The 57671-nt window shown below is 48.1% G+C and carries 44 protein-coding genes and 1 CRISPR repeat array; of the genes, 24 read left to right on the plus strand and 20 right to left on the minus strand.

Features of this window, described 5'->3' with window-relative positions; all coding sequences use genetic code 11:
* Positions 1–388: 388 nt before the first annotated feature.
* The 11 genes from csx18 to aspS all read left to right on the plus strand — a co-directional run bounded on the left by csx18 (position 389) and on the right by aspS (position 14006).
* Positions 389–667: a CRISPR-associated protein Csx18 gene (csx18, locus tag H6G50_RS04755; protein WP_199302707.1), complete on the plus strand. Its 279-nt coding sequence runs from the start codon at positions 389–391 to the stop codon at positions 665–667.
* Positions 668–878: 211 nt separating this feature from the next.
* Positions 879–1137: a CRISPR direct-repeat array (repeat unit 24 nt; unit sequence TGGAGAAACCTATTGAATGGAAAC).
* Positions 1138–1215: 78 nt separating this feature from the next.
* Entirely contained in the window at positions 1216–1455 is a 240-nt protein-coding gene (locus tag H6G50_RS04760; protein ID WP_190713789.1) for a hypothetical protein, read from the plus strand.
* 293 nt (positions 1456–1748) lie between these two features.
* Positions 1749–2741, plus strand: a complete 993-nt coding sequence (gene cas1 / locus H6G50_RS04765; protein WP_190713790.1) for a CRISPR-associated endonuclease Cas1 — start codon at positions 1749–1751, stop codon at positions 2739–2741.
* Positions 2742–2804: 63 nt separating this feature from the next.
* Complete coding sequence (gene cas2, locus H6G50_RS04770; protein ID WP_347239874.1) at positions 2805–3140, plus strand: CRISPR-associated endonuclease Cas2; 336 nt, start codon at positions 2805–2807, stop codon at positions 3138–3140.
* Between the two features lie 1191 nt (positions 3141–4331).
* Positions 4332–6041, plus strand: coding sequence for a hypothetical protein (locus H6G50_RS04775; RefSeq protein WP_190713792.1), 1710 nt, complete (start codon positions 4332–4334; stop codon positions 6039–6041).
* 24 nt (positions 6042–6065) lie between these two features.
* The gene (locus H6G50_RS04780; protein ID WP_190713794.1) at positions 6066–7208 is read left to right on the plus strand and encodes a type III-B CRISPR module-associated Cmr3 family protein; all 1143 of its coding nucleotides are present in this window, start codon (positions 6066–6068) and stop codon (positions 7206–7208) included.
* A gap of 33 nt (positions 7209–7241) precedes the next feature.
* Positions 7242–8552 (plus strand): hypothetical protein, encoded by a 1311-nt coding sequence (locus H6G50_RS04785; protein WP_190713797.1) that lies wholly within the window; start codon positions 7242–7244, stop codon positions 8550–8552.
* The gene (cmr4, locus tag H6G50_RS04790) at positions 8549–9367 is read left to right on the plus strand and encodes a type III-B CRISPR module RAMP protein Cmr4 (protein WP_190713799.1); all 819 of its coding nucleotides are present in this window, start codon (positions 8549–8551) and stop codon (positions 9365–9367) included. The genes H6G50_RS04785 and cmr4 overlap by 4 nt, the downstream gene beginning before the upstream one ends.
* A 117-nt stretch (positions 9368–9484) precedes the next feature.
* Positions 9485–9985, plus strand: coding sequence for a hypothetical protein (locus H6G50_RS04795; protein WP_190713800.1), 501 nt, complete (start codon positions 9485–9487; stop codon positions 9983–9985).
* A gap of 2 nt (positions 9986–9987) precedes the next feature.
* Entirely contained in the window at positions 9988–11955 is a 1968-nt protein-coding gene (locus H6G50_RS04800; RefSeq protein WP_190713802.1) for an RAMP superfamily CRISPR-associated protein, read from the plus strand.
* Between the two features lie 257 nt (positions 11956–12212).
* Positions 12213–14006 (plus strand): aspartate--tRNA ligase, encoded by a 1794-nt coding sequence (gene aspS, locus H6G50_RS04805; protein ID WP_190713804.1) that lies wholly within the window; start codon positions 12213–12215, stop codon positions 14004–14006.
* Between the two features lie 193 nt (positions 14007–14199).
* Here the strand turns inward: aspS and H6G50_RS04810 are convergent, their stop codons facing one another.
* From H6G50_RS04810 to H6G50_RS04820, 3 genes are all read right to left on the minus strand, one after another.
* A complete protein-coding gene (locus tag H6G50_RS04810) occupies positions 14200–14511 on the minus strand; it encodes an Hsp20/alpha crystallin family protein (RefSeq protein WP_190713806.1) in 312 nt (103 codons plus the stop codon).
* Between the two features lie 530 nt (positions 14512–15041).
* Positions 15042–15215 carry a hypothetical protein gene (locus H6G50_RS04815; protein WP_190713808.1) on the minus strand — a complete coding sequence of 58 codons (174 nt, stop codon included), beginning with the start codon at positions 15213–15215 and terminating at the stop codon, positions 15042–15044.
* A 178-nt stretch (positions 15216–15393) separates the two neighbouring features.
* On the minus strand, positions 15394–16107 hold the full coding sequence (locus H6G50_RS04820; RefSeq protein WP_190713810.1) for a pentapeptide repeat-containing protein: 714 nt from the start codon (positions 16105–16107) through the stop codon (positions 15394–15396).
* A gap of 187 nt (positions 16108–16294) precedes the next feature.
* On the opposite strand from H6G50_RS04820, the gene H6G50_RS04825 reads away from it, so the two are divergent.
* The 3 genes from H6G50_RS04825 (at position 16295) to ftsH3 (ending at position 19278) form a co-directional block, all read left to right on the plus strand.
* Positions 16295–16900: a hypothetical protein gene (locus H6G50_RS04825; protein WP_190713811.1), complete on the plus strand. Its 606-nt coding sequence runs from the start codon at positions 16295–16297 to the stop codon at positions 16898–16900.
* 60 nt (positions 16901–16960) lie between these two features.
* On the plus strand, positions 16961–17143 hold the full coding sequence (locus H6G50_RS04830; protein WP_190713813.1) for a hypothetical protein: 183 nt from the start codon (positions 16961–16963) through the stop codon (positions 17141–17143).
* A 290-nt stretch (positions 17144–17433) separates the two neighbouring features.
* Positions 17434–19278 (plus strand): ATP-dependent zinc metalloprotease FtsH3, encoded by a 1845-nt coding sequence (ftsH3, locus tag H6G50_RS04835; RefSeq protein WP_190713815.1) that lies wholly within the window; start codon positions 17434–17436, stop codon positions 19276–19278.
* A 200-nt stretch (positions 19279–19478) separates the two neighbouring features.
* Here the strand turns inward: ftsH3 and H6G50_RS04840 are convergent, their stop codons facing one another.
* Positions 19479–20060 (minus strand): SH3 domain-containing protein, encoded by a 582-nt coding sequence (locus H6G50_RS04840; protein ID WP_190713817.1) that lies wholly within the window; start codon positions 20058–20060, stop codon positions 19479–19481.
* 341 nt (positions 20061–20401) lie between these two features.
* On the opposite strand from H6G50_RS04840, the gene H6G50_RS04845 reads away from it, so the two are divergent.
* Positions 20402–21199, plus strand: coding sequence for an MORN motif-containing protein (locus H6G50_RS04845; RefSeq protein ID WP_190713819.1), 798 nt, complete (start codon positions 20402–20404; stop codon positions 21197–21199).
* An 89-nt stretch (positions 21200–21288) separates the two neighbouring features.
* Entirely contained in the window at positions 21289–21879 is a 591-nt protein-coding gene (locus H6G50_RS04850) for a hypothetical protein (protein ID WP_190713821.1), read from the plus strand.
* A 91-nt stretch (positions 21880–21970) separates the two neighbouring features.
* Here H6G50_RS04850 and H6G50_RS04855 read toward each other — a convergent pair whose 3' ends face one another.
* The 6 genes from H6G50_RS04855 to H6G50_RS04880 form a co-directional block, all read right to left on the minus strand.
* A complete protein-coding gene (locus tag H6G50_RS04855) occupies positions 21971–22189 on the minus strand; it encodes a hypothetical protein (protein WP_190713823.1) in 219 nt (72 codons plus the stop codon).
* A gap of 154 nt (positions 22190–22343) precedes the next feature.
* Positions 22344–24392 (minus strand): response regulator, encoded by a 2049-nt coding sequence (locus H6G50_RS04860; protein WP_190713825.1) that lies wholly within the window; start codon positions 24390–24392, stop codon positions 22344–22346.
* 78 nt (positions 24393–24470) lie between these two features.
* Entirely contained in the window at positions 24471–24845 is a 375-nt protein-coding gene (locus H6G50_RS04865) for a response regulator (RefSeq protein WP_190713827.1), read from the minus strand.
* Between the two features lie 44 nt (positions 24846–24889).
* Positions 24890–26758 (minus strand): PAS domain S-box protein, encoded by a 1869-nt coding sequence (locus H6G50_RS04870; protein ID WP_190713829.1) that lies wholly within the window; start codon positions 26756–26758, stop codon positions 24890–24892.
* A gap of 84 nt (positions 26759–26842) precedes the next feature.
* On the minus strand, positions 26843–30850 hold the full coding sequence (locus H6G50_RS04875) for a PAS domain S-box protein (RefSeq protein ID WP_190713831.1): 4008 nt from the start codon (positions 30848–30850) through the stop codon (positions 26843–26845).
* A gap of 36 nt (positions 30851–30886) precedes the next feature.
* Positions 30887–31114 (minus strand): hypothetical protein, encoded by a 228-nt coding sequence (locus H6G50_RS04880; protein WP_190713832.1) that lies wholly within the window; start codon positions 31112–31114, stop codon positions 30887–30889.
* A gap of 35 nt (positions 31115–31149) precedes the next feature.
* On the opposite strand from H6G50_RS04880, the gene H6G50_RS04885 reads away from it, so the two are divergent.
* Positions 31150–32796 (plus strand): CocE/NonD family hydrolase, encoded by a 1647-nt coding sequence (locus H6G50_RS04885; protein ID WP_242032712.1) that lies wholly within the window; start codon positions 31150–31152, stop codon positions 32794–32796.
* 234 nt (positions 32797–33030) lie between these two features.
* A complete protein-coding gene (ligA, locus tag H6G50_RS04890; protein WP_190713833.1) occupies positions 33031–35079 on the plus strand; it encodes an NAD-dependent DNA ligase LigA in 2049 nt (682 codons plus the stop codon).
* Between the two features lie 205 nt (positions 35080–35284).
* Here the strand turns inward: ligA and H6G50_RS04895 are convergent, their stop codons facing one another.
* The 3 genes from H6G50_RS04895 to H6G50_RS04905 all read right to left on the minus strand — a co-directional run bounded on the left by H6G50_RS04895 (position 35285) and on the right by H6G50_RS04905 (position 37356).
* Complete coding sequence (locus H6G50_RS04895; RefSeq protein WP_190713834.1) at positions 35285–36502, minus strand: ABC transporter permease; 1218 nt, start codon at positions 36500–36502, stop codon at positions 35285–35287.
* A gap of 116 nt (positions 36503–36618) precedes the next feature.
* Positions 36619–36999, minus strand: coding sequence for a DUF948 domain-containing protein (locus tag H6G50_RS04900; protein ID WP_190713835.1), 381 nt, complete (start codon positions 36997–36999; stop codon positions 36619–36621).
* Between the two features lie 9 nt (positions 37000–37008).
* Positions 37009–37356, minus strand: a complete 348-nt coding sequence (locus H6G50_RS04905; RefSeq protein ID WP_190713837.1) for a YtxH domain-containing protein — start codon at positions 37354–37356, stop codon at positions 37009–37011.
* A gap of 1103 nt (positions 37357–38459) precedes the next feature.
* Here H6G50_RS04905 and H6G50_RS04910 point away from each other — a divergent pair.
* Positions 38460–38915: a CBS domain-containing protein gene (locus tag H6G50_RS04910; protein ID WP_190713838.1), complete on the plus strand. Its 456-nt coding sequence runs from the start codon at positions 38460–38462 to the stop codon at positions 38913–38915.
* Between the two features lie 268 nt (positions 38916–39183).
* On the opposite strand, the gene H6G50_RS04915 is transcribed toward H6G50_RS04910, so the two are convergent.
* From H6G50_RS04915 to H6G50_RS04925, 3 genes are all read right to left on the minus strand, one after another.
* Positions 39184–39951: a DUF928 domain-containing protein gene (locus H6G50_RS04915; protein ID WP_190713839.1), complete on the minus strand. Its 768-nt coding sequence runs from the start codon at positions 39949–39951 to the stop codon at positions 39184–39186.
* A 410-nt stretch (positions 39952–40361) separates the two neighbouring features.
* Positions 40362–47183: a filamentous hemagglutinin N-terminal domain-containing protein gene (locus H6G50_RS04920; RefSeq protein ID WP_190713840.1), complete on the minus strand. Its 6822-nt coding sequence runs from the start codon at positions 47181–47183 to the stop codon at positions 40362–40364.
* 284 nt (positions 47184–47467) lie between these two features.
* Positions 47468–49186 (minus strand): peptide ABC transporter substrate-binding protein, encoded by a 1719-nt coding sequence (locus H6G50_RS04925; RefSeq protein WP_190713841.1) that lies wholly within the window; start codon positions 49184–49186, stop codon positions 47468–47470.
* A 178-nt stretch (positions 49187–49364) separates the two neighbouring features.
* Between H6G50_RS04925 and gcvT the strand changes: the two genes are divergently transcribed.
* The 3 genes from gcvT to H6G50_RS04940 are packed head-to-tail and all read left to right on the plus strand — an operon-like array spanning position 49365 to position 51762.
* Positions 49365–50486 carry a glycine cleavage system aminomethyltransferase GcvT gene (gcvT, locus tag H6G50_RS04930; RefSeq protein WP_190713842.1) on the plus strand — a complete coding sequence of 374 codons (1122 nt, stop codon included), beginning with the start codon at positions 49365–49367 and terminating at the stop codon, positions 50484–50486.
* Positions 50487–50506: 20 nt separating this feature from the next.
* Positions 50507–50857, plus strand: a complete 351-nt coding sequence (locus tag H6G50_RS04935; protein ID WP_190713843.1) for a c-type cytochrome — start codon at positions 50507–50509, stop codon at positions 50855–50857.
* Positions 50857–51762 carry a cation diffusion facilitator family transporter gene (locus H6G50_RS04940; RefSeq protein ID WP_199302708.1) on the plus strand — a complete coding sequence of 302 codons (906 nt, stop codon included), beginning with the start codon at positions 50857–50859 and terminating at the stop codon, positions 51760–51762. Before H6G50_RS04935 ends, H6G50_RS04940 begins: the two co-directional genes overlap by 1 nt.
* Before the next feature lie 134 nt (positions 51763–51896).
* On the opposite strand, the gene H6G50_RS04945 is transcribed toward H6G50_RS04940, so the two are convergent.
* Together H6G50_RS04945 and radA are read right to left on the minus strand one after the other, a co-directional pair.
* Complete coding sequence (locus H6G50_RS04945; RefSeq protein ID WP_190713844.1) at positions 51897–52502, minus strand: Uma2 family endonuclease; 606 nt, start codon at positions 52500–52502, stop codon at positions 51897–51899.
* A gap of 515 nt (positions 52503–53017) precedes the next feature.
* Positions 53018–54541: a DNA repair protein RadA gene (gene radA, locus H6G50_RS04950; protein ID WP_190713846.1), complete on the minus strand. Its 1524-nt coding sequence runs from the start codon at positions 54539–54541 to the stop codon at positions 53018–53020.
* A gap of 241 nt (positions 54542–54782) precedes the next feature.
* Here radA and rpaB point away from each other — a divergent pair, with 241 nt between their 5' ends.
* Both rpaB and H6G50_RS04960 read left to right on the plus strand, forming a co-directional pair.
* The gene (gene rpaB / locus H6G50_RS04955) at positions 54783–55514 is read left to right on the plus strand and encodes a response regulator transcription factor RpaB (RefSeq protein ID WP_190713848.1); all 732 of its coding nucleotides are present in this window, start codon (positions 54783–54785) and stop codon (positions 55512–55514) included.
* Positions 55515–55592: 78 nt separating this feature from the next.
* Positions 55593–56237: a cofactor assembly of complex C subunit B gene (locus H6G50_RS04960; protein WP_190713850.1), complete on the plus strand. Its 645-nt coding sequence runs from the start codon at positions 55593–55595 to the stop codon at positions 56235–56237.
* 38 nt (positions 56238–56275) lie between these two features.
* Here H6G50_RS04960 and H6G50_RS04965 read toward each other — a convergent pair whose 3' ends face one another.
* On the minus strand, positions 56276–56833 hold the full coding sequence (locus H6G50_RS04965; RefSeq protein WP_347239875.1) for a YdcF family protein: 558 nt from the start codon (positions 56831–56833) through the stop codon (positions 56276–56278).
* Positions 56834–56994: 161 nt separating this feature from the next.
* On the minus strand, positions 56995–57615 hold the full coding sequence (locus H6G50_RS04970) for a DNA endonuclease (protein ID WP_190713854.1): 621 nt from the start codon (positions 57613–57615) through the stop codon (positions 56995–56997).
* Between the last annotated feature and the right edge of the window lie 56 nt (positions 57616–57671).

The following is a 57671-nucleotide window of genomic DNA, read 5'->3' on the forward strand; positions in this document are numbered from 1 at the left end:
TAATTACGCCTAATGTGAATTAGAAGCCAGCAAGATAGATATTACTGTTCTTTCTCCCCTCTCCCACCGATTGGGAGAGGGGCTGGGGGTGAGGGAAACCAAGTCATGAGTAGGGTGAGTCTTGCCGTTTCTGGCTCCCAACTCAAGGAAAAACGCTAAAAAATCGGCAATGCCCACCAAATCTCTCATCGCGTCCCTTTTCCCCCTCAACTACCATTATAAAAAAGACAATATTTTTAAATTTCATTAAAAATTGCATAAAACCTCTTTGAGTAAGGCTTGTAGCATAGTTCAAAAATAAACTGAAAATATTGCCTTTTTCTAGCCAACCTCCCTTCAGCAGGCTACAGTAAAGCACAGAAGATTCCCACCCAGGAGAATAACTGCGATGTACTTATCCAATCGTGCGGCTTTCGTGCGTAGCATCGTCGTTTCCGGCATCAACGGCGCAATTACCCTAATTTTACTCCTAATTGCGCCGCTAGGCTTAGCCTTAGTCATCACTAACACCGTTCTCATCGTCCTCTCCACCTTCGTTGCTTGTACCCTCGGCGACCGCGTTGTCGCTTGGTTGTTGCGCTCTCAAAGCATCAACACCTTGGGCGGATGGACGCAACAGCAAGGGATACAGCATTTTGAAGAGAGAGAAGGGCGAGATCGGCGTTAAAGCTGGAAACTCGATTTTGTATCATCGGTTTGCGAGGGATCCGGAAAATCGCTGAAACCCGCATTCTTTCGTTCTATCCCTCGATACCGCTCTGAGACTGGGATTTCGCTATTTTTTAAGACTTGCTGAGGGGCTTGGGGAGGTACAATAAAGCTATCCTTCGCAAACGCCCTCTGGAATTCACTCCAGGAGCAGGTTTGAGAGGGTAGCCTTCTCCACTCGTTGGAGAAACCTATTGAATGGAAACTTTATTGAAAAAGGATTCTGCAATTTGATTCAACAATTCTCCACTCGTTGGAGAAACCTATTGAATGGAAACAAAGAACGAGGACAACCTCTCCCGGCAAAGGGATGCGAGCGATTCTCCACTCGCTGGAGAAACCTATTGAATGGAAACTTGAAGTTTACCTTCCTTCAAATATTCTTTTATGTTGTTCTCCACTCGCTGGAGAAACCTATTGAATGGAAACATTAAATGGAAACATTTCATTAATCGTTAAACTAGCGTAAACTTCAAGTAAACTTATCCCTTTTTGGAGGTCAAAGCCATGACAGGAATTCGGCTAGTGGAAGGCGACCCGGGCGACACTTGGGACGATTTAAGCTGGAGCGATTTCAGTGACGAAGAAAAAGACGCTTGGAGAGTTCTCGGTTGGAATCGGGATAGTTGGGAAGAAGAAGATGATGCACCCGACTCTAATGATAAATACTGGGAAGAACTAACGCCCGAAGAGCAGGATGCAGCATCAGAACTCGGTTATACCCAGGAAAGCTGGGACGAGGGATAACTCCCCGATTGATAGTCAGAAACCCAGGGGCTTCTAACTCGAGCGAAGAAGAGCTTTCCACCCGCCCAAGAAACAAGATGGAATAGCAACGCTCGAATTCGCCTAACCTTCACTGAATAGAGCGGGTTAACTTCGTAAAATTCCAACAACCTCTCCCCGACTCCAAAGTTTGTTGACTAAAAGCAACCCGCTCTTCCTTCTTTCTCCCCACTCCCAGCCCAATATTTTCTGTCCGTAGCAATGGACAGAATTTCTGCAACGCTTCAACTCAGCCAATCTTTAAACCTCCAACAATGAAATCCCTCTACATCTCCCAACAGGGGTGTTACATTGCGCTGCAACAAGAACTTCTCCTCGTCAAACAACAAAAAGAAATCCTCGCGCAAATCCAACTCCCCCACCTCGAACAAGTCCTCATTTTCGGCAAATCGCAAATGACAACCCAAGCCATCCGCGCTTGTTTGTGGCGAGACATTCCCATCGTTTACCTCTCGCGCCAAGGCTACTGCTACGGGCGCATCGTCGCCATTAATCGCGGATTTCGGCAACTCGCCCGCTACCAACAAGAACTCTCTCTCGGCGAACGTTTGAGCGTCGCCCGCGCCATCGTCGCCGGAAAACTCAGCAACAGTCGCACCTTACTCCAGCGTTACGCCCGTCAGCCCAACCGCGAAAGCCTCCGGCTAACCGTACAAAGTCTCGATTACCTCATTGACAAAGCCCGTCGCGCCGACAGTATCGAACAACTCCTCGGTTACGAAGGCGCAGGAGCGGGAAGTTACTTTTCTGCCTTCAGCGAATGCTTGCAAGGAAACGACTTTGAATTCGTCGCCCGCACTCGCCGCCCGCCCGGAAACCCCGTCAACGCCCTTCTAAGCTTCGGCTACCAAGTCCTGTGGAATCACCTCCTCGCCCTCATTGAAATCCAAGGACTCGATCCTTACTGGGCGTGTCTCCACCACAGCAGCGAACGTCACGCCGCCCTCGCCAGCGACTTACTCGAAGAATTCCGCGCCCCCTTCGTCGATTCCCTCGTGCTGTGGCTGATTAACAAGCGCATCATCAACGCCAGTCAAGACTTCGAGCATCGAGACGGCGGTTGTTTCCTCAACAATAGCGGGCGCAAAAAATACCTCAAATCCTTCGTCGGACGAATGGAAGAAACGGTTCAAAACCGCGACGGCGAACCGCAACCGCGCTGGGATTTGCTGCTGCAACAAGTCAAAGCTTTCAAACAATTCGTTTATCAACCCAGTTTGGGTTACTGCCCTTACTCGATTCGCTGAAATGCTGTTTTATCGGATTGCTCGCGATATAGCGCTACTTGAAATGTGAATATACGTTTCTAAATGCACCAAAGTCTTAGCTGGTGGGCGCTGCCCACCCTACCCGATGTCCCAACTGAAATGCTGTTTTATTTAATCGCTTACGATATTCCCTGCGACAAACGGCGCAAAAAAATCGCCGATTTGCTGGAAGGGTACGGAACCCGCGTGCAATATTCCGTTTTTGAGTGCATCCTCGAGCGCGCCCAATACCAAGAACTACAAAAACGCCTGAAAAAACGCTATAAGTCTGCCGAAGATAGCCTGCGTTTTTATCCGCTCTCTCAACATACCCTCAGCCAAGTTGAAGTTTGGGGAGAACCGCCGCTGACTCGAGATTCTAGTTCGACGGTTGTTTGAGGTAGAGAGGCTGCATACAACGTCCCAACCGGCGATTATTCTTCGCGATGTAGCGCTGATATGGCAATCAATAAACCTCTTTCGTAGGGTGCGTTATACCAATTCTCATTGATTTTGCACGATTCCCGAAGAGGGCAGCCACATTGTTCATTCGTGTCAACTTAAGGTGAAACACTTAGCCCGCCAGGAACTCAAGTTCCTGGCTAATAGCTGAAACCCGTTGAAACGGGTTAGATACATCTGAATTTCCCAGTCCTAACCCTACTTTCACTCTTTCGTAGGGTGCGTTAGGCGCAAGCTAAACCTCTGAAAAAAGGAAAAGATATTTTAGTGCGCCGTAACGCACAGTCTTAGTGCTAACATCCCCTACTTTCACTTAAAAAGCGATTGAAAAAGGAAAAGATTTTTCAGTGCGCCATAACGTACCCAGATGGTGCGTTACGCTTCGCTAACACACCCTACGTTCGCTCTTTCGTAGGGTGCGTTAGGCGCAAGCTAAACCTCTGAAAAAAGGAAAAGATATTTTATTGCGCCGTAACGCACCGTCTTAGTGCTAACATCTCCTACTTTCACTTGAAAGGCGATTGGAAAAGGAAAAGATTTTTCGACGCGCCATAACATACCAAGATGGTGCGTTACGCTTCGCTAACACACCCTACTTTCACGTTAAGGGCGATCGCGGAAAGATTGCAAATATTCAAGAAAAAGACAATATTTGAATCAATCCGTAAACAATCTTAAAAACCTTTTCTGGTAGGAATTTCAGCGAATCTAAATAAATTCTAAAAATATTGTCTTTTAGTGGATTTTCTATAGAGCCTTGAGCTAAGCTGCATACTACAGATTGAGGAGAGCGGGCTACTGGAGCGATCGAGCTTCGGCAATGCCTGGAAAGTTTTTGCGGCGACAAACTTGCAAACATCCCTTAGCTTAACCCCTGCATGAAACCAGCGCAACTAATTAAGGAAATTTACGGAAGTCCGGCTCGATGCTCAATGGCAATGTTATTGGACGGCTGTTCCGTTCGGCGACCCAGAAGCAGATTTAAATCGTTCTCCGCGCAGCAAGAAGAAGTGCTATAAAACTTGGAAAGATAGACAAAATCAATTTACGACTCCTCGAGAAGAACTATTAGATCCAAAAGAATCAGAGTTTCTTGAAGCGACTTATACAGAAAGCTGGCGAGAATATTTGAAAGCGCAGAAAAAAACCGTCGGTTTTGAGAAACGTCCGAATCTCAATGTCGGTTCGTGGTGGGCGCAATATTTCGATTTAACTCGACTCAGCCTCACTGCCGTTAAAAATGCCCGCAGTTGGCAATTACCCACCGCCTTTGGGCCGCGTTCTACAATTTCCGGTATCGGCCCGGTCGTTCATGCCAATAACGGTGGAAAAGATTGGGTAACAGAAGGTGAAACCCGCCAGCTTTGGCAAAAAGATATGGGATTGTTTGATGGCATTGAAGAACTGAATGCAACCGAAGTTCTCAAGCGCGGACTGCATAAAGTTTTACCCAACCTTTTAAAAAGTTCTCTCCCTCGTCAAGAATATTATTATCCCGACCTTTCAGCAGGAGTTGCTGGCTGGTTGCGCGAGACGATTCAAAAGGAAGGAACATCTTCCCCAGCGGTTGAAAAATATAGAGAAATTTGTCGCGAACTTTGCCACGAATTTAAATGGGCTGAAGCAACGAACCAGCAAGCTTGGGGAATTCCTTGGGTTGAAAAAAGCAAGCTTCAACTGCCGCATCCTCGCCTGTTAAATGCGGGTTGGGCGATTGAAGACTTTCGGGCTGGCAACGATAACCTTAGTTTTGAGGAATTTAAGCGCGAAAAACAGAAAGAACTAGAAAAAGTCCGAGACGCGATCGCGAGTTATTTCCCACCCGGCAGCAATCCAACCGATTGGTATGTTACTGCCGCAGGCGATGGCGACAGCATGGGCGAATGGCTCAAAGGGACTAAATTGAAGCCTTATCAAGATTATTTTCCCGAAGCATTACCGGACAAAATTGAGGAACTTCCAGACGTTTTAAAACAGCCTTTTTCAGAGTTTACTAAAGTTAGCAAACGCATGGGGCCGGCAACTCACAGCGCCCTCAGTCGCGCCCTCCTTGACTTTTCCAACCAACTCCTTCCCTACCTCACCGAAGAACGTTACGCCGGACGATTAATTTACGGTGGCGGCGATGACGTTCTCGCTTATACCAACATTTGGGAATGGGACAATTGGTTGTGGGATGTGCGCTCCTGTTTCCAAGGGAAAGTAGACCCAAAAGGTGAGTTTGAAGGCGGCGATTCTAGGGGGGATTATTGGCAGTGGAAAAATACTGATTCTCCAACTCAAAACCCTGCTTTTAAACGTCCGTTATTTACGATGGGGCGCAATGCAACTATCAGTTTCGGAATTGTCATCGCCCATCAATCCGTCCCGCTCGCGATCGCGCTCGAAAACCTTTGGAAAGGGGAAAAAGAAGCAAAAGAGCATGAAAATGAGCAAAAACTAACAAAAGATGCAGTTCAAGTGCGAGTGATTTACGGTAACGGTAATATCCTCAAGGCAACGGCAAAATTTGCTACCTTCGAGCAATGGCGTAAACTTCTCGAACTCGAAGTCGATAGCGCTTTGTTTGAAAACGCCGCGCAACTTTGGGAACAACATCCTGTACCCGTAGAAGCTGCAATAGAGCCTTGGGTAAAAGCTTTTATTTCCCGTCGAGAAACCCTGCAAGGTGACGAACAATTGAAAAATAATTTTTCCGATACTTTGACCAACTTTTTAACGAGCTTATGGCAAAATTCTGTCCCAAATCGTCGCGACGCAGAAATCAAAAGCTGGCTCAAACTCGCCGCCTTTATCATCCGCAGTCGCAAAATTGAAATTCGCGATTTTCACAATTAATGTACCTGTTTCAACGATTCACTAATGTACTGGTATACTCTCACTCCTCTCGACATTCTTCTCTTCCGAGATGCAAAACCCTTCACTCCCGGCGAACGAGCTTGGGCGGGCAGTGTTTTTCCTCCCAACGGACACGCGATCGCCGGAGCAATTCGCCAACTCATCAGTCATGACTTAACAGATAAAGAGAGCGGTAAAATAGAACTATGCGGGCCGTTTTTATGCAATGGAAAAACACTTTATTTTCCTTCTCCGTTAAACTATGTAAATTCGCAGCGTTTAACGCCAATTTCCTGGTTGCCAGAAAATCATTCTGCCCGTAGAATGGTATGGGATCGTCGCAAACCGGAACCTTTACTTCTCGAAAAAAGTTCATCGAATCAAGCCGATTTAGAAAGCAAAAATGACCGCGACTGTCGGAAGTATTTTTCATACAAAACTGTCCGTAAGCTGCTGAACGGAGAACAACTAGAGTGCGAAGACTGGCTGTTGGACAAAGGGAAACCCGAAAAACTTTGGAAGGTCGAAACGCGATCGCACAATACCCTAGAAACCGGAACGCGCCAAGTCAAAGATGCAGACGGTTACTTCGTTGAAAACGCTATTCGCCTGCATCCCGGTTGGAGTTTAGCCATTGGTTTAAAAGCAGAACTACCGCAGGTTCCCGCTACGATTCGACTGGGGGGAGAAGGACACCGCGCGATCGTCGAACGTTGTGCGGAACTGGATAAACAATGGAACGAACTGCAAGCATTATCGCAGCAAAATCAAGCAAAAGGAGGACGCGCGATCGCTTATTTAGTAACTCCCGGCGTATTTGAGCGCCTTCGCCGCAAAAATCCCGCGAATTACCAAGAAAGCAAATCCTATTGTCGCCCTTACCCTTGGGAATGGAGTCTCGTTCATACGACTAACAGCAATCAAACTCCGGGCAATCTTGTCAGCGTAGCAACTGCGAGCGCCGTACCGATTAGTTGCAGGATTAAGGATAAGGCTAAAGACACGAGCATCCCCGCACCGCAAGTTTTTGCGGCTCCTCCTGGAAGCAGTTATTACTTAAACATTCCTCAAGGATTAGACCTAGAATCTCCCAACAATCAGCACTGGCGGCAGTTAGGATATTCCGAACTTCTCTGGATAGATTGCACCTCAGAATCTCCTCAATAGTAATTTGTCATTCATCATTTAGTAACAAATTTCATGGCTAGTATTCTTATTACCTTCGTCGGGAAGCAAGACCCCTACTCCGATAATTCTGAAAAAGAAGGCTCAATCGTCACCTTAGTAAGATACTTGATGGGTCAGGGTATTTCTTTTAAAAAAGTAATATTACTCTGCACGCAAGGAACGCAAGAACGAGCGGAAGCGACAGAGGACTGGTTAGAGACGGACGTAAAAATCGCGCGATCGCAAATCGAGATTATTCCAGTCTGTTCAGAACTATCAGACGATCCGGTGAATTTATTGCTCGCCTCGAGAGAAGCTTACCGCGCGATCGAAACAGTGCAACAAGATTGGGTAGAAGGCGATTGTTTAGAATTCAATGCTTCTTCCGGAACTCCCGTCATGAAATCTTCTTGGAGTATTCTTGAGGCAGCAGGAAAAACGCCGCCAAACAGCAAAGTTTGGCAAGTTCGCGATCCTCGAGAAATCAAGCCCGGTCAAGAGGCTGTTTTTCTCAATGATGTCTCCGTTCTTAAAGATGAATTTGATATTCAAGTCATCAAGCGTCAAATCGCAAACTACAACTACAGCGGCGCTTTCGTAGACTTAAAACTGAGTAATCTTCACAGTTCAGAAATAGAAGCATTACTGAATTACGGACAGTACCGTTTAGCTTTTGACTTCGATCGCGCTTTCAATAGCATTCAAAACTTACCCCTACCTTTTACTGAGACAGTCTTACCCCAACTAGCCGCCCTCAGAAGAAAAGACAAAAGAGCCTTACTCGAGGAAATTTATAGCAAGATACAGATTAAAGATAAAAAGGAAGAGTATTCCGACTTACTCGTACTGCTCTTTTCCTTTCAAGAAACCTTACTGCGTTTGCTCGTTGTACAAAAAACATTACCGAATGAGGTTCAAGCGAGTTGGGAACGGAATGAAGAAAAAGTCAAAAATCAAATTTCTACTTTTGATGGTGGAAAACTTAATTTATTTTTAGAAAATTACATTTTAAAAAATGGTAAAAAACTTCAAACTCTCGATGACAGAGGTCAACATTTTAGTCGGATTTCTTTAAAGGCAATCCTAGATTACCAACCCGATTCGCGAGATTCAGAACTGTTACCTCTTATCGAAAGCTTAGAGAACTATTGCGGACAGCGCAATGATTATATCCATGACTTAAAAGGAATTTCTAAAATTGAAAAAAAAGGAGAAATCCTAAATGCCTTGAAAAAGATACTACAAAAAATCGGTAGCTCAACCTCCGATAATCCCTTCGACCGGCTTAATAAAGAACTCTCATCTCTTTTAGAAGTAGAACAAAAACGAGGTCAAAATAAATGAATATTAACTTAGTCTATCTCTATCTACTTTCGCCCCTGCATACCGGCGGTGCAACTCAAGAAGGAAACCTGCTCGGTATTGCTCGCGAATCTCACACCAACATCCCCTATCTTCCCTCCAGCACGATTCGCGGCAGACTGCGCGCGAGCGAAACCGATAAGAAGAAGCAGTACAAATTATTTGGCACCGAGCTTAAATCGGGTGAAGAAAATAGCGGCGGCTCAACTGATTCCAACAAGCTCGTGCAGGGTGACATCTGGATTGGCGATGGCTCGATTTTATGGCTGCCCGTCCCTTCTCTCAGTCATGGCGTGGTTTGGATTAGTTCTCCGATGTTACTACAACGTTGGGCGAGACTCAATGCTTTACCTAGCAAGATTCCGACTGAATATAGCTGTAGTTTCAAGCAAAGCAATACGAGCGTTTACTTAAAAGATGCCGTGCTGAAAGCTAATGATTTGAAAGAGTGGAAGAATTGGCAAGAATTTGTCCCTAAATCGGCAGAAACTAATAATATTACTCGTCTTCTTGTCATTCCCGATCGCCACTGCGAAACGCTGATTCAAATGGGATTGTGGCGACAAGTCAAAGTCAAACTCGACGAACACAAAAATGTGAGTGGCGGTTTTCGGTACGAAGAAGCGATTCCTCCCGATACTCTCGTCTATTTTCCTTGGGGAATTACTTCTCAGGCGAATGGCTCTCGCCAACAGTCCGAGACCGATTTTAAAGCGTTGCTCGGCAACAACACAATCTTGCAAATCGGCGGACAAGAAAGCTTGGGACGCGGTTTCGTTCAACAGTGGTTGGGATAGAAGGCTATTTCAGTCAACAAGTCAACAAATGACACTAACTTAAGGCTGGTGGGCGCTGCCCACCCTACGAAATATCTATTTCAGTCAACAGTCAACAGTTATCAGTTATTAGTCAAGATGAATATTTTCGATCCGCGAACTTTAAGTGAGCCTGTTTACAAGGCTTTATCAGACTTACGCCGTCCCTACGAAGAGGCTTGGCAGAAAGCCACAAGGGAAATCGATAAAAAAATTTACTATAACCACCTCAAGGAGCAAAAAAATCAGGCGATCGAACTTTATACCTATATTTCGACTTGGGGGCTAATGCGTTGTAAGGCTGAAGAGAAATATTTAGACAAAAGGAAGTTAGGAGAGCCAGAAGTTACGAGAGTAGAGGATAAAGCGAAAATCGAGCAATACGGTAAAAGGGAAGTTATCCAAAAATACTTTTCCTGTTTAGAAAATTTAGCAGCGAGTTCAGATACAAAAGATCTTGCTACCGATCGCGGATTAGATGTCCTCAAAGGTCTACAAGCCGATGAATACTTAGGCTTAATGGGTTTAGGACTCGAACTCGCTAATGAATTCAGCTTTTGGGCGAATGCCGTTTATCACGATATTAAAGGAGACCAGTAATCATGAGTCCTAACCCTATACAGCGCCCCAATAAACCGAATTCCACTCAACGCCCCGTTCAAAAAGCGAAAAAAGTTATCGATTCTTCCAGACAAAATCGAGGGAATGGCGGGGGGCGCAATCATGGTGGAGGAGGGCAAGGGGGCGGTAATAACGGGCGAAACGAACCTTCTCCTTGGTTAGATGAAAACAACGAACCCTCTCCAACTCCAACCGCTAGTTTTGTGGAATATTTGCGTTGGATGCGCGCCCCAGACTCGGAATATAAAGATGAGACAAAAGTCCAAATTTTGCATTTAGCAACGGAGAACGCGAACTACCGAGAACGACTCAAACAACTGGTCAAACGGACTGAAATAATCGCACAAGTTACCTTTCAAGTCAAATGTCCTTGGCGCATTCGCGTAGGCGGAACTAAAGGCCCAGAAAACATTTTACTTCCTGCTTTCGATGCTCTCGGAATGCCCTACATTCCCTCTGCAACTCTGCGGGGAGTCGCGCGAAATCAAGCCATTCGCGAACTGATGAAAAAGCAAAAATTAACTTGGGATGATGCCGATAAAAAAGTTGCTCCTTACTTCGGTTCTCTAGAAGTAGAAGAGAAAGCCAATCGCGCTGGAAAAGTCGTCTTTCTCGATGCTTACCCTGTCCCCAGCGAAAAAGGGGGGTTAGCAATGGATATGGCGAATAACATTTGGAAGTGGGAAGGAGAACGCCCCGACTATTCGCCTAATCCCAATCCTTTTTTATCGTTAAAAGAACCGACTTTTTTAATCGGTCTGCGCTTGGCAACAGGTTGCCAGGACGAGCGAGTTTTAGAGAAAGTTAAAACTTGGTTAATTGAAGGAATGCGATCGGGGATTGGCTCGCAAGTCAATACTGGCTATGGCGAACTGTTTACAGCCGGTGCGGGACACCCAACCAAAGAGTTTTTCCGCGTTGAATTTTCTTTAGAAGGGCAACTAATTCACGGATATAAAAAGTTTACTCAATGGAATTGGAACGACCGCCGCAATGAGTGGCAAATGCGAGGGATTGCCGAAGCAGAAGTCCGCCCGGTTGCCTTTAAATCGATGCTAAGGTACTGGTTCCGCGCTTTTGCTTTAGGCGTTCTTTCTTTTAAACAAGTGCAGGAATGGGAAGCCAAACTGTTTGGTGGAATTGACCCCAAACGAGAATATGGTTATTTGAAAGTGAACATTATTGATGGTAAAAAGATTGAAAAAGAGGCTCGGCATAATGTGAGAGGTCAGAAAGAGTCTTGTGATAAGCAGCAGGGGACTCTAGTTTTATCTCTTTCTCCTGAAGCATCGAGACAGAAGAAAGAGGAATTGACAAGGCTTTATAAAGAGTTAACTTGGTTGATGTTTAATTTGGGTGGAATCGGTCAAGGTGCGAGACGACCTTGCTATTCGAGGGAAGGACGCGGTATTCCTTTGTATCGTGGTTCTACATTCTGCCTCGACAGTGATGATGAGCTTTGGACTCTCCCCAATACGATACAAGAGTTTCAAAAACAGTTTAAAAAACGATTAGTCGAGTTCTATCATGCGTTAGAAAAAGTGACGGAAATTCCGCTCGATTATCACAATCCGAAGCTGGTGGGTCGGGTGACTGAAGAAAAGTGGTTAAATGCGGTCGATGGCTACTGTAAAATCATCATTTGTACAGGTAATTCGGATAATCATAAGCCCTATGCTCTGAGTGTATTACATTGCAATAGTTTTAAAGTCAATGCTGATAGTAAAAATGATAATGATAGTCAGAGGACACTTAAAAAAATATATGATGGCAATCTATGCGGTCAGGTCAAAAAACCAGTTAAGCCTTCACCCGTGTGGATTGCGGATTTAGGCGATTATCAAGTCGTGACCGTCTTTGGCGCGAATGTTAACCCTCGCGATCGCTATCTACAAGAATTGCGATCGCGAACTTCACGCGACAACTATGTTCGAGTTTTCCCTTTATAGCAATCTATATCCCGCTTATCGAAACTTATAATAAACCCTCAAAAAAACATCGCCATCTTGCACCCCCCTCCCCCGACTCGGCCCGATCGCGCACAAAAAGCCTAAAACCCCTCCCTCCCCTCGAGCGATCGCGCCATAAGCTTGGTGGCGAAGCGAATTTTCATTCCGCCCAGCAGGACTCGGATTCCGACCGACCGACTCCTGCTATACTTTTTAAGCTTTAAACTCTATAAAAGTAATTCCTAAATCGTAACCCTATGCGAACTCACTATTGTGGCGACATCAGAACCCATCATACCGGCGAAACGGTCACGCTCTGCGGTTGGGTAGATCGCCGTCGCGACCACGGTAAAGTTATATTTATCGATCTGCGCGATCGCGCCGGAGTTATCCAAGTTGTCAGCGATCCGGAACGCACGCCCGATTCCTACTCAGATGCAGATGCGTTGCGCAATGAATACGTGGTGCGAGTGACGGGGCGAGTCAGCGCGCGTCCGCCCGAATCCCTCAATCCCAAACTGCCGACGGGCGAAATCGAACTTTACGCCGATCGCATCGAAGTCCTCAATGCAGTACGCAAGCAGCTTCCCTTCCAAGTTTCCAGCTTTGAAAACGAGTCGGTGAAAGAAGAGTTGCGCTTGAAGTACCGCTATCTAGATTTACGACGCGATCGCATGAACCGCAACCTGCAACTGCGCCATCAAGTCGTTAAAAGCATTCGCCGCTTCCTAGAAGACGAACGCGGGTTTATTGAAGTTGAAACCCCGATTCTCACCCGTTCCACTCCAGAAGGCGCGCGCGATTACCTCGTTCCCGCCCGCGTTAACCCCGGACAGTGGTACGCCCTGCCCCAATCGCCGCAACTGTTTAAGCAATTGCTAATGGTGTCAGGGTGCGATCGCTACTACCAAATCGCCCGCTGTTTCCGCGATGAAGACTTACGCGCCGATCGCCAGCCGGAATTTACCCAACTCGACATGGAAATGAGTTTCATGTCCCAAGAAGAAATTCTACAACTAAATGAAGATTTGGTTTGCCATATCTTTAAAACCGTTCGCGGTGTCGATCTACCCCGTCCTTTCCCCCGCCTCACCTACGCCGAATCGATGGAAAAATACGGCTGCGATCGCCCAGATACCCGCTTTGGGTTAGAACTGGTGGAAGTATCCGATCTGTTGGGAAATAGCGGTTTTAAAGTCTTTTCAACTGCCGTCAAACAAGGCGGAATTATTAAAGTTCTGCCCATTCCCGGCGGGAACGATACAATTTCTAACGTTCGGATTAAACCGGGTGGGGATTTGTTCAATGAAGCCGCGATCGCAGGTGCAAAAGGCATTGCCTATATTCGCGTTAAAGAAGGCGGAAACATCGACACGATCGGCGCGATTAAAGATAACCTTAACGAAGAACAAACCAAAGAACTGCTCGATCGCGTCGGCGCAAAACCCGGACATCTACTCCTCTTTGGTGCAGGCGATGCTGCTACTGTTAACAAGTCTCTCGATCGCCTTCGTCAAGTCATCGGACAACAACTCGGACTCATCGACGAGGAGAAGGTTAATCTCGTATGGGTGACAGATTTTCCGCTGTTTGAATGGAACGCCGATGAGAAGCGTTATGAAGCCTTGCATCACCCCTTTACCGCCCCGAATCTCGAAGATTTGGACGATCTAAAAACGGCTCGTTCCCAAGCTTACGATCTCGTTTATAACGGTATAGAAGTAGGCGGTGGCAGTCTTCGCATCTATCAAAAAGAGATTCAAGAGCAAGTGTTCGCCGCGATCGGTTTATCGAAAGAAGAAGCCCAGCAAAAATTCGGCTTCCTTCTCGAAGCCTTTGAATACGGTACGCCTCCCCACGGCGGCATTGCCTACGGACTCGATCGCCTCGTCATGTTGCTGAGTGGCGAAGAATCGATTCGCGATGTCATCGCCTTCCCCAAAACCCAGCAAGCGCGCTGCTTGTTAACCGATGCGCCCTCCAGCGTTGATGAAAAGCAACTTAAGGAATTGCAAGTTGTCTCTACTTATCAACCCGAAGATAATGGATAATTGATAATTGATAATGGATAACGAAGAGAGACTAATTGATGATGGATGAATGGCACTGACTTAAGGCTGGTGGGCGCTGTTTCACCCGACGAAATTATCTGTAGAGACGTTGTATACAACGTCTCTACAGGCAATTTGTTCTTTCTTAAGTCAGTAATTCATCCATTATTCATTATCCCTATATCTATTAGGGTTAAACTTTCGGCATCATTAACGTCAAAATCCCATCCACCAACTCGGCGCGAACAGAATCTTTTTGAACCGGAACGGGTAGCGGAAAATCGCATTTCAATTCGCCGTAATGGAGTTCCGATGGGAATAGCTCTTGTTCGGAGGGCTGGTTGTGCTTGTGATGTTCTCCCGATATTGACAGCACATCCCGCTCGATCTGAATTTCCAAGTCTTTAACTTTTAAACCGGGTATTTCCGCTTTTAAGATCAGATGCGTTGAAGTTTCTTTTACCTCTAAAGCCGGACACCAGACTTGATTATCTCTTACAATCATTTTAATTTCTCTCCTGTTATATTAGGAGTTACAGCCCCGATCGTGTGGATTTAAAAGCGACTCAACTATTAATGTCTTTCTCACTCGACTTTTAAAAACCGTTTTTCTCGACTTTCAGATAAATCGATGTTTTGAATCGAGAGAGCGCCCGATTCGGTTAATAAGTTAGAAGTTAGAAATGACAGATAAACCTGATTTAATTGTTAGAATTGAGTCGGGATTAATCCACATCCCTGTTTGCGCTGTACTCGGTAAGTCCTTTTAACAATTTTCAGATCCTCTTCTTAACTCTAGGTTAAAGAAGATCTGGTGAGGAGAGTGTGAAGAAATTGTGAATATTTTTAACGGATCTTAGTTCGAGCGCGAACTGCTGGCGTTAGCAATCTGTTATGCTCGATCGCAGGCTTGCAGCAGAAAGCAGTCGCTTAGTTGCCGGAAAGACTGATGAGAGAATAGCCCTGTTATCATTGCATCGCAACATTTCTTTCTCTCATCCATCAATTCCTAGCTGCCAGACTCGATCGCAAATCCTAACTGGAGTGAACCCACTCGCAGTACAGGCGATTGTTTTCATCGCGCAGCCAACGCGCGACTAAAGGACGAGTTTCCGGTTGACTCGAACTCGTCGAAGATTGTTGCTGCGGCGCAGCTAAAGGCGCAGATTGCGTCGAGAGCGCACTCTTACGGGTCAGTAAAGTTGTCATAACACCATACCCCCTAGTCTTAAACTAAGCTTAACCTGTTCTTTACCTAAGATAATTCATAGGGAGGAGGCATAATGCGATCGCGATCGCATCGACACAGAAATTTATATAAAAAAAACGCCAGCCTGATGCTGACGAAGATACAGAGGAAGAAACTGACGCAGGGTACAAGCGCCTTTTAATGCCGTCTTGACCCATCGGGCCAAATTGCGCCTGCAAGATCGGCTTCAGTTAAGATCGTTCCGGTGAGATCCGCTCCTGATAAGTCTGCCTTGCGTAAAATCGCGCCGCTTAAGTCGGCATAGCTCAAATCCGCATTCCGCAGGTTAACTTCGCTTAAATCGGTCGCAAGTTTCTCCGCATAATGGATTGTACCGAGACTCGCCCGACAGAGTTTGGCTCCTTCCAAATTTGCCCGACACAAGAGCGCGCCATTCAACTTGGCATAACTGAGATCCGCACCGCTCAAATTCGCACTGCCCAGATCGGTGCGTTGATCCGAAGTCGGGCGTAAATCGGCTTCAAATAAAATCGCGTTGGATAAGTTAGCTGAGGTCAAGTTTGCGCCGCCGACAATCGCTTTACACAAATTTGCGCCTTCTAAAAGCGTGCCAACGAGTTTTGCTCCACTCAAATCGGCTTCCCGCAGCAGCGCCCGCGATAAATCGGCATCGCTTAAATCCGTTCCCCAGAGTAAGGCTTCGCTGAGATCGGCAGCCGCTAAACGCGCCCGATGAAAATTAGTGCGCCCCAAGCGAGATTGCCGCAAATCCGCACCACTGAAATCCGCGCCGCTGAGATCGACATGAATCAATTCGGCTTCTAGGAGTTTCACTTCGAGAAAGCTTCGTTCTCCAAGGCGATATCGGTCGAGAAGCGCGCTAGGGTCCATAATCTGAAAAAATCTCTAAAATATTAGCGGTCTGTTTCTGGGTCTTAGATACTGTATCAAAACTATACCGCTACTCTTGCGGCGTTACGTTCAAAATTCCGAATTGGCGATCGCGTTTTCCTCCGGAGCGATCGCTCGCTCGTTTGAAACGAGGTTCAGCGTTGAATAGAAAGGGAATATCTCAAAGATGCCTCAATTAGCCCTGCAACAACTCCCTTGCGTTTTGCTCTTGTCTGTTTTGGGACTGACGAGCGCTTGTCAATCTCTCCCCGTACCGCCCGCACTGTTAAGTGCCGCAGGCGTTAGCGCCGAACCGGACTCCGCTCTCACTTACCGCAGCGAACGTCTCGGATTGAGTTTTTCCTATCCCCAAGAGTTAACCATTGAGGAAAAAGGAAGCACGATAAAGGTTTGGGCTACCGAAGATTACCGCGCCGTTCGGGAGGGCAGGTACGCGGGCGGAACGGAACTGCCGCCCCATTTAGCGATCTCGACTTATCCCAATCCCCAGCATTTACCGCTGCGAAAATGGCTGCAAGGGTCGGGAAACGAGTATTTCGGTCTTCTTAAGGAAGATGTTCGAGAAATGCTCCTATCGAATCGCCCTACGCTTTTCTTCAGTTCCGATGCGCTCTACTCGCAGAAAAATGTTCTCTTCGCCAGTCGTCAGGGCGATCGCATCGCAGCGATTAGCAAGGCAGAACTCGAAGCTCGAGGGGGCGACGCTGCTAAATCTCAAACCTATCAACGCGCCTTCGAGCAAATTATCGCCAGTTTCTCGCCCGATAGTTAAACCGAGCCAAAACTCGGTTGTGTCAAAATACGAAGGTGCTAACTTGCAAGGAGAAATTCAATGGACGCGCAGACTCTCAAAGAAAAAGTGGTTAAAATTAAAGGTCAACGCGAATTTTTAGTGACTCTGCTCGAACAGCCCCATCTGGGAACGCTGCGTTTAGATGTCAACCAGGCGTTGGAAGAATTAGACGAACTGCTCGATGAGTTCCGACAAACCTTTCCCAATACGGAACTATCTTAAGCGATCGCATCGCAGCTAAACGCGATCGCACGGAATTCGGCGAGGTTGGGTCGAGCGCGTGCCGCCCAACCTCCGCATTGGCTGAAATTGACAGCTAAATTTTCATTTCAGTTGCGATCGCTTCCTCGAAACAAACCCAGCATTTCCCCTTGTCCCTTACACTGACGTGCTATTTTTCCTGAGAAGCGTTAACATAAATTAATACAAGCAGATTTGCATTTTCAGTTTTAAATCTTGAATTCCGCCCAGAGCGGTACTAACAGATCGTCAACCCCCAGGAGAGCGAGCGAGTGAACAAAAATAAAAAATGGCGTAACGCAGGCTTGTATGCCCTGCTTTTAATCGTTGTCCTTGCTTTAGGAGCAACATTTTTAGATAGCGAGCGAGAAGTCCGCAAAACCTGGAACTATACCCAGTTCGTTCAAGCCGTTCAAAAAGGTCAAGTCGAGCGCGTCCAACTGAGCGCAGACCGCAGCCGCGCTAAATTTGATTCTCAGGACGGCACGAAAGTCGAAGTCATCTTGCCCAGAGACGACGGACTGATCGATATTCTCACCACTAATAAAGTCGATATTGCGATCGTTCCGCCCAACAACGAAGGGGCTTTGTTACGAACCCTCAGCGGTCTATTCTTCCCTATTTTATTACTGGTTGGCTTATTCTTTCTGTTGCGTCGCGCCCAAAGCGGCCCGGGTTCCCAAGCGATGAACTTCGGCAAATCGAAGGCTAGAGTTCAAATGGAGCCTCAAACGCAAGTCACATTTGGCGACGTAGCCGGAATCGAGCAAGCCAAGTTAGAACTGAGCGAAGTCGTCGATTTCCTCAAAAACGCCGATCGCTTCACCGCCGTTGGTGCAAAAATCCCTAAAGGCGTTCTCCTGGTGGGACCTCCGGGAACGGGTAAAACCTTACTCGCTCGCGCCGTTGCAGGCGAAGCAGGCGTTCCCTTCTTCAGTATCTCCGGTTCGGAATTCGTCGAAATGTTCGTTGGGGTCGGTGCGTCTCGCGTGCGCGACTTATTCGAGCAAGCCAAAACCAACGCGCCCTGTATCGTCTTCATCGATGAAATCGATGCGGTCGGTCGCAGTCGCGGTGCGGGTTTAGGCGGCGGTAACGACGAACGCGAACAAACCCTCAACCAACTTCTGACCGAAATGGACGGGTTTGAAGGCAATACCGGAATCATTATCATTGCCGCAACGAACCGCCCCGATGTCTTGGATGCAGCCCTGTTGCGTCCCGGTCGTTTCGATCGCCAAGTGGTCGTCGATCGCCCGGATTACGCCGGACGGGTGGAAATCCTCAACGTTCACGCTCGCGGTAAGACCTTGGGTAAAGATGTAGATTTAGAGCGCATCGCCCGCCGCACTCCCGGTTTTACCGGCGCGGATATGTCGAACTTGCTCAACGAAGCTGCAATTTTAGCCGCGCGCCGCAACTTGACAGAAATTTCGATGGATGAGATTAACGACGCGATCGATCGCGTTTTAGCTGGTCCTGAGAAGAAAGATCGCGTTATGAGCGAGAAGCGCAAGCAACTCGTCGCTTACCACGAAGCGGGACACGCCCTCGTCGGCGCGCTGATGCCCGATTACGACCCCGTACAAAAAATTAGTATCATTCCTCGCGGTCGCGCTGGCGGTTTGACCTGGTTCACGCCGAGCGAAGAACGCATGGATTCGGGGCTTTACTCCCGCGCTTACCTGCAAAATCAAATGGCGGTTGCTTTGGGCGGTCGCGTTGCTGAAGAAATCATCTTCGGCGAAGAAGAAGTGACGACCGGAGCAGCCAGCGATTTACAACAAGTCGCCCGCGTCGCTCGCCAGATGGTGATGCGCTTTGGGATGAGCGAGCGCCTCGGCCCGGTGGCTTTGGGTCGCCAGAGCGGTAACGTTTTCTTAGGACGAGAAATTGCGAGCGATCGCGACTTTTCCGACGAAACCGCCGCAACCATCGATGAGGAAGTTCGTCAACTCGTCGATCGCGCTTATACTCGCGCCCGACAAGTGTTAGATGAGAACCGAGGACTGCTTGACAAATTGGCAGATATGTTAGTTGAAAAAGAAACAGTGGATGCCGATGAACTGCAAGAGTTGCTCGCTAACAACGATGTGAAGATGGCAGCGATCGCTTAATTTCCATCTAACCTCAAATTTTCCGTCAACCTCGATTTCCTATTCTGAGAAGTCGAGGTTATTTTATTCTTTTCAACTGCTTTTTAGAGTCGTTCGTTAATAACTGCTGAGTGTTCGCCGATCGCTGTTATACCAATTCTCCAAGTTCGGACGATACATCTTGAGGCTGAAACCCCTAATATATCTAGTTTTCTTCATTTTTAATTTTTAATTGGTATTAACTGTTCGCTAATCACAGATAACTGCGTCGGTCGATAGGTGCGAATGAAGTTGGATACGAGATCTCGTTCTGCAACCGTCGGTGTTGCCAAACATCCAGCCGTTCCCGCCTGACCGTTATTTTTGAAGGCTGAAGGGTCGTAGTGCAAGCCGAGACCGCTACGTTCCGTAGAGAAGGTCGGTGTAATCGCAGACCAAGCGCCGCCAAACTCGCCCCCGACGTTGATAACGCTGCCGGGATTGTCAAAGCGATAAACTCCAAACGGAAGCGGCGTTTGCGAACCGGCGCGATTCGAGGGCGTTTGTTGACCGGCGCGCCCGGAGACGGCACGAACGGTTTTAACCGTATTGCCGCTGTCGTCCACGAGCCGCACGCTGTAAACTTGAAGGCCATTGCCGATGGTTTCATTCGTCTGCGTTGCGATAATTTCTGCTGCTGTTGCTGAGGAAGAAGCGATCGCGACGGTGAAAGCAGTTGTTGTTAGGAGTTGCAAAAATTTCATGATTTCCTGTAAATGCGGGACGCTCGATCGCCACAGCACAACCAGCCCGTTCGATAGCATCGAAACGAACAGATGAGTTGATTGAAACGAGTAGAATGAGCTAGCTTTAGAGCTTTCGGTCAATTCAGGCAGATGCGGTGCTGAGAATTGCTGAGAGCGCGAGCGTCGATTGTTGTGTTACTTAGGACTACAATTCAGGAATGATGTTTTACGGGAAACTCGGAGGGTATTTGTCGCACCGTAAAAAAGTTTTAAGGACAGAGAGAAACGCGAACCCCGATCGCCGCAGTCACCCTCTTGGGGGAGTATAATTGCAGCAAAGATCGCCGACGCGATCGATTTTTTAGGCACTGTACGTTGCGCTACGGCAAATAAAGCACCCTTTAATGCAGGCAGGATCGATGGATAAGACAAACACTAAGAAGCGAAGTCTCAACAAGCGGTTTGGTGCAGCGCTGGCTGTTGCAGCGCTGGTCGAACTCGCGGGAGGAATCAGTCTCCCTCAAACCGCGATCGCTCAAAACAATCCTTCCCAGGGAAGCCAAAAAAGACCTCCCGTTTGCCGTCCCGCCGTATTATCGGGCTTTACGCGCTGCAACTATGAAGGCGGCGATAACTACGTGGGCTATCTCGTTAATGGCTTGCCCAGCGGTCGCGGTACTTTTGTCTATGCTGGCGGCAATCGTTACGAGGGCGAGTTTCGTAACGGTCTTCCTAACGGGCGAGGACGCTTTATCTTCCAAGACGATGCTCGTTATGAAGGAAATTTTATCGATGGCGTGTTCCGGTCGGGACGAGCAATTTACCCCAACGGCGATGTTTATGATGGAACCTTTACCGTCGTTCGGGACGTGAGTTCTGGCGAAGTCAGCAGTCAGCCGGGAGGACGGGGAACTTTTAGGTTTGCCAACGGTAGCCGCTATGTCGGGGAGTTCTTTGCGGGGCAACCGTTTGGTAAAGGAACCTTTATTCATGTCGTCGATGGCAGAGAACGCGGACGCTGCCAAGGTCAGTTTTTCAATCAGGCTTTGGATGGTAAAGGAACTTGCACCTATCCGAATGGCGATCGCTACGTTGGGGAATATCGGCAAGCTTTGCCGCATGGAACGGGGACGCTGTACCGCACGAATGGCACGCGATTCCGAGGCTTGTTCCGCGATAGCGAACCCTTCAGACCGTCACAGGAAACCAATTCTTAGCGCGAGATGCGATCGCCTCGATAATTGCTCGATAATTAAAGGCGATCGCGTCCCCTACTTTCCACAACCGAAGATTCAGCACCAAGCGTATGAAATCCTTTCAAATTGGGTCGCTTTTCTCGATCGCGGTATCGGCAGCCCTCACGGTCAATCCCGCCTTTGCCTTACCGGGCGAGCGTACCGAAGCCGTCTTAACCTGGATGAATGCTAACCCCACTTTACAGCCAACCACGGGTAATAGCTTGACCGTTCGACGAGAAGATACGCCCTCTCGACGCTTTCGCTTCCAAGCTTCTGCCCTTCCGCCGGGGCGCATCAGCGTTCCCACGACTCCCGGACGCATTCGCAGCGAAAAGTTCGAGATCGTCGATATCGTTAACGGCGTACCAATGCAGCGCTTAGAAGAGTCCCTACGCGCGATCTACGGCTTGGATATCTATAATGACTATGCCCTCGCGTCTTTGCTCTACAGCTACCCCCATGCTGATACCCTAGAGCAAGGGCGGCGGCAGAATCTTCCCTCCCTCGGGGCGCAGCGAGGCGAACTGCGCGAAGGCAAGCGTTTTGCTTACTGGGTTGAAGTAACTTACGCTGAGGACGGAAAACCGTTGAACGGTCAGGTGACGCTATTGCTGAAAGACGATTTAGAGAAACTGGCTTCTGAATTGCGCGATCGCTAATTTTTACGGTTTGACACTCCCTTGGGAATGCTTTTGGGTAGGAAGCGACGGTTATTCGCCCAGTTTTCGAGCGATCGGATTGTCTTTATTCTTAACGCTGTCTCTCAAAATCTTCAATTTGTTTGTTCCGTTCGTCGTTCGGGTTCTTGATATTTTTTTTCGGGAACAAACCCAGCATAAAATTATTGAGAGTAGTTCGAGTTTGCACGCTTGCGCCGCTTAACGGTTGCGGTAAAAACTTATCGCCAAAACCGATAAAAACGACTGCGAGTATAAAAGGAATAATAAAATTAAGAGGTTTTCTTTCCATAAACGATCTCACTCAACTAAAAAACGCTATAAGTAGCCTGCCCTAAATTTCCTGCGTCATGTAACGAAATGTAAATCATTGATATCCAGTCAGAGCAAGAATTTGAGCGTTTTGGCATAGTTGAGTATTTCTGGGGCAGGCTACTTAGTTCACTTTATTTGCGATCGTTTCGTTGCACACCCGGTAGGGGTACTCGACACCAAAACTCGATTTCGTCCCATTGCCTTCGCTTGGTATAGCACGACATCGGCTGATTTTGGCGCTGTGCCATATTTAGTAATAGCTCTAGATCCTGGATGGATTTGCGCCGCGTAGTAGTGCCAGTTAGCTCATCAATTTCTGCAAATCTGTGTAGGATTCGGGTTCGTTCCAGCCGATTCAGGATACGGGCAATTAGTTCGGGCCCGATAATCGGTTTCTGTATGTAGTCATCTGCACCTACAGCAAACACCTGATGTACGATCGCAGTATCATTATGGCCTGAGAGAAACAGCACGGGCAACTCACTCCAGCGTGGGTCGCTGCGAACCACCTGGCAGAGTTCAATACCGCTAAAATCAGGCATTTCTACATCTAAAATCAACAAGTCAGGCGTACTGGCTTGGAGTGTCTGCCAGAATAGCTTAGGGTCTGCCAAAGTTCTAACGTGAAAACCCCACGGTTCCAGCAGATTGGACAAAGCTGCTAGTACCTGAAGATCGTCATCGACAATTAGGATTCTGGCTTCCGGTTTCTGGGTGCGTTTGAGTTCCTGAGACACTGCTTTCACAATTTCTTCTGGGCTAATTGGTTTCTCTAAAAAGACATTTCCGCCCAAACGCGCTACTTCTACCCGATCGCTTAACTGATTGCGTGCTGTCAACACTAACACCGGAATCCTGGGATCTCGTTGCGCCAGTTCAGCTAGTAGAGTCAGTCCGTTCTCTGTCGTGTGGGGAAAGGTGAGGTCTAGGACAATAGCATCAGGTGGATGGCGCGCAATCGATTTTCTTGCAGCCGTTGGGTCTGTTGCTACTTCTACCTGAAAACCCCAAACGATCGCTTCCCTTTTGACCTCTTCGGCCAACACTACATCATCATCGACCACCAGCAACCGACCCGACCTCATCTTTAAAGGGGGATTCGTCGCCGTTGTAGATGGCTTGTCTTCCACAGCTTGCTTGAGACGCACCACCAATTCTTCCAGTTGCCGCGCCTCATTTTCGCCCAAAGACTCTAAGCTTAGCAACTGTTCGATCTGCCGCGCCACCTCCGAACCTTTTGGGAAGCCAAATGAACCCAGCGAACCAATCAAGCGATGCGCCTCCATCCGAGCAGAAGTTCGCAGTCCCAGATCGAGATTTCCGGTAGAGATTTGGGCGATCGCTCGATCGAACAGCACGATATGCGATTCTAAAGTTTGTTTGAATGTATCCCATACTTGTTGAATAACTGCCTGCACTTTGGCTTGAGCTTCGCGCTTGTCTGCGGTCGCCATCGCAGCATTCTGCGTCTTTTCTGGAGAAATCGTTGGCGAGAGGGAATCTTTCGGTAGTTGTTTGAGTCGATAACCCAATCCGTATACTGTCTCAATCAAATCTCTAGTCATTCCCGCTGCTTTTAGCTTCTGGCGCAGACCTTTGATTTGAGTGGAAACGGCTTCCTCTTGTGGAAATTCACCACTATACCAGATGCGGTCTAGGATGGCACTGCGGCTGAAAATACGTCGGGGATTGCGGAGAAAAAGCTCTAGTATGCTGAACTCTTTCGGGGTCAGGTGTAAGGCTTTTCCGCTATAAGTAACTTGAATGGCATCGGGGTCAAGCTGAAGCTTTTCCCAGGTCAACATAGTCAGTAAGCTAGAACTTCCCCTTCGCAGTAAAGCCTGAATCCGAGCGATTAATTCTGACATTTCATAAGGCTTGACCAGATAATCATCGGCTCCTGCTTCTAAACCAATTACCCGATCGCTGGTGCTGTCTTTGGCACTCAACAGCAAAATCGGCATCTGTAAACCGTGCGATCGCAGTCGGCGACAAAGACTAATTCCATCCAGCTTAGGGAGAACAATATCCAGCACGAGCAGATCGTAGTGAAGGTCTTGAGCCAGTGCCAAAGCCATTTGACCATCTGCCGCTATTTCAACAGTGTAGTGATGGGTAGTGAGTTCTTGTGCTAGGACATTAGCTGTCGTCTCATCGTCTTCTACTAGCAGAATTTTCATTACTACCTTAGCTATTGCAACACTTGAGAGCTTACGAAACAAATTTGAGGAAATTTTGAGGCAAGCAGGATACAGACCTTACCACCCCAACGTGGAAGCGACTCGATTTGCTAGTGTCAAAGGGTCAAACGGTTTAGCGATTACCCCAGCCACGCCAAGCTTCGTAAACTGAGCTAAATCACTAGACTGTACCTTAGCAGTAAACAAAATGACTGGAATGGCTTGAGTAGCTGAATTATTTTGTAACTCGCCCAACAGCGTGAGTCCGTCGAGATCTGGCATCATCACATCTAGTAAGATGGTGTCGAATGTTTGAGTTTGAGCTATAGCAAGTCCTTCTTTACCTGATAAAGCCGTCAGCGTCTCCCAACCCCCTAAGTTTTCTAGGCAAGCCTGAATAATCGTGCAGAGGTTTACTTCGTCATCAATAACCAGAATTCGTTTTCCTGGCATTTTTTAAAGTTTAAATCTATAAACTAAAATTGTAACATAACAGACTAATCAAGAAGTTTTGGCAAGGTGAAATAAAAATCACTTCCTTGCCCTAAAACGCTTTCAACCCAGATTTTACCCCCGTGCTGCCGGACAATACTTTTACAAATAGCTAAACCTAAACCTGTTCCTCCTTTTTGGCGGGAGTCAGAAGCATCGACCTGTTGAAATCGTTCAAAGATACTTTCTAACTTATCGGCTGGAATGCCTCTGCCTCGGTCTTGGACTTGAAATAAAACCCAATCTGCTCGATCTTGAATACTAAGCGTAACTGTAGTCTGTGGAGGCGAAAATTTAATGGCGTTGCTGACCAAATTAACCAAAGTTTGGATAATGCGATCGCTATCTGCCCACACTCGAACAGACTTCGATTCAACTGATAGCGAGATCTGACCTTGTACTGCTAAAGGTCGTACTGTTTCTACAGTCTGTTCTAAGAGTGTTGTTGCATCGCACCACTGCTGATTGAGATTGACTTTGTGTGATTGCAGTCGCTCTAAATCGAGAATATCATTAACCAGACGCACTAACCGTTCAGTATCGTGAATGGCGATATCTAACATTTGTTGGGCAGTTTCAGGCTTGTTTTTGAAGACTCCCGCAGCGAGTAACCCCAGAGAACCACGAATGGAAGCCAGAGGCGTTCTCAGTTCGTGGCTAACAACTGAAATAAACTCGCTTTTCATCTTTTCAATAACTTTGCTTTCAGTCACATCCTCTACAGTGCTAACATAGCCAATTAATTCACCAGAAACAGACAGGATCGGGGCTAATTGTACTCGACAAAAGCGAATGATTCCATCTTTATGAACGTAACGAACTTCATCGGAAAATCCCTGTTTTTGAGACACCGCTTTAGACCAATTGGTGATAACTGGTTCTCGGTCTTCTGGGTGGACTAACTGTATCCAACCTTCTCCCAAGGCTTCCTCAAAGGTGCAATCACAAATCTGCTGATAGCAGCGATTTGTATAAACACGTAGCCCTTGAATATCCGTCATAAAAATGCCGACAGGCGAACAATCACTCAGAGAACGGAATTTAGCTTCACTCTGTCTGAGTTCTTGTTCTGCTTGTAGGCGAACTTCTTCGAGGTGCTTTGCTAAGGTGATATCTTGGTGAACTGCAACGAAAACATCGCCATAGTTTGGATGCCTAAATACAGAGGAAGTTGCACTACACCAAAAAGGAGTGCCATCTTTCTTAACATTATGAACTTCATAGCTAGCTTCGCTGTTTTGGAAAACAGCAGCCCGAATCGCTTGATTGATATCTTCTGCCGTTACCCCATCACTGGCATAGTTGAGAATCGAAACGTGCTGACCGTTAAGTTCGCCAGATTCATAGCCAAACATCTGCTCAAATTTAGGATTGGTATAGATAATAATTGCATCTTCGACTCTAATTAAGCAAATGCCTTCTGCCATGTTGCGGGTAATTACAGCTTGAAGATCGAGCAGTTGCGCTTGTTCTAAAAGAATTAGTTGGGTATGCTTCTGCTCCATCACTGTTTCTAAGAGGTGATGGTTCAATTGCTCTATCTTTTGTTTGCTATCTCGAAAATTGCTAGTCAGGAAGTTAATTAAAAAAGCAACTAACACGAAAATAATAAGTTGAACTATATCTTCCGATCGCTCAGTCCAAAATTGATGTTGGGGGACAATAAACCAATAATTGATTGCCAACGTAGAAAGAACAACAGTAACGCTTCCCGATCGCCAGCCACCATACCAAGCCGTCACAATAATAGCGATATAGAAAAACGCACCTATGGTTCTGTGCAGAAACGGTTCAAGACTGAATGTCAGGAATAGCGCGATCGCTGTAGCGCCAATTGCAACTGCATAGGGCAAAAATCGCCGCTCGAATTTCATAACAATGCCTTTTTGCCCCTTAATTAATTTTCTCAAGCTTCTATGAATTCTCAAATAGATAAATAAAAGTGCAAACGAACTTAATTAATCAAGGGGTATAGGTACAGTGAAATAAAAATTACTGCCTTGCCCTAAAACACTTTCCACCCAAATTTCACCCCCGTGCTGCCGGACAATACTTTTACAAATAGCTAAACCTAAACCTGTTCCTCCTCTCTGGCGGGAATCAGAAGCATCGACCTGGTGAAATCTACCAAAAATAGTTTCTAACTTATCAGTAGGAATGCCTCTGCCTCGATCTTCAACCTGAAATAAAACTCGGTCGGCTTGCGCTTGAACCTTCAGCGTAACGGTTGTATGAGAAGGTGAAAATTTAATCGCATTACTAACTAAATTAACCAAAGTTTGAATGAGGCGATCGCTATCCGCCCAGACTTGGACAGAAGTTGGCTCAACTAATAGCACAATCTGACTTTCTACTGCCAAAGTTTGTATTGTTTCAACTGATTGTTGCAAAAGTATAGCCGCATCGCACCACTGCTTATTGAGATTAACTTTGTGTGACTCCAATCGCTCTAAATCGAGAATGTCATTAACTAGACGCACTAACCGTTCAGTATCGTGACTGGCAATGTCTAACATTTGTTCAGCAGTTTCCGGCTTGTTTTTGAAGACTCCCGCAGCGAGTAACCCCAGAGAACCGCGAATTGAAGCCAGAGGCGTTCGCAGTTCGTGGCTAACAATCGAGATAAATTCACTTTTCATCTGTTCGATAACTCGACGTTCGGTGACATCTTCTACCGTTCCCACATGACCGATTAATTTACTGCTACTGCTAGTCATAGATAGGGTAGATGTTCTCATCTGAGCAAAATGAATAGTTCCATCTTGATGGACATAGCGAACCTCAGCCGAAAATTGTTGTTGAGAGGATAGGGTTTGCGACCAATCTCGCATTAGCCATTCTCGGTCTTCTGGGTGAATGAATTGTAACCAACCTTCTCCCAATGCTTCATCAAACGTATAGCCACAAATCGCCTGACAGCGTGGATTGGTATAGGTACAGCGTCCCTCTGCATTCATGCGGAAAATACCAACTGGCGAATTTTCACTTAAAGAGCGAAATTCAGCTTCACTTTGCTGCAACGCTGCTGCTACCTGCTGACGTTCCTTGAGTTCTTCCTGAAGTTGCTGGTAGAGTTCCGATTGTTGAAGGGCGATCGCCATTTGGTTAGCTAGTTGCTGAATTAATTCAATTTCCCAAGCTTGCCACTCTCTAGGTCTAGAGCATTGATGAATAATTAGCAATCCCCAAAGGGTATTTTGTTGGATAATTGGTACAACCAGTTCGGCTCTTACTTGAATCTGTTCGAGAAATTCCACCATACAGGGAAGCAAAGCTTCGTTATGAAGGCGATCGGTGAGAGTGAAAACTTTCCCTCGAGCATAACTATGACGGCAGTGTTCGGGAAAAGCTTCTTCAGGTAAGGTAATATTGGCAATCTGCGGCCATTCCGCTGCGATCGCTTCAGAAATTACAGTTCCAGTACAATCCGGCCAAATTCGATAAACTACCACTCTATCGGCTGCTAATAACTGGCGCACTTCACTAACGCTAGTATTGAGGATTTCTGTGAGGTTGAGGGATTGACGAATTGCTCTAGCTACTGCAACCATCAACCGTTCTCGTTCCATTTGCTGTTGCAAGGCAGTTTGAAAGTGTTCTAGTGCCTGAGTGCGCTGTTGAACTCGAATTTCTAACTCCTGATTGAGTTGCTGTAAAGCCGCTTCAGCTTGTTTGCGTTCCGTAATATCTCGCTGCACCGCTACCCAATTGGTGTACCAACCTGTTTCATCGGCAACAGGTACAATGCTAATTTCAACCCAGAAATGGGAGCCATCTTTGCGATAGTTGAGCAAGTCAATTTGTACTGGCTGCCATTTTTTTAAGGCTGACCGAATTTGCTCTAAAGCCGTCCGGTCTGTGTTTTCCCCTTGCAAAATACGCGGAGTTTTGCCTAAAACTTCCTCTAAGGTATAGCCCGTCATGCGTGTAAAGGCAGGATTGACATACACTATTCGAGGGCCAGGTTCGTCTATGGGTTCAGCTTCAGTAATGACTACCGCATCATGGGTTGTCAGGACAACAGATTCTAACAGGCGCAGTTGTGCTTCTCTCTTCTTGCGATCGCTAATTTCCACCACTGTCCCCAGCATCCGCACCGCATGACCATCTGCGTCGTAGAAAAATTTGCCCTTCCCCTCAATCCAGTGGATGCTACCATCAGGCCAAACTACTCGGCATTGATGTTCGTAATCCTGCCTTTGAAGGCGTGCTTGCTCTACTGCTAATGCGATCGCTGCTCGGTCTTCTGGATAAACATAAGCTATAAACGCCTCATAAGTTCCCGCAAAACTTCCCGGTTCCAACCCAAATAACTGCTCGTGACCCCTTGACCAAATAATACGATTCGTCAACAAATCCCAATCCCAAATTCCCATTTCGGCAACTGACAAAGCTAAGGTTAATTGCTGATTAACTTTAGCGAGTTCATCAGCTTTCCGTAGCACAATTCCAACGATCGCACTTCTCAGTTCTAAAGCTATTGCTATTTCACACTGCTGCCAAGGTAAAGATTTACATCGAACCGTTTCTTGCCATAGCTCAAACGATTTGCGAGGCGTTAGACGGATCTCTCCATTCTGTTTAACTTCAACAGGCTTATTCGGATTACCTGCCCAGTTTACAGTTTGAATAACTTCCGGGCGAAACCACAAAATATAATGTTTTTGGATGTGAGATATAGGAAGTGCCAGCAACCCACTAGCAGCTTCTTTGAATTTCTCAGCGGCCGGATAAATTTTAAATAAAGAATCTGTATGAAAAATATCTCTTTCGTTGTTTGTTACCAACCAATTAATTAACTCTTGAATGTCAGCTAGATCGGGCGTTTGACCGATAAGGGTTACACTTTCATTGGCATAAATAGCTGCTCCTCGAGCGCCTACTAAGTCTAGCAAATTACTTCTCTCCTTGAGTAAGCCATCTACAAAGCTCTCTTCTTGAGAAATAGCTTCAACAAATTTAGACTGAATCGAGTTTAACTTAATTCGGTAATCCAATTTTTCGTTATCTTCTTTAGAAGCTAATTCTAAAGCCATAACTTTTCCTAAAAGCTCGCAAGCAGTACGGATTTTATACGAAATATATTTCGGTGAGTGATGATGACAAGCAATTAATCCCCAGAGTTTCTGGTTCCTCATTAACGAAATTGACATTGAAGCCCCGACACCCATATTTTTGAGATACTCAATATGGATAGGTGAAACACTTCTTAACACACTAAAGCTAAGATATAGCGGTTGATTGGTAACTGGATTTACAACAGGAAATAGTTCTACAGGTTGATAATTCACATCAGGAATTAATCGCAGTAAATTAAGTCCATATAAATGCCTTGCTTGGCGGGGAATGTCTGAAGCTGGGTAGTGTAAGCCAAGATAAGGAGTCAATTCCTCTAATTTATCTTCAGCGACGACCGTACCCGCGTCTTCCGCATCGAATTGATAGACCATCACTCGGTCAAACCCTGTCAGTTTTCGCACTTCCTCGACAATCGCTTGACATAGTTGATTTAAAGTGGTTGTTTTTTGGATTTTAGCAATGGGCGCTTGAACTAAATGATAAAAGCTAAAAAAATCACTGAATTCTTTTGATGTAACGGGTTCTAATTCAAGGATTAACAAACCCTCAGAACGATGAAGAATACCATCAAAGATCATCTCTCCTTTTTGAGTATTGAGAGATAACTCGAGCGGATTGATTGTTCCCATTCCTTCATCTAAATTTTTCTTAATTTGCTGAATTGATTGAGACTCAAAAAACACTTGTAAATTTTCTCCTAATAAATTCTGTGGCTGAATACCAAGAATTCCTGAAGCATTGTGACTAATTTGTAAGATTTTTAGTTGAGGTTCTTGCAAAGATAAAAGGATTCCGTGAGGCTGAATCGATCCCGGAATGTGAATAGGTTCTTTGTCACAGTTGGTTAAAGAGACGGGAGGATGAAATAAGAAATTATTGTGATTCATCGTTAATTTTGTTTTTTGAGATTTGTATTATAATAATTAACAATTGAGATTCAAGGCGGCACTAATATCTACATCTCGCCATCGCCCTTCTCCGGCATTATCATCCGCCATCAAAAGGACATTGGCATGGCACACTTCTTTAGCTGACCTTTTGCCGTTTTTACTGATTTTCAGCAGTTCTTGGCGTTGCTCTAAACTCAGTTTAATGCGATACTTAGCATCGGGGTTACTCATCGGCGCGATCGGAAAACTCTTACACACCATTTTAAGTTTGTCGAGGTATTAGTCTAAACTTCAGAATGAATGTCGATCGAGAAACGGCTACGATGAAAACCCGCGATGGGGTAAGATTGGATGCAGATATCTACCGCCCCGATAGCAACGAACGGTTTCCCGTGTTGCTGATGCGGCAACCTTACGGGCGCGCGATTGCTTCCACCGTTGTCTACGCGCATCCCCAGTGGTACGCCAGCCAAGGGTACATCGTCGTCGTGCAAGATGTACGCGGTAGGGGAACCTCTGAAGGCGAATTTGAGTTATTCGCGCGCGAAGTGGAAGACGGGTTTGATAGTGTCGAGTGGGCGGCACAATTGCCGGGAAGTACCGGCGAGGTGGGGATGTATGGGTTTTCCTACCAAGGAATGACGCAACTGTACGCCGCACAAGCCAAATCGCAGGCACTTAAAGTATTGTGTCCGAGCATGGTTGCTTACAATTTATACTCCGATTGGGCGTATGAAAATGGGTCTTTTTGTTGGCAAGCAAATTTAGGCTGGGCGGTGCAACTTGCAGCAGAAACGGCTCGTTTGAAAGGAGATTTGACGGCGTTTAAAACGTTGTATCTCGCGTCGCGGAATTTACCGTTATACGATTTTTCACCACCGTTTGATGAATGTTTGAGGAGGTATGCACCGGGGAATTTTTTCTATGAATGGTTAAACCATTCTACCGAGGATGAGTATTGGCAAAATCTTTCGCCGAATTTAGAGGGAGTAGATTTGCCAATGCTGCATATTGGCGGTTGGTTCGATCCTTATTTACGAGGAACACTAAACTTATATCGATCGCGTCTCGCATCCGCAAACCCTCAATCGTTAATTATCGGGCCGTGGGCGCATCTACCCTGGGGAAGAAAGCTCGGAGAAATCGACTATGGAGAGACAGCCCAAAGTGCGATCGATCGCTTGCAACTGCGTTGGTTCGATTACTTTTTAAAAGGCATCGATACGGGACTTTTAAACGATCCGTCCGTTTGTTTATTTGAAATGGGAAGCAATCAATGGCGGTATTTCGAGGAGTTTCCTCAACCCGAATTTAAACTTTATGGTTTTGCGAGCGATGGTTTAGCGAGTATTCGGGAAGATGGGGGAAGTTTAGTAGAATTGCAGGCGGATTCTAGCACTAAGAAAGGTGAAAGCTGCGAAGATATTTTAGTAAGAGATCCTTGGCGACCCGTGCCAGCATTAGGCGGTCATGCGATGAGTCCGGCGGGTTCTTTTGAGCGTTCTGCGCTTGATTGTCGCAGCGATATTTTAACCTATACGAGCGCGCCGCTAACCGCAGAGTTACAGATTGTGGGCGAAGTTTGGGTAGAAGTAGATTGCGTTGCGGATGCGCCGAGTTTCGATTTATGTGCGGTGTTATCGGAGGTGCGGCAGCCAGGGAGCGTTTATAATGTTACGCAAGGTTATCTTCGCTGCGATCGCGCGCCCCAGATGCGTCATACTTTAAAGATTCCCCTGCAAGCAACTTGTGCGAAAATCGAGCCAGGGTGTTGCTTGCGTTTGAGCTTGAGTGCGGATTGTTTTCCAGCTTATGCGCTGAATCCGGGGACGGGAACTGAGGCGAAAGTTGCCAACTTTTTAGAGGCTAAAATTATTACAATTCGAGTACGCAGCGGACAAGATTCGCTATCGTGCTTGCGGTTGCCAATTTATCATCCTTAAAGCGCGATCGATCTGGCTCTACTTTATCAATTATCCCTTGTCGAATGGCACTGACTTAAGAAAGAACAAATTGCCTGTAGAGACGTTGTATACAACGTCTCTACGATAATTCTATAGGGTGGGCAGCGCCCACCAGCCTTAAGTCAGTGCCATTCATCCCTTGTCAATTGTCAACTCTTAAATGGATGCGCGTAGCGCTATACGTTGTCAATTATCCATTGTCAATTATCAATTATGACAGTCACTCCCCAAACCCAACAGCGCGCGAGCCAACTGCGGCAGCAATTACAAGAAGCAGGCTATGCTTACTATGTCCTCGATGCGCCCATCATGGAAGATACGGTTTACGATCGCTTGTATCGGGAACTGCAAGAACTCGAAGAACGCTACCCCGAACTGATTGTAGCCGATAGTCCGACCCAGCGCGTCGGCGATCGCCCCGCAGAACGATTCACCAGCATTCGCCACAATATCCCCCTCTACAGCCTCGAAAATGCCTTTAATATCCCCGAATTGGAAAAGTGGGATGGACGCTGGCGGCGACATTTAACAGCTTCCACCACCGAGGAAAGCGCCGAGTATGTGTGCGAACTCAAAATCGACGGTTCCGCGATCGCGCTAACCTACGAACATGGTATCCTAGTGCGCGGAGCAACGCGCGGCGACGGGATTTCTGGCGAAGACATTACCCCCAATATCCGCACCATCCGCGCCATTCCCCTGCGCCTCACCCTCGAAAACCCGCCCCCCATCGTCGAAGTGCGCGGCGAAGCTTTTCTCCCCCTCGAGGAATTCAACCGCATTAACCAAGAACGCGCCAGCACCGGAGAACCCCTCTTCGCCAACCCTCGCAACGCCGCCGCCGGAACCCTACGCCAACTCGACCCTAAAATTGTAGATCGCCGCCGCCTCGCTTTTTTCGCCTACACGCTCCATCTCCCCGAAGCTACGCCTAACCCGCCCCAAAGTCAATGGCAAGCCCTTGAATATCTACAACACATCGGCTTTTCTGTCAACCCCAATCGCAAACTCTGTCAATCCTTAGCTGAAGTAGAAACGTACTTTCAGCAGTGGGATAGCGGGCGCAAAAGCTTGCCCTATATGACAGATGGAGTCGTTGTCAAACTCAATTCTTTCCCACTCCAAGAACGCCTCGGCTTCACCAATAAATTCCCCCGTTGGGCGATCGCGCTCAAATATCCCGCCGAAGAAGTTCCCACTGTTGTCCGCGAAATTACGGTAAATATTGGTCGCACGGGAGCCGCAACCCCGATGGCAATTATGGAACCCGTCCAAGTCGCTGGAACAACGGTACAGCGCGCAACACTCCACAACCAAGATCGCATCGCCGAACTCGATATCCGCGTCGGTGATACTGTAATTATACGCAAAGCAGGTGAAATTATACCCGAAGTCGTGCGCGTTCTCCTCGAACTGCGCCCGCCCGACACCCAAGCTTATACAATGCCCAAAAACTGCCCGGAGTGCGACTCCCAACTGGTTCGCCCTGCTGGGGAGTCGGTGACGCGCTGCCTCAATAGTTCTTGCTCCGCAATATTACGGGGAAGCGTCGTGCATTGGGCCTCGCGAGATGCCTTGGATATTAAGGGGTTGGGGGAAAAGTTGGTCGAACAGATTGTCGAGAAGGAAATCGCGCGATCGGTTGCAGATTTATACGAATTAACTCGCGAAAAATTGATGAGTTTAGAGCGAATGGGAGAGAAATTAGCCGATAAATTAATTAATGCTATTTCTAACTCTAAACAACAATCCTATCCGCGCGTTTTATATGGTTTAGGTATCCGCTATGTCGGCAAAACTAACGCAGAACTACTCGCCGAATCCTTTCCAACCATCCAAGCTTTAAGTCAAGCTTCTGTAGACGATTTAGAATCGACTTATGGCATTGGTTCGGAAATCGCTCAATCAGTGTGGCAATGGTTTAAAATTCCTGCCAATCAAGAATTAGTCGGGCGATTACAAGCAATAGGATTGAACTTTGGCAGCGAAGATAGCCCCGACGTTAAGCCGATGGGGGAGCAACTATTGGCAGGAAAAACATTTGTCGTAACGGGGACATTACCCACCTTAAGCCGTCAAGAAGCAGAAGCCTTAATTAAGCAATCTGGGGGAAAAATCAGTAGTTCTGTCAGTCAGAAAACCGATTATATTGTAGTCGGAGATAAGGCAGGCTCGAAGTTAGAAAAAGCGCAACAATTGGGGATCGTTCAGTTAAGCGAATCGGAACTTTTAGAACGGGTAGGCGGCAAAGAAAAAGGATAAGAATAAGGCGAATTGAATAAATAGGAGCTATAGCGTTTTTCGTACCCATTAGGTACGAATTTCTATAAGTCTCAAAAAATTCAAGTTTTCATTGAACCTTCTTAAAATCGAACTATAGCAGTTTTCACATGGATAAGGTACACCCAGAGGGCGAATACCATTCGCCCCCACGGAGCGGCGTTTAATAACGCTATAGCTCCAATAACTACGCCGTTCTCAAAGCCACAATCGGATCCAACTTCGCCGCACGACGAGCGGGAAATACCCCAAAAAATAAACCAATTCCACCGGAAATGCTAACCGCTAGGATAATAGCAGCGGGAGAAATTCCAGCTTTGAGCGGACTGATAGCACCGACGAGTAAAGTCCCGCTTACGCCTAATAGCGTTCCGAGCAATCCTCCTGCGGCTGAAAGGATTACAGCTTCGATTAAAAATTGGGTTAATATCTCGCTTTCTTGCGCGCCAACTGCCTTGCGCAGCCCGATTTCTTGAGTACGTTCGGTGACAGAAACGAGCATGATATTCATAACACCAATCCCGCCAACTAATAGAGAAATTCCCGACACTGCCGCCAGCATTACAGTGAGTCCGCTTGTTACTGTATTAACAATCGTGAGAATATCTTTCTGCGTTCGCACCCCAAAGTCATCTTTCCCCGTAATTTTGTGGCGCAAGCGCAATAAATTTTCAATTTGAAATCTTGCCGCGCGCACGCTTTTTTCATCTTTAGCAGAAACATTAATAAAAGAAACTTCAGTACCGTAAGGCGAAGTTCGTCCTACGACTTGACTGGACATGGTGCTGAGGGGAATGTAAGCGGTGTCGTCTTGGTTGTTGCCGAGGAAAGATCCTTTTGCTTTCATTACGCCGATGACTTCAAAGCCAATATTTTTGATGCGAATGCGCTTGCCAATCGGTTCTTCGCTGCTAAAGAATTTTTTTGCAATTTCCGAACCCAGCACGACAACGCGATTGTTGCGTTGGAGATCGGAATCATTAATAAATCGACCGCTAGCAATCTCAAAACTGCGAACTGAGAGAAATGTGGGAGTCGCACCGATAATGGTTTGATTGGTGTTGCGACTGCGATAGGAAATAATTTGAGAGAGGGTGATTTGTGGTGCAACTTCTTTGACGGTGGGAACTTGGGACGCGATCGCATCCGAATCGGCTAACACCAACGTTTTAGGAATATCGAAGGTCGTTCGCCGTTCTTCCTCGGAACCGGGGACGACAAATAAAACGTTGGGACCGAGCGATTCAAACTGTTCTGCTGCTAAGCGTTGCGCGCCTTGACCGATCCCAATCGTGGCAATCGTGGAAGCGTTGCCGATAATAATTCCGAGCATCGTTAAAACGCTGCGAAGTTTGTTATTGGCAAGCGTTGTCGTTGCCATTTGAATGCTTTCAACCGGATTCACGAGCGATTGCCCTCCTCAAATCAGTGTTTTAGCTTATTTTCTCGAACTTGTCAGCGGAAAAATTTATATCAATGCTTCGCACCCAGCGCGAGACGGATAGCTGCCCGAAGCTTCGATTACGAATGGGGCGGGCGACGGTTCCAGGTATCCCAAGCCGCCTTCACGCCCGCTGCTAAACTGCGCGTTTCCACTGAAAGTTTCTCGGCTTGCAGGCGCGCGTCGGTTAAACTGCGATCGACTTGTCGAGCGACTTCGCTGGCGCTATTCGCACCATCGTTCAGTTCTTCGGTTAGTTCGACAATTTCTGAGCCAGTGAGACGAATTGCTTCTAATGTCGGCGGAAATTCCTGTCGGAGGGTATCGAAGAGTTTCTCCGCACTGCGCGCCGCCCGGGAGATTTCTAGAACCGCAGGAATCAGCGCGACTAAAACAGCCGTTAAGCTAACGGCTACTAAAAAGAGTGACAGTCCCAGCCAAAAGATTGGATCTACTAGCACGCAATTTCTCTATAAACGACGGTCGAGGGGCGTGGAAGGATTGGAGACGCTAGGACGAGGGGGCATGAGTTGCTCGCGCTGCTGCTGGCTAGCTTCTAAGCCCGCTGCGATCGCGTCCTTGAGTCGGTTGAGCGTGTCTTCCCAGTTTTGCAGCGCCGACTCCGATAAGCGATCGGCTTGCAATTGTACCGTTGTGGATAAATCTTCCGCTAGTTCGGGTAATGCTTCCGCTGACTTCTCCAGCAGTCGCCGCGTTTCCTTACCCGAACGAGGGGCAAATAATAAGCCTGCTGCCGTGCCGATTGCCGTGCCGACTAGCATTCCGCCAATGAACCATCCCGTGCTTTTCGTTGTCACGATCCCACCTCGCATACTTCCCTTCAATTCTACCAAGATCCATCGCAGTGCTTCGCTCGGGCTGCGGAGCGGTTAGTCACGATTAAGGCAGAACGTAACTCATTCAGACGAAGAAACCCTGAGAGTGCAACTGTTCTTCTCTCAAGGTTTCGACCATAAATTAGATATCAGAAAGTTTTCGGAAAGTTTTCGGAAATATTTTAGGAATAAGAAATCAAATCGGGCTACTCAGTTAAGAAGTAGCCTGACAAGGTTGACAATATATTTCTCCATTAGGGCTGAAGTTTCAGCCTTCGGAGAATTGACAGCACAGTGGATTGATAGGTGAGAGTAACATTCAACCTTTGGTTTCATCTTTTCTAGAATCGTCTATTTGCTCCGATAGCGCTTGGATCTCAGTCCGGAATTTCTGTGAGTCTTATCAACCAAAATCTCGATCGCTAACATAAAAAACTTGTGATTTATCGCACAAGGGTATCGCTTCAAAAAATGCTTTGCCCGAAATTTTTAGCCTTTAGCTCTTCCAAAATAGAAATCGTGTCAGCGATCCGCGACGCGATCGCTATCCAGCAAACTCAAAGGAGCCTCTGAAGTTGTACCATTGATGTCTTACCCTCACAGATCGAAATTATTCACAACCCATCGCTAAAAATCCGGAACTATCTTTACACGCTTCCGACTGAGGTGTATTATCGAAGAATATTACCGATTTGTAAGCAAAACTAGCGCTAGGATTGGCTTTAAAATAAATCTAGGTTCTTAAAATTTTCTCGCTAATTAAGACACCCAAAATACTGCAATTGTTATTAGTCGCTTAACCGTGCATCTCTCCTAACAAACTCGGTTTTTTCTAGAAAGTCGATCCAATCTTCGTTGAGTATAAATCCGCTTCCACTTCTGACCTCACTTCGTACAATACCCCTGCTGATTCAGCGAATTGGCAGTTTGTTGCAAAGATCGATCGGATTTGTGGTGGCGACGGATAGCCTGAATAATTTCTTGCCCATGAGGATTATTGTCGGGTATCCAAACCTTCTAATTCAGTTGCTTAAACGTCCTCAAAAATATCGGTTGAATCCTACAAACCCAGAGTTATCAATTTTATGATGCGAGCCGAAGAAATCATGACGCGCGAGGTGGTGACAATAAAAGGTTCTGCCACTGTCGCCGAAGCTGTTGCCTTAATGAAAGAGAAAAAGTTGCGCGCTCTAATTATCGAGCAGCGTAACGAGATCGATCCCTACGGTATTGTTAGCGAAACCGATATCATTAACAAAGTTGCGGCTTACGGTCACGACCCGAAAAAAATGCGGGTCTACGAGATTATGACTAAGCCGTGCATTACGGTGGATCCGGATTTAGGGGTAGAATATGTCGCGCGCTTGTTTGGAATGACGAGAATTCGCCGCGCGCCCGTCGTTCGCGAGAAGTTACTCGGCATTATTTCAGTGAGCGATATTCTCTATAAAAGCGATTTTGTAGAAAAACCAAAGGGCAGTTTTACTCTGTATTGTGAGGATAATCCAATCGCTACTGAAACTAGCCTTTATGAGGATTAGGGCTTCAGCAGCGTTAGGATTCTTAATCGACGATTGGGCTGGCGTGAAAATGAACGCTTTACGCTCGAGAAGCGAAATTTAGAATCGAATGTTATTTTATCGACCCTCGCGAGGAACATTATGATTACGGGCATCCGTGTCAATCTACCGAGCTTGCGTGTCAAGTCGCAAGTTTCGACCCTAATGTAGAGGCGTTTTATTATCGTCTCTACATTTTCTGTTATTCAATCCTTAAACCGTTTATCCGGTTAAATCCGGAAGTGGGAGATTAACGAGAAGCCGTTGCTGGGTTTTGCAAGCCAACAGAACTCAGCAGCGAGCTTAAGTCTGCTTCGATGCTAGGATCGTTAGGATTGGCTGATTTAGCGCGATAGAAGGCGGCAAGTGCATCATACCAGGCTCCGAAATGGGCATAGGCGATCGCGCGATCGCGATCGTTAGCGGCTTTGTCAATTGTGACTTGAAGTTCCTTGCCGGGGGCGACGCGCTCGACCCAACTAATATAAACAGGATTGGCAGAAGGTCGCTTTTCGTTGCACTGGAGGCTAACCGTCCACATATAAAGTTGACCCGGTACGAGTTCGGGTATATCGGCTGGGAGATCGAGGGCGACAATACCGGCCTTCGAGACTGAAACTTGCTTTTCGTAAACCGTTTCGTCAATGCCGTTATTGCCGGGACGAAGTAGAGAAAATTTAATCGGTACGGAGATAGGTTGCGAAACGCTCCAGAAAAAACTCGGATGCGCCGATACGGTTTGTCCCGCTACTTCCTGGGAAGGGAGGAGTAATGCGAGTTGCGAACTCCGTTGAGAGCCATCGCATTCGCGTAAAGTTGTATCTTGACCGTCTCGCGAGGCTGCACCTTGGCTGCGGGCGGGTTTTGAATTGACGGGCAGGTTGAACAGCGATTTTGCTGCCGATGTAGATTCGGCTGAGGCAGCCTGTAGGCCGAGTCCTCCAGGAGGTGCGCAAGGGAGCAACTGCGAGCAAAGAAATGAAATCGAGAGTAAGGTCAAACAGCGAGGGAACAACATAACAATAACCAGTTTTTATAGTCTAGGGAATGTCTTATAAATTTTCCTTGAATCTGCTGCTGTAAGCCAGAACAGATTGTTTCGAGATCTGAGAATCGATAAGAAATAGTAAAACGATGATGCGATCCGAAAAACCCTCTCGAGGCATAAGGGGAAGCGAGTTGAAGTCTGTAGCGGGCGAGGACAAAACTGTAGGGACGCGAGGAGAAGGGAACTCTTGTCCGAAAGCGCTGTGGTGCAATCTCGAGTTTTGTTCATGGCTACCCCTGAAATTCAACAATCGTTTCAGCGTGAATTTGCTGAAGCTACTCCTTATTCTTATTTCCTCTCACCCCGGAATTTTTACTTATACCCCATTATAATCATCGCGTTCAAAAGCGCAACGCGAATCGAACCGCGATTGGGAAAACTTAATTTAGCTTTTCTGTTTCCGAACTCGGAGCCATACAAACGAGCGATCGCGCTTGCTCGATCTCTTGCATTTGGGCGCTCGTTCCTAAAATCAAACGTCCGTCGGCGGTAGCTGCCAGTCCCCCAGCTTCGACGACGGGATCGCCCACTTTCCAAGCTGCTTGCGGTTCGCTTGAAGCTGGCGCTGCCAAGGGCGAACTACCACTCAATCCTCGAACGCCAACCACTTCATACCGACCGCGAATGGCATCATAAGGGTTTGTCGGAATGCCGCCCGTACCCGTAACATAAAAAGTTCCGTGCTGGGCATTGCGACGAGTCAGGCAGGAATTCGCGATCGCGGTTTCCGTATCGATAAAATTGCTCGCCAGCCGTTGCAAGGAATTTTGGAGGAATGTAAAGTCTGGGAAGCGCACCGCACCGCTCGCGCCCGTCACCGAAGAAGCGGAAATATCGACGCGCCCATTGCCCCGAAACCGGGCAAAGTCTCCTACATTGCGCCCCACCCCAAACGCACTGATGTTTGAGAACAGATCGGCAATAAAAGTGTCGGAATTGATGAGAATGTTACCCCCATCGCCCCGAACCGCATTGGCTAGGATGTCGCTGTCGTTTAAAGCCAGGAATATCGGAGAGATGAGCGTAATATTACCGCCTCCTCCAGTACCATCAAAAACGCTGCTACTAATTAAACTACTGTCGGTCAGCAGCGTATTGCGGGCAGAGATGGCAATGTTGCCGCCTCCTGCGTGCAGAGAAGTCGCCGTAATTTCGCCCCCGCGACTGACAAAGTTTGACGCAATCCGAAGCTCGATATCTCCTGCCCTGCCGCTTCCTTCGGAGTTGGAGGAAATACGAGCCAAATTGAGGTCGAGCGTGTCGGTGCTGAGTTTAATGTCGCCACCATCGCCGATCGCGCTTGCTGCTACATTGCTAGTAATCCGGCTGTCGGTTAATTGCGTCTCTCCTTTCACTGAAATAGCGATCGAACCGGCACTCCCTTTCCCCGCCGTACTCCCAGAAATTTCTGCACCATTGCTTAAGTTCAGGCGATCGGTCTCGATCTCGATATTGCCGCCGTTCCCCGTTGCTCTCTGTCCCACCGCGCTAAGGATTCCGCTTCCCGATAGGTTCGTGCTGTCGCTGGCATGGATGTCAATCTTCCCAGCATCACCTCGACCTTGAGTGCTAGCGGATAACAGGGCGTTATTGGTCAAGGATAGCGAACGGGTGGCGATGCCGACGTTTCCCCCTCTGCCGATTCCGGTTTCGCCAACAGCCGAGGATGCGGTACTGCTGTCGATCGCGATCGCATTGTCTGCCCTTAAACTCACGCTTCCTGCGTTTCCCGCACCCGCTGTCGAGGAGGAGACCGCACTGTTGTTCGTCAACTGAATTAAGGGGGCTGCAACCGTCACATTGCCGCCTTTACCCCGACCGCCGACTTCAACATCAGAGGTTACGCTACTCCCATCTAGGCGGACGGTTCGCGACGCTGCAAGGCTAACACTGCCAGCATTCCCCGCTCCCGCCGTGGAGGAGGAAGCTTGCGCGTCATTATTTAAGGCGATTTCCGGGGCGTTTAAGCTGACATTGCCCCCATCCCCTACACCCGTGCTACCTACTGCGGAAACGGCACTGCTATTATCGAGGAGCAGTCTTTCGCTGGCACTCAAATCGACAATTCCTGCATTTCCTCGACCGAAGCTACTCGAGGTGGCTTGAGCGTTATTAGCTAAGGATAACAAACGACCCGATAGCGAGACATCGCCCCCATTGCCTCTACCTCCGGCTTGTACCGCAGAAGTTGCACTGCTATTGTTGAGGTTAACGCGATCGCCCCGTATTTCCACACTGCCCGCATTTCCCGCTCCCGCCGTGGAGGAGGAGGCTTGCGCGTCATTATTTAAGGCGATTTCCGGTGCGTTTAAGCTGACATTGCCCCCATCCCCTGCACCCGTGCTACCTACTGCGGAAGCGGCACTACTGTTATCGAGGGTCAGTTTTTCGCTGGCACTCAAATCGACAATTCCTGCATTTCCTCGACCGAAGCTACTCGAGGTGGCTTGAGCGTTATTAGTTAAGGATAACAAACGACCCGATAGCGAGACATCGCCCCCATTGCCTCTACCTCCGGCTTGTACCGCAGAAGTTGCACTGCTATTGTTGAGGTTAACGCGATCGCCCCGTATTTCCACACTACCCGCATTCCCCGCTCCCGCCGTGGAGGAGGAAGCTTGCGCGTCATTATTTAAGGCGATTTCCGGTGCGTTTAAGCTGACATTTCCCCCATCCCCTACACCCGTGCTACCCACTGCGGAAACGGCACTGCTATTATCGAGGCTTAGTTTTTCGCTGGCGCTTAAACTGACGCTCCCAGCGTTCCCATTTCCGGCTGTCGATGAGCTAGCTTGAGCGTTGTTAGTCAGGGATAACAAACGGCCCGATAGCGAGACATCGCCCCCATTGCCTCTACCTCCGGCTTGTACCGCAGAAGTTGCACTACTGTTATTGAGGTTGACGCGATCGCCCCGTATTTCCACACTGCCCGCATTCCCCGCTCCTGCGGTGGAGGAGGAAGCTTGCGCGTCGTTATTTAAGGCGATTTCCGGTGCGTTTAAGCTGACATTACCCCCATTCCCTAAACCCGTGCTACCCACTGCGGAAGCGGCGCTGCTGTTATCGAGGTTCAGTCTTTCACTGGCGCTTAAATCTACCACGCCTGCATTTCCTTGACCGAAGCTACTCGATGTGGCTTGAGCGTTATTAGTCAGGGATAACAAACGACCCGATAGCGAGACATCGCCCCCATTGCCTCTACCTCCGGCTTGTACCGCGGAAGTTGCACTGCTGTTATTGAGGTTGACGCGATCGCCCCGTATTTCCACACTACCCGCATTCCCCGCTCCCGCCGTGGAGGAGGAGGCTTGCGCGTCGTTATTTAAGGCGATTTCCGGTGCGTTTAAGCTGACATTTCCCCCATTCCCTAAACCCGTACTACCCACTGCGGAAGCGGCGCTGCTGTTATCGAGGGTTAATCTTTCGCTGGCGCTTAAATCGACAATTCCTGCATTTCCTTGACCGAAGCTACTGGAGGTGGCTTGAGCATTATTGGCTAAAGATAATAAACGACCCGATAGCGATACATTTCCGCCCGAGCCGTTTGCGCCCGATCGCACTTCGCTGGAAACGGTGCTGCGATCTAGGGCGAGCGTATCAATATTCGTGTCAATTTTGGCGCTCCCAGCATTCCCAAAACCGGCAGTTGCAGAGGAAACCAGGGAGCCATTGCTCAGGCTGACGGCAATAGGAGAGCCTGACGCTGTGCCTGCGAGGGTGACATTGCCTGCCATACCCCGACCTCCGGCTTCAACAGTCGTCAGAGCGCGACTATTATCTAACGAGATCGCGCGATTCCCCAGCAGGCTTACATCGCCCGCATTGCCCCGTCCTGCGGTACTCGAAGAGATTTCGGAGTTGCTGCGTAACGCGATCGTATCGCCGATGAGCGTAACCATGCCGCCATTACCCGCTCCGGTTGCTTCAACATCGCTCTCGATGCGACTGTTATTGTCGAGAGCGATCGCGCCGGTGGCTGTAAGGCGAACATTACCGGCGTTACCCGTCCCTGCCGTACTCGAAGAAATGCTAGAACTATTATCCAAAGAGAGGGATTGTCCGGTCATGGTAATGTTACCGCCGTTTCCTACCGCACCCAGAGCGACTCGACTCTCAACGCGACTGTTATCCAGGGCAACTGCTTGGGTTGCATTTAAGTTAACCGTTCCGGCATTGCCCTGCCCGAAAGTACTCGAGGAGGTGACGGCACTATCGGTCAAGGACAGCGTTCCTGCGGTCGCGCTCAAGTTAACCGTTCCGGCATTGCCCTGCCCGAACGTACTCGAGGAGACGATCGCGCTATTGCGAAGGGCAACGGTGGGTCCGATAACGCTGACGTTTCCGCCTTGCCCGACTGCACGAGCGCCGACTTCGCTATCCACCGTGCTGCGATCGAGGATAATCCCTTGGCTCGCTTGCAGATTCACCGTTCCGGCATCGCCTTGCCCTTGAGTTCGCGAGGAAACCGTCGAACCATTGACTAGGGACAGCAAGCGCGCGTTAACGCTAATATCGCCGGCTCGGTTTTGACCGCTCTGAGCTACGGTACTCAAAATCTCGCTGCTGTCAATTGTCGCGCGATCGCTCGCATTCAAGTTTACGGTTCCCGCCCGTGCTAACCCAGAAGTATTCGAGGAAATTTGAGAGCTATTGACTAAATCTATGTTTTGTGCATTAAGGGTGACATTACCCCCCGTATTGGTTGCCGCGCCGACAGAATTATCGCTAGAAACGCGACTGTTATCGATCGCGATATCCCGCGCCGCAAATAAATCGATATTACCCGCATCGCCGGTTCCATAACTATTCGAGGAGATTCTAACGCCGCCCGCGATCGAGACATTGCCGCTGTCAGCCCGGACGGTTACAGTCCCGGCTTGAGAAGTGCCGTTCGTTAGAGAAGAAACAACGGTTTGATTCTGGAGCGCAACTTCGCCCCCTCGAATCGTGACAACTCCGCGCGAAAAGGAGGGAACTGTTGCTGTGCCAGCGTCGCTAGTAACGCGGCTGTTGTTGATATTCAGGCTTTGGGTTCCCAGCAACGTCACTTGTCCGGCGTTACCGCTTCCTTGGTTGCTCGAGGAAATGGCAGCGTTATTAAGAATGTTGAGGACGCGCGCGCCGATCGCGACTTGTCCGGCATCATTACCCGCAGTGGTGCTGCCCTGACTGGCAATCGTGCTATTGTCGATCGCGGCGGTATCGCTGAAATTTAGCGAGATTGTACCGGCTTTGCCGAGTCCGAAGGTACTCGAAGTAATTTCAGCGCGGTTTTGCAATGCCAGCGATTGCCCTTGCAGCGCGATCGTTCCCGCATTCCCCGTAGCAGCGGCTTCGGTGGTACTCACCACCCGACTATTATCAATGTTCAGCGCGTTATTCGCTGTAATCTGAATTCGTCCCCCATTGCCTCGGTTAAAGGTGCTGGAGGTAATCAGCGCGCCATTGCTGACATTGACTGCGTTGCCCGAAATTGCGATATTTCCCGCCGCCGCCGAGCCGTAAGTATCGCTATTAATCGTCACCCCATTAAACTCGACATTCCCATTAACCGAGCGAAGGCTGATATTACCGCCGCCGCCGTTTTTACCGCCCGAGGAATCCATTGCCCCCGCGCGAATGTCGCCGCTTGCATTCAAGGTTATAGCGCCCCCATTCCGGCCGAAGCGATCGGCACCTGCTACTAGCGATAGCAACTGACCGCCACTGGTATCTATTCCCCCGTTGCTGCTACTAATCGCGATCGCACCGCTATCGCGCTGGGTGGATCGCGTATCGATCGTTTGAGTGGCAATCCCATCTCGCGCCAACAACGTGACGTTTCCGCCATTGCGATTGACTGCACTCGCCGAAGTATTGATGTCACCCGTCTGAATGCCCGCCCGCGAGTCAATCACAACCGTTGCTGCATTCCCGATGCTGTTACTCCCAGCGATCGCACCTATGGTAATGTTTCCCCCTCCTAGGCTGAGGTTGGGGCTGTATTGCGTCGATAGATAAACGATACCGTTAGCTGCCGCCGCCGTATTATTGAAAACGATGCGATTGAGGTTAATCTCCGCGTTTCCCGACATTCCGACCGCTAGGGGAGAACCGAAAAAGCTTGTCGTTCCGGCCCGAATATCGAGCGCAGGGCGAGTCGTGCCGTTAATCGCAAGCGAAGTCCCGTTAGAGAGCGTTACCGTACTGTTATTGAAGAGAACGCCTGCGCCGGTAATCGCGATCGTGCCGGTAGAGAAAACGCTGCCGCCCGCTAAAATTTGCAGCGAAGTCCCCGTGTAATTGTTAAAGAAATAATCGCCGGAAACCTGAAAAACGGGATCGTCGATACTGATTAAATCTCCCAAGTTTCCATTCATATTTTCGACGCGGAAGTTTCCCAAGCTGCGGAATCTTCCATCGCTAACAATAGGGTTATCGCTACGCAGGATTGTATTGCCGCCAGACGTAATCTCGCTATTGGGATGGCGCAAGATAGAAATATTAAGATTGCGCTCGCCTTGAACGAGTAAATTACTACCGCTTGTCGTATTGAAAGGGGCTGTCGCACTATCGGCAATCGTTAGAGAGTTAAGCGCTTCTAAGGTTAAGTCTCTACCCGCGTGGAGTTGTCCGGAGAGATCGAGATTAGCCCCCGATAGAATCAAACTGCCGCCCACTGTTAAATTGCCCCGGCTGACAATACTTTGGGTAGCAACCGCGTTATGAAATAGAGCGCCCGGTTGAATGCTTAATAAACTGCTGTTCCCGATATCGCTGGCACTGTAATAGCCGTTATTATTCTCGAAGAGAATGCGATCGGCGGTGCTGGCAGTAAAAGAACCCGCGATATCGAGTTGGACGTTTGCGCCGAAGATAATGCCGTTCGGATTTAACAGAAAGAGATTGGCATTGCCCAGAACGCCCAATCTGCCTAGGATTTCGGAGGGATTGCTGCCCGTAACGCGCGTGAGGATATTTTCAACAGCAGCGGGATTGCTGAAGTAAACGCCACTGCCTTCGCCAACATTGAACTCGCTGAAGCTATGAAAAAGATTGATACCGCGTAAAGCGCCGCCATCAATGCGATTGTTTGTATCGTCAAGGGGAACGATCGCTGAATTTTCGGTACCGAGAGTGCTATCGGGAACTAGGGGCAAAGCGAAAGCTTCATTCCCTAATAGCAGCACGATTAAAGCTGGTATTGCACGCTGGAGTTTCATGTTGGCAGATGACGAGCGAGTGCATTGAATAACTCATTATTGTTGGGGGATTTTCCCTACTCTTTTGGGGAGATTCCCCCACCCCAATTGGATAGTTGGACGACAGCCCTACGGTATCGTCTCAATGCTAACTCTATTTTCAGCAAAAAGAGCAAACTTGTGAAAAAGTTATGAATACCTAGACCGCAGGGGATTAGCAGGCGATCGCAGTTATGATTCTTTTTTATCGAAAGCTTGAGAACCTCCTTCTCATCGCTCCCATTCAAATTTTATTCCTGTAGCTTTTAATCGGTTTTACGCCGCCACTGGGCAACTCTCCAAGTATTTAAATCCCAGGGCGTTAGCTCGAATCCCTCGAGGGTAGTGGCAATCCCTACGGTTTCTTGGCGCGCGATAATGGGTAGGACGATCGCTTCGCTGACTAATTTGTCGTTTAATTGGATGACGAGGGCTGCGCGTTTCTCTGGGTTCAACTCTGCGCCCATCTGCTGCCAGAGGCGATCGTATTCCGGGCTACAATAACGCGAGACATTATCACCCGTCCAATTATTCTTTTTCTGAGGAATTTCTTTACAGGTGTAGGTTTTGAAGTAGGTCAGGGGATCGGGGTTGGTATTTCCGGTGCTGAACATTTGCAAATCGGCTTCAAAATGTTCGGTTGTTTCTTTGTTAGCGGGATCGCTGGAAAAGTAAATACTGGCATCAATGCTTTTAAGTTCGACCCCAATCCCAATTTGTTGTAACGTTTGTTTGATAATCTCTTGCGTTTTTTGGCGCAATGGGTTAACAGAAGTTTGAAAAAGAATTTTCATTTCAATGCCGTTGCGATCGCGCGTACCGTTCCCATTGGTATCCTTCCAGCCCGCCTCATCAAGCAACTGTGCGGCTTTTTGCAAGTTAAATTCATAGCGAGTATTGGGGGAGACAAACTGTGGCGGTGCGACCAGGAAATTAGCAGTAGCCTTGCCCGTGGAGCCGTATAATTGAGTCGCGATCGCGTCGCGATCGATCGCGAGATTCAACGCCTGCCGCACCTTAAGATCGCTCAAAAACGGATGGGGAAATTGTACGCTCGACTTCTCCCCTTCTACCGTCGTGCGATTGGGATCGCTATGATTGATAAGCACTCGTTCCACCAACGAATTCGGAGTCGTCACCACGCGCCCCCGCCCCGCCGTTTCAAACTCCTTTAAAACCGGCGCTTCCAACTGCAAATTGTAGGCAAAATCGGCATCCCCCGTTTGCAGCACCGCCCGCGCTGCCGAAGTTGCATCGCCGCCCCCCTTCAATTCCACCCGCTTAAACCCAACACCGTTCGCCTCCCGATATTCCGGGTTCGCCTCGTAAACCACCGTATCGCCCGGTTTGAACTCCACAACGCGATACCCTCCCGTCCCTACGGGTTTGAGGTTAGCGGGCGCTTCCCGCGCGTTTGCCCCCGCATACTTCGCATACAGATGTTGCGGGAGAATCATTCCTTCCGTTCCCACAAAAACCGTAAACCAAGCCGGATTCGGCTGTTTAAAGGTAACTTTTACCGTTAAGGGGTCGATCGCTTCGACTTTTTCAATCAATTCGTAAGCACCCGCCGTTGTCGCCCCCACTGCCGGTGTCGTCACGAATTTGTGAGTAAACACCACATCGGCAGCAGTAAAGGGCGTACCGTCCGACCATTTTACATTCGGTTTCAACTTCCAAGTGACCGAACGCCCATCTTTGGCTACCCCGCCATTCGCAACGCTGGGAATCTCCGCAGCGAGGAAAGGAATCATCGTCTTCCCGTCCTTCTCAAAACTAGCAAGGGGTTCGAGGGTAATGCGACTGGCTTCAGAATCTTTAAATCCTGTGGAGAGATGGGGATTGAGAATCGTCGGCGCTTGCCAGTAGAGGAGTTTTAAGGTGTCGGGATTGGCGGTTTGTTGCGTTGTCGTGGCTGGGTTGCAGGCGGCGAGGGCGAGAGCGAAGATAAAGGGGGAAAGGCGGGGAAGGCTAATTTTGGGCATATTGTTGAGTGAATTAAAAATTAAAAATTAAAAATTATTATCCTCAGAAAGGGATACGGGCGTGGATAGAGAAGCCTGTTTAACGCTTTATTCCAATCCGCTGGTACGGCGTTGACAGTTCTATTGTCCGGCTCGTTTTCTTTATAATAAGGAGCGGTCTTCTTAAGGTAATTTTGCCGTGACTTCCTCCGAACTTGCCCGCACGCCATTATACGATCGCGCTGTCCGACAAGGCGCTCGCCTCACTGCCTTTTCTGGCTGGGAAATGCCCGTTCAGTTTGCTGGTTTAAAGCAAGAACACGAAACGGTAAGGACTTCAGCGGGAATGTTCGATATTTCTCATATGGGGAAGTTTGTCCTGCAAGGAAAAGAACTCATCGAAGCGTTACAACCGTTGGTTCCTTCCAATCTCGCGCGCTTGCAGCCCGGTCAAGCTCAGTATACAGTCTTACTCAATCCCGAAGCCGGAATTATCGATGACGTAATTTTCTATCGTCAGGAAGATAGCACCGCTGGGGAACAGCGAGGCATTTTAATCGTTAATGCTGCGACCAAAATCAAAGATAAAAACTGGCTGCAAGCTCATTTAAACGCTCCCTCCGCCATCTTAACGGACGTTTCCGACGAAAATGCTCTGATTGCCGTGCAAGGGCCTCGTGCGGCGGCAGTCCTACAAACCTTGGTGGCGGAAGATTTGGGCGCAACGCCCGCCTTCGGACACCTCGATGCAACGATTCTGGGGAAACCGGGATTTTTAGCGAGAACGGGTTATACCGGGGAGGATGGGTTTGAGGTGATGGTTGCGCCGGAGGTGGGAGGATTGCTTTGGGATGCGCTGTTGGCGGCGGGAGTTGCGTCTTGCGGCTTGGGGGCGCGGGATACCCTGCGGTTGGAGGCAGCAATGGCGCTGTACGGGCAGGATATCGACGAAGCAACGACTCCGTTAGAGGCGGGGTTGGGCTGGTTGGTGCATTGGGATGATAAGGAGGATTTTATCGGGCGATCGCGCTTGGAGCAACAGAAGGCAGAAGGCGTAAAGCGGCGTTTGGTGGGTTTGGAGATGGAAGGACGCTACATCGCCCGTCACGGTTATCCGGTGGTGGTTGATGGGGTTGCGGTGGGGGAAGTGACGAGTGGTACGCTTTCGCCGACGCTGGGCAAAGCGATCGCGCTAGCCTACGTTCCCGCAACTTCGAGTAAAATCGGACGAACCTTTGATGTAGAAATTCGCGGCAAACTTCATCCGGCGAAGGTGGTGAAAAAACCGTTTTATCGCTCGTCGCATCGGCAATCTATTTAATGAATAATGAATGGTGAATAATGAATAATTGGAATATCAAGAGATTGAATGGGTTGGCGATCGCGCTTTTTTTAGCTTTCCTCCTCTATTCTTCCCCAGCCATCGCCGCCCCGACAACAGCGGGCGCTCAATTATTTGAAGTCCATTGTGCCGGTTGCCATGCCAATGGCGGTAATATTATCCGGCGCGGAAAAAACCTCAAACAAAAGGCATTACAGCGCAATGGAGTTGATACCCTTGCCGCTGTCACAGAAATCGTCACCAATGGTAAGAATAATATGTCAGCGTTTCGCGATCGCCTCAGCCCGGAAGAAATCGAAACAGTTGCCGCCTACGTTCTCAATCGTGCATCTGAAAACTGGAAAAATTAATGATAGACCAAAAGTCTCCCCGTTCTTACGCTCTCCTCTCCATCGCCGCTGCCGTTGCTACTATCGCCCTCAAATTTGTAGCCTATAAATTAACAGGTTCGGTGGGATTGCTCTCCGATGCGCTCGAATCGGGGATTAACTTAGTTGCCGCCGTTGTTGCATTTTGGGCGCTATCTTTTGCTGCAAAACCACCCGATGAAGAACACGCTTTCGGACATACGAAAGCCGAATACTTTTCCAGCGGTTTAGAAAGTATTTTGATTTTACTAGCTGCGGTAGGAATTGCGATCGCGGCTTGGGGGCGCTTATTTAATCCTCAACCCCTCGAACAAGTCAATATCGGTTTGGTGCTTTCCCTCGCAGCCACAGCCATTAACGGTGCTGTCGCTTGGATTTTGTTAAAAGCTGGGCGGCGACTGCGTTCTATTACCCTCAAAGCTGACGCACATCACCTCCTCACCGACGTTTGGACTTCCTTTGGTGTAATCATTGGTATTTTCATCGTTAAACTCACGGGTTTATTAATTCTCGATCCAATTATTGCGCTTCTTGTCGCTGTTAATATTGTTTGGGCAGGCTTTAAACTTTTAAAAGAAACAGGTTCGGGACTTCTCGACAGTTCCATTCCCAAAGAAGAGCGAAAAATTATTACGAATATTTTAGCTTCCTACGAAGAGCGCGGCATTCTTTTTCATGCTTTGAGAACGCGGGTTGCCGGTTCGCGCCGCTTTATTATGTTTCACGTTTTAGTTCCGGGAGAATGGACAGTTTTACAAGGTCATACTTTATGTGAAGAAATCGAACTCGCGATTATTAAAGCATTGCCGGAAAGTTTTGTGATTTCTCACCTCGAACCCAAAGACGATCCGAGCGCTTGGGCTGATGTCAATTTAGAGAGAGTATAAGCTGTTCGTCATTTAAATTGTGATGTGGGGCTGACGGGGAGATTGAGTTTACCCAATTTGAATGCGCCTTAGCTTAATCTAGCGATTTTCCTTAAGTTTGCATTGTTTACGTCGTCTAAACTAGAACAATACCCCTACTCACTCGCTGCTTCCTCTTCCCCCAATTCAACTTTATTGTAAACCTCGGTGATGGGAACTTCTAACTGAAGCGTTTCAAAGCTTAAAATTGTATCTTCCGCATCGTCCTCGCGATACAACCAACGCTTGCGATCGGTCTTGACAAATTGCTCGATTTTTGTTTGCGACTGTTCGACTAAAATATATTCTTGAAAGCTTGGAATCGTTCGATAATAATCAAATTGTTCGCCCCGGTCGTAACGGCGACTCGATCTTGGTAAGACTTCAATGATAATTTGAGGATTGACGATTGTATCTTTACGATTGTTATGATATTCCACGCGATCGCTAATTACCATAACATCCGGGTAAGTGTAAACTGAAGCATCGGGAATCCATAGCCGGACATCTCCAATAAAAACATTGAAGTTCTTGCCGTTTAAACCCAGACGCAATGCTAAATAGAGATTGCCGCTAATTTGGTTGTGAGTTACAGTTCCCCCTGTCATCGGTATAATCTGTCCTTGGCGATATTCATTTTTAAACTCAGCGGTTTCCTCAATCGCGAAATACTCTTCTGGCGTATAAGTCTGTTGTTGGGATTTTTCGAGAGTAGCAACCATATCACTTATCAATAATCCACTAAGTTGATATAAAAAAAGCAATCTAAAAATCTGGCTGTTATAGCAGTTTTCACATGGATGAGTACACCCAGCGGGCGAATACTATTCGCCCCTACGGGGCGGCGTTTAATTTCGAGACGGGGCGGCGTTTAATTTCGAGGAGACCTCGAAATCCGCGCCCCTAAGACCTCGAAATCCGCGCCCCTACCGATTTGATTTTTGGAACTGTACCTCACGCAAACGAAAAATGCTATATACCAAATTTAAGATGACTTTGCCTAGAATTAACTCTCCTAAATTTTCAGGATAATGGTGCGTTACGCTTCGCGCTCCACACCCTACTTTTTATTCTAAGTAGGCGGTTGTAATTAAATAGAATGTGGGGAGGGCGGGTTTTGATTTCTAGAGCGCTCTCATAACAACAGTTTCAGCTAAACCCGCCCCTACAGGTCTTGTTAACTTTTTTTATGCGCCCCTACTTATACAACTTCACATCAATCTGGTATTAGAACAGCTTATTCTTCCATTTCCCCAAATTCTTCTTCCTCTTCCCCTTCGATTTGCGGGGTGCTACCGAATCGCGGTTGCGGCGGAATTGCAGCGACAATCGCATCGATTACTTTTCCAACGGGAATAATTTCCAAACCTACATCGTCGGCATAATTTTGCCCTTTAGGAACGATCGCGCGTTTAAATCCTAGTTTAGCCGCTTCCTTTAACCGCAATTCCATCTGCGACACCAAACGCACCTGTCCGCCCAATCCCACTTCGCCGATTAACACCGTGCGCGGATCGACGATGCGATCGCGGAAACTTGCTACAATCGCGATCGCCATCCCTAAATCCCCCGCCGGTTCCCCTACCCCCAATCCGCCCGCCGAAGCGACGTAAGCATCCAACTTCGAGAGGGGAACGCCAACCCGTTTTTCCAACACCGCTAAAATCTGCTGCAAGCGATTGTAATCTACCCCCGTCGTCGAACGGCGCGGCGAAGCATAACTCGTCGGACTCACCAATGCTTGCAACTCCACCACTAACGGGCGAGTCCCTTCGCAAGCAACGACAGTAGAAGTCCCGGGAACAAACTCATCGCGACTGCCCAAAAATAACTCAGAAGGGTTTGCCACTTCCTCCAAACCCCGTTCCGCCATTTCAAAAATCCCGATTTCGTGCGTCGAACCGAAGCGATTTTTAACCGATCGCAACAATCGATGCGAAGCGTAACGATCGCCCTCAAAATACAATACCGTATCGACTAAATGTTCCAACACCCTCGGCCCCGCGATCGCGCCTTCTTTAGTCACATGACCGACAATCAACAGGGTAATATTCTCCCGCTTCGCCACCTGCATCAACGCCGAGGTACACTCTCTCACCTGCGCTACCGAACCCGGGGCAGAACTTAACGAAGCAAAATACAGCGTTTGAATACTATCAATCACCGCCACATTCGGCTTCAACGATTCCAGTTCTCTTAATATTTCTTCTAAATCTGTCTCCGGCAGCACGTACAAATTCGGATCCGTGGTTCTCACCTCCGCCGCCTTCCCATTCCCCTCGCCCTCCAACACCGAAGTTCCTACCCCCAACCGCCCCGCGCGCAACTTCACCTGTTGTCCCGATTCCTCCGCACTCACATAAAGAACGCGGAAATTTTTTGCTAACTGGTTCGCCGTTTGCAATAATAAAGTTGACTTGCCAATTCCGGGATCTCCCCCAATCAGCACCAACGAACCCGGAACTACGCCGCCCCCCAAAACGCGATCGAACTCTGCATAGCCCGAAGGAAAGCGAACCTGTACGTCCTCTGCAATTTGGGAAAAACGCACCGATGCTCGCGGTTCTGGGGTTCCCGTCGTTCGGCGCGAAGAAGACTTGCTCGACTGCCAACCGCCCCGATTAATGACTCCCGGCGTTTCTGGCGCGAGAACTTGCTCCTCCAGAGAGTTGTAAGTTCCGCAGGTAGGACACTTGCCGAACCATTGGGGAGATTCAGCGCCACATTCATTACAAGAGAAGCTCGTGCGCGGTTTTGCCATTGTTCAATATTGAGGGAAGATTAACCCTGAATTAGAATGGGATACAAAGATTTATAGTTAACCGAACTTTGTTTACACGACTTAACAATTAAACAATCTTTAAAAACTCTTTAATTGTAGCGAGAACCCTTACATTAGAGACAGATCGCCCTTCAACGCGATATTCTAGAAAAACCCTTACAGGTAATTTAAATTAAAACTTTGCAATCTGCTGTCACAAAAAAGGAGCGAAGAAAAAACCTTGGAAACTCATAAGGAAAAAATTCTCGTTGTCGATGATGAAGCAAGCATTCGCCGCATCTTGGAAACTCGCTTGTCAATGATTGGCTACGATGTCGTCACCGCAGCAGATGGAGAGGAAGCGATTTCAACTTTCCGCACGGCAGATCCGGATTTGGTGGTATTAGACGTGATGATGCCGAAGTTGGACGGTTACGGCGTGTGCCAAGAACTGCGTAAGGAATCCGATATCCCCATTATTATGCTAACGGCTTTGGGTGATGTTGCCGATCGCATTACCGGATTGGAACTCGGTGCGGACGATTACGTGGTGAAACCCTTCTCGCCCAAGGAACTCGAAGCGAGAATTCGTTCCGTTCTACGACGAGTTGAGAAAAATGGTAGTCCCGGAATTCCCAGTTCTGGGGTGATTCAAGTCGGTTCGATTAAAATCGATACCAACAAGCGCCAAGTGTACAAAGGCGACGAACGCATCCGCCTGACGGGAATGGAGTTTAGCCTGCTAGAATTGCTTGTCAGTCGCTCTGGGGAAGCATTTTCGCGATCGGAAATTTTGCAGGAAGTTTGGGGATATACCCCCGAACGCCACGTCGATACGCGCGTGGTGGACGTTCACATTTCCAGATTGCGCGCCAAATTAGAGGACGATCCCAGCAATCCCGAGTTAATTTTAACCGCACGCGGAACGGGATATTTATTTCAACGCATCCTCGAACCCGGTGAAGAAAAGTAGCATTGCTAGGGGAGTTACAGAATCCAAAATTCTGTTCCTCACCCGGGTTTTAGAAATTCAAAGTCGGATGTAATTCTTGTGTCTAAACCCGATCCGAATCGAATTCTGCGACTACTGCCCTTAGTTGGGGGCAGTATAGGGGGGATTTTATTATTAGTTAATCGCTTCGCAAGCGAGGGGTTAACCGAGTCGCAGTCTCGTTCGGATGTGGTGGGCGTAATCTTAAGTGCGTTATTGATTTTGGTGGGATTGATTTGGCAGCAGATTCAACCGCGATCGCCCGATACGGTTACTTTAGCAGGCGAAGAAGGCTTTGAACTCGCCGAACATCTGCCCGAAGCGGTCAAAATTGAGTTAGCTTGGGCATCGCATTTATTATTAACGAATACGGTAACGCGATCGCTCGTTCTTTACTACGATGGCAAAACTTTGATGCGGCGCGGCATTTTAGGTAAAAACCCGGAAGTAAAACCGGGCGCAATTCTCAAGCGCGTGCTAGACAAACGTAAAGCCGTCTATTTAGTCGATTTAAAAGTTTATCCCGGTCGGATTGAATTCGACCATCTCCCAGAAAATACGCAGGGCGCGATCGCGCAGCCGGTAGGAGCGAAAGGAATCCTGATTCTAGGAGCGAATGCGCCGCGCAGCTATACTAAACAAGACGAGCGGTGGATAGAAGGAATTGCCGACAAGCTCGGAGAAACCTTAGAACGTAATTCGTAATTCGTAATTCGTAATTCGTAATTCGTAATTTTTAATTACTACCCCCGCACTTTCAACGTTGCCCCAGTATATCCCGTCGTCAGCCACAAAACCGCTCGCGCGCCATCGCGAACGCACTTTTGAACGGGTTCCGGTTCGCGTCCGCTGGGAACGGCGATGGGCTTAATGGTAATCCCGCGACTGCCGAAGACGATTTCGCCAACGATGCGAGCGCGCAACATATGATCGTCGGAGGTGATTAAATAGACGCTGTGGATATTTTGCGCTTTTAAGCGATCCACTAAGGTCGTAAAGTTGGTAACGGTATCTCGGGCGGCGTAGTCGAGGTAAACGCGATCGCGCGCGATCCCCCGATTGCCAAATAGCCGTTTAGCATAATCTTCCGGACTGCCCGAGGACACCCAAATCGGCAAATCGGGATGCTGTCGCGCAAATTTCGCGGCGTAAGCCTCCCGCCGTTCCTCGCCGCCCAGGACAAAAATCGCCTGCGGCTTGACTAATAAGCTTTTAAGCTCCTTGTAAGTAGCAAAGAGCGCAATTCCAACGAGGGGTATAGCCCATAGCGGAATGCGCCTTTTTGACTTAGATGCTTGCAACCGTCTCGATTTTCTTCGAGCGGAATCCCTGTTCCCTAACATTCATTAATTTTGTGCGATCGTTCGACGGGACTGGCCGGATTTGAACCGGCGACCTAGCGCTTCAGATTAGTGTGAGTTTCCCCACTCTCCGGACTATTCCTTCACCATAGGATAAACCATTAGGTGGCAGCCGTTTCGTTGTAGGAGGTTTGAACTTTACCTAGCATACTGGGATGGATATAAGGTCTCAGGAAAGTTAAAAAATTTTTTCCCGCCCGAGTCCCCAAGCGCAGGCGATAAGTTCCTCGACTTTTGCTTAACCCCCAATCAACGCCCCACACTTCCAAAAAATAGCGCGCGATTACCTCGTTGGCTTCCTTCGAGAGATGGGTATTGAGGGCAATTTCGATCGCGTGGATTTTACCGGCTTTGCGCTTGTACGATTTTGCGCCCTTGTCCATAAACCAAATGGCGATTCCTTGAGGGGTTAAGAAATTGAGAAATTGACGGGTAATTCGTTTGAGATTGCCGCAATAGAGTTTCTTAACTAAGACTCGAGTTAGGGGAATCAGTTTTGGTTCGAGGCGCAGGACGCGATCGCCCCAGCGATTGCTCCGTTCTCGAAGGTACACTGGCTGTTGGGTAATCTCCTCGAGTAGTGCTTTCTCGAACAGAAGGTAAGCGCTTTGCGACGGGGCGCGTTCGATAAAGAAGTTGCGATCGCGTTTTTGGGCGACTCCCAACAGCATTCCCGCTAAAATTCCCCGTTGCTCTTTTTTAGATGAGACATTGTAGTCCATCGGTTTTAGCTCTCTACAACCAGTCTCTGCACCTTCCGTTTCCCCCGCGCTGCGAT

This window comes from Oscillatoria sp. FACHB-1406 (assembly GCF_014698145.1).
Lineage (GTDB): Bacteria > Cyanobacteriota > Cyanobacteriia > Cyanobacteriales > Spirulinaceae > FACHB-1406.

Coding starts and splice junctions, on each gene's coding strand:
- csx18 (WP_199302707.1), top strand. CDS start 389: ATGTACTTATCCAATCGTGCGGCTTTCGTGCGTAGCATCGTCGTTTCC.
- H6G50_RS04760 (WP_190713789.1), top strand. CDS start 1,216: ATGACAGGAATTCGGCTAGTGGAAGGCGACCCGGGCGACACTTGGGAC.
- cas1 (WP_190713790.1), top strand. CDS start 1,749: ATGAAATCCCTCTACATCTCCCAACAGGGGTGTTACATTGCGCTGCAA.
- cas2 (WP_347239874.1), top strand. CDS start 2,805: ATGCACCAAAGTCTTAGCTGGTGGGCGCTGCCCACCCTACCCGATGTC.
- H6G50_RS04780 (WP_190713794.1), top strand. CDS start 6,066: ATGTACTGGTATACTCTCACTCCTCTCGACATTCTTCTCTTCCGAGAT.
- H6G50_RS04785 (WP_190713797.1), top strand. CDS start 7,242: ATGGCTAGTATTCTTATTACCTTCGTCGGGAAGCAAGACCCCTACTCC.
- cmr4 (WP_190713799.1), top strand. CDS start 8,549: ATGAATATTAACTTAGTCTATCTCTATCTACTTTCGCCCCTGCATACC.
- H6G50_RS04795 (WP_190713800.1), top strand. CDS start 9,485: ATGAATATTTTCGATCCGCGAACTTTAAGTGAGCCTGTTTACAAGGCT.
- H6G50_RS04800 (WP_190713802.1), top strand. CDS start 9,988: ATGAGTCCTAACCCTATACAGCGCCCCAATAAACCGAATTCCACTCAA.
- aspS (WP_190713804.1), top strand. CDS start 12,213: ATGCGAACTCACTATTGTGGCGACATCAGAACCCATCATACCGGCGAA.
- H6G50_RS04810 (WP_190713806.1), bottom strand. CDS start 14,511: ATGATTGTAAGAGATAATCAAGTCTGGTGTCCGGCTTTAGAGGTAAAA.
- H6G50_RS04815 (WP_190713808.1), bottom strand. CDS start 15,215: ATGACAACTTTACTGACCCGTAAGAGTGCGCTCTCGACGCAATCTGCG.
- H6G50_RS04820 (WP_190713810.1), bottom strand. CDS start 16,107: ATGGACCCTAGCGCGCTTCTCGACCGATATCGCCTTGGAGAACGAAGC.
- H6G50_RS04825 (WP_190713811.1), top strand. CDS start 16,295: ATGCCTCAATTAGCCCTGCAACAACTCCCTTGCGTTTTGCTCTTGTCT.
- H6G50_RS04830 (WP_190713813.1), top strand. CDS start 16,961: ATGGACGCGCAGACTCTCAAAGAAAAAGTGGTTAAAATTAAAGGTCAA.
- H6G50_RS04840 (WP_190713817.1), bottom strand. CDS start 20,060: ATGCTATCGAACGGGCTGGTTGTGCTGTGGCGATCGAGCGTCCCGCAT.
- H6G50_RS04845 (WP_190713819.1), top strand. CDS start 20,402: ATGGATAAGACAAACACTAAGAAGCGAAGTCTCAACAAGCGGTTTGGT.
- H6G50_RS04850 (WP_190713821.1), top strand. CDS start 21,289: ATGAAATCCTTTCAAATTGGGTCGCTTTTCTCGATCGCGGTATCGGCA.
- H6G50_RS04855 (WP_190713823.1), bottom strand. CDS start 22,189: ATGGAAAGAAAACCTCTTAATTTTATTATTCCTTTTATACTCGCAGTC.
- H6G50_RS04860 (WP_190713825.1), bottom strand. CDS start 24,392: ATGAAAATTCTGCTAGTAGAAGACGATGAGACGACAGCTAATGTCCTA.
- H6G50_RS04865 (WP_190713827.1), bottom strand. CDS start 24,845: ATGCCAGGAAAACGAATTCTGGTTATTGATGACGAAGTAAACCTCTGC.
- H6G50_RS04870 (WP_190713829.1), bottom strand. CDS start 26,758: ATGAAATTCGAGCGGCGATTTTTGCCCTATGCAGTTGCAATTGGCGCT.
- H6G50_RS04875 (WP_190713831.1), bottom strand. CDS start 30,850: ATGAATCACAATAATTTCTTATTTCATCCTCCCGTCTCTTTAACCAAC.
- H6G50_RS04880 (WP_190713832.1), bottom strand. CDS start 31,114: ATGGTGTGTAAGAGTTTTCCGATCGCGCCGATGAGTAACCCCGATGCT.
- H6G50_RS04885 (WP_242032712.1), top strand. CDS start 31,150: ATGAATGTCGATCGAGAAACGGCTACGATGAAAACCCGCGATGGGGTA.
- ligA (WP_190713833.1), top strand. CDS start 33,031: ATGACAGTCACTCCCCAAACCCAACAGCGCGCGAGCCAACTGCGGCAG.
- H6G50_RS04910 (WP_190713838.1), top strand. CDS start 38,460: ATGATGCGAGCCGAAGAAATCATGACGCGCGAGGTGGTGACAATAAAA.
- H6G50_RS04915 (WP_190713839.1), bottom strand. CDS start 39,951: ATGTTGTTCCCTCGCTGTTTGACCTTACTCTCGATTTCATTTCTTTGC.
- H6G50_RS04920 (WP_190713840.1), bottom strand. CDS start 47,183: ATGAAACTCCAGCGTGCAATACCAGCTTTAATCGTGCTGCTATTAGGG.
- H6G50_RS04925 (WP_190713841.1), bottom strand. CDS start 49,186: ATGCCCAAAATTAGCCTTCCCCGCCTTTCCCCCTTTATCTTCGCTCTC.
- H6G50_RS04935 (WP_190713843.1), top strand. CDS start 50,507: ATGAATAATTGGAATATCAAGAGATTGAATGGGTTGGCGATCGCGCTT.
- H6G50_RS04940 (WP_199302708.1), top strand. CDS start 50,857: ATGATAGACCAAAAGTCTCCCCGTTCTTACGCTCTCCTCTCCATCGCC.
- H6G50_RS04945 (WP_190713844.1), bottom strand. CDS start 52,502: ATGGTTGCTACTCTCGAAAAATCCCAACAACAGACTTATACGCCAGAA.
- radA (WP_190713846.1), bottom strand. CDS start 54,541: ATGGCAAAACCGCGCACGAGCTTCTCTTGTAATGAATGTGGCGCTGAA.
- H6G50_RS04970 (WP_190713854.1), bottom strand. CDS start 57,615: ATGGACTACAATGTCTCATCTAAAAAAGAGCAACGGGGAATTTTAGCG.